The 57,671-nt window shown below is 36.3% G+C and carries 53 protein-coding genes, 3 tRNA genes and 1 riboswitch (1 of these 57 running past the window's edge); of the genes, 27 read left to right on the forward strand and 29 right to left on the reverse strand.

The features are described from left to right. Positions 1-12: 12 nt before the first annotated feature. Positions 13-85 (forward strand) — tRNA-Asn (locus tag H3R29_RS00005). 76 nt (positions 86-161) lie between these two features. Here H3R29_RS00005 and H3R29_RS00010 read toward each other — a convergent pair. After that, positions 162-1,088, reverse strand: coding sequence for a LysR family transcriptional regulator (locus H3R29_RS00010; protein WP_198202200.1), 927 nt, complete (start codon positions 1,086-1,088; stop codon positions 162-164). Between the two features lie 118 nt (positions 1,089-1,206). Between H3R29_RS00010 and H3R29_RS00015 the strand changes: the two genes are divergently transcribed. Beyond that, positions 1,207-3,087, forward strand: coding sequence for a flavocytochrome c (locus H3R29_RS00015; RefSeq protein ID WP_198202347.1), 1,881 nt, complete (start codon positions 1,207-1,209; stop codon positions 3,085-3,087). A 42-nt stretch (positions 3,088-3,129) separates the two neighbouring features. Here H3R29_RS00015 and H3R29_RS00020 read toward each other — a convergent pair whose 3' ends face one another. Together H3R29_RS00020 and H3R29_RS00025 are read right to left on the reverse strand one after the other, a co-directional pair. Next, entirely contained in the window at positions 3,130-3,969 is an 840-nt protein-coding gene (locus H3R29_RS00020; protein WP_232352176.1) for a triphosphoribosyl-dephospho-CoA synthase, read from the reverse strand. Between the two features lie 150 nt (positions 3,970-4,119). After that, positions 4,120-5,034, reverse strand: a complete 915-nt coding sequence (locus tag H3R29_RS00025; RefSeq protein WP_198202201.1) for a LysR family transcriptional regulator — start codon at positions 5,032-5,034, stop codon at positions 4,120-4,122. A gap of 517 nt (positions 5,035-5,551) precedes the next feature. Between H3R29_RS00025 and H3R29_RS00030 the strand changes: the two genes are divergently transcribed. The 8 genes from H3R29_RS00030 to H3R29_RS00065 all read left to right on the forward strand — a co-directional run bounded on the left by H3R29_RS00030 (position 5,552) and on the right by H3R29_RS00065 (position 16,009). After that, positions 5,552-6,751 carry an MFS transporter gene (locus H3R29_RS00030; protein ID WP_198202202.1) on the forward strand — a complete coding sequence of 400 codons (1,200 nt, stop codon included), beginning with the start codon at positions 5,552-5,554 and terminating at the stop codon, positions 6,749-6,751. Between the two features lie 21 nt (positions 6,752-6,772). Next, complete coding sequence (locus H3R29_RS00035) at positions 6,773-8,542, forward strand: FAD-dependent oxidoreductase (protein ID WP_198202203.1); 1,770 nt, start codon at positions 6,773-6,775, stop codon at positions 8,540-8,542. A gap of 40 nt (positions 8,543-8,582) precedes the next feature. After that, positions 8,583-9,497, forward strand: coding sequence for a shikimate dehydrogenase (locus H3R29_RS00040; RefSeq protein WP_198202204.1), 915 nt, complete (start codon positions 8,583-8,585; stop codon positions 9,495-9,497). Between the two features lie 15 nt (positions 9,498-9,512). Next, positions 9,513-10,271: a type I 3-dehydroquinate dehydratase gene (gene aroD / locus H3R29_RS00045; RefSeq protein WP_198202205.1), complete on the forward strand. Its 759-nt coding sequence runs from the start codon at positions 9,513-9,515 to the stop codon at positions 10,269-10,271. A gap of 318 nt (positions 10,272-10,589) precedes the next feature. Next, positions 10,590-11,591 carry a LacI family DNA-binding transcriptional regulator gene (locus tag H3R29_RS00050; protein ID WP_198202206.1) on the forward strand — a complete coding sequence of 334 codons (1,002 nt, stop codon included), beginning with the start codon at positions 10,590-10,592 and terminating at the stop codon, positions 11,589-11,591. A 202-nt stretch (positions 11,592-11,793) separates the two neighbouring features. After that, on the forward strand, positions 11,794-13,005 hold the full coding sequence (locus H3R29_RS00055; protein ID WP_198202207.1) for an MFS transporter: 1,212 nt from the start codon (positions 11,794-11,796) through the stop codon (positions 13,003-13,005). Continuing rightward, positions 12,998-14,974 carry a beta-galactosidase trimerization domain-containing protein gene (locus tag H3R29_RS00060; protein ID WP_198202208.1) on the forward strand — a complete coding sequence of 659 codons (1,977 nt, stop codon included), beginning with the start codon at positions 12,998-13,000 and terminating at the stop codon, positions 14,972-14,974. Before H3R29_RS00055 ends, H3R29_RS00060 begins: the two co-directional genes overlap by 8 nt. A 9-nt stretch (positions 14,975-14,983) precedes the next feature. Then, entirely contained in the window at positions 14,984-16,009 is a 1,026-nt protein-coding gene (locus H3R29_RS00065; protein WP_198202209.1) for an alpha-L-fucosidase, read from the forward strand. 855 nt (positions 16,010-16,864) lie between these two features. Here H3R29_RS00065 and H3R29_RS00075 read toward each other — a convergent pair. The 9 genes from H3R29_RS00075 to H3R29_RS00115 form a co-directional block, all read right to left on the reverse strand. Next, positions 16,865-17,095, reverse strand: coding sequence for a cytochrome b5 domain-containing protein (locus H3R29_RS00075; protein WP_110445406.1), 231 nt, complete (start codon positions 17,093-17,095; stop codon positions 16,865-16,867). A gap of 70 nt (positions 17,096-17,165) precedes the next feature. Further along, positions 17,166-18,053 (reverse strand): lysophospholipid acyltransferase family protein, encoded by an 888-nt coding sequence (locus tag H3R29_RS00080; RefSeq protein WP_198202210.1) that lies wholly within the window; start codon positions 18,051-18,053, stop codon positions 17,166-17,168. After that, on the reverse strand, positions 18,050-18,997 hold the full coding sequence (locus tag H3R29_RS00085; protein ID WP_198202211.1) for a glycosyltransferase family 8 protein: 948 nt from the start codon (positions 18,995-18,997) through the stop codon (positions 18,050-18,052). The genes H3R29_RS00080 and H3R29_RS00085 overlap by 4 nt, the downstream gene beginning before the upstream one ends. 20 nt (positions 18,998-19,017) lie before the next feature. Further along, positions 19,018-19,857: a glycosyltransferase gene (locus tag H3R29_RS00090; protein WP_046324106.1), complete on the reverse strand. Its 840-nt coding sequence runs from the start codon at positions 19,855-19,857 to the stop codon at positions 19,018-19,020. 10 nt (positions 19,858-19,867) lie between these two features. Then, a complete protein-coding gene (locus H3R29_RS00095) occupies positions 19,868-20,632 on the reverse strand; it encodes a 1-acyl-sn-glycerol-3-phosphate acyltransferase (protein ID WP_198202212.1) in 765 nt (254 codons plus the stop codon). A gap of 283 nt (positions 20,633-20,915) precedes the next feature. Further along, on the reverse strand, positions 20,916-21,752 hold the full coding sequence (locus tag H3R29_RS00100; protein WP_046324108.1) for a PTS system mannose/fructose/sorbose family transporter subunit IID: 837 nt from the start codon (positions 21,750-21,752) through the stop codon (positions 20,916-20,918). 15 nt (positions 21,753-21,767) lie between these two features. After that, positions 21,768-22,613 carry a PTS sugar transporter subunit IIC gene (locus tag H3R29_RS00105; RefSeq protein ID WP_198202213.1) on the reverse strand — a complete coding sequence of 282 codons (846 nt, stop codon included), beginning with the start codon at positions 22,611-22,613 and terminating at the stop codon, positions 21,768-21,770. Positions 22,614-22,631: 18 nt separating this feature from the next. Next, entirely contained in the window at positions 22,632-23,126 is a 495-nt protein-coding gene (locus H3R29_RS00110; RefSeq protein ID WP_046324109.1) for a PTS sugar transporter subunit IIB, read from the reverse strand. A gap of 23 nt (positions 23,127-23,149) precedes the next feature. Continuing rightward, positions 23,150-23,563 carry a PTS mannose/fructose/sorbose family IIA subunit gene (locus tag H3R29_RS00115; protein WP_198202214.1) on the reverse strand — a complete coding sequence of 138 codons (414 nt, stop codon included), beginning with the start codon at positions 23,561-23,563 and terminating at the stop codon, positions 23,150-23,152. Between the two features lie 161 nt (positions 23,564-23,724). Here H3R29_RS00115 and deoC point away from each other — a divergent pair, with 161 nt between their 5' ends. Both deoC and H3R29_RS00125 read left to right on the forward strand, forming a co-directional pair. Beyond that, positions 23,725-24,432, forward strand: coding sequence for a deoxyribose-phosphate aldolase (gene deoC / locus H3R29_RS00120; protein WP_198202215.1), 708 nt, complete (start codon positions 23,725-23,727; stop codon positions 24,430-24,432). A gap of 109 nt (positions 24,433-24,541) precedes the next feature. After that, the gene (locus H3R29_RS00125; protein ID WP_198202216.1) at positions 24,542-25,261 is read left to right on the forward strand and encodes a GntR family transcriptional regulator; all 720 of its coding nucleotides are present in this window, start codon (positions 24,542-24,544) and stop codon (positions 25,259-25,261) included. Positions 25,262-25,316: 55 nt separating this feature from the next. On the opposite strand, the gene H3R29_RS00130 is transcribed toward H3R29_RS00125, so the two are convergent. From H3R29_RS00130 to H3R29_RS00165, 8 genes are all read right to left on the reverse strand, one after another. Beyond that, positions 25,317-26,057, reverse strand: a complete 741-nt coding sequence (locus H3R29_RS00130; protein ID WP_174794744.1) for a DUF4097 family beta strand repeat-containing protein — start codon at positions 26,055-26,057, stop codon at positions 25,317-25,319. Positions 26,058-26,416: 359 nt separating this feature from the next. Then, positions 26,417-27,151: a DUF4097 family beta strand repeat-containing protein gene (locus H3R29_RS00135; protein ID WP_198202217.1), complete on the reverse strand. Its 735-nt coding sequence runs from the start codon at positions 27,149-27,151 to the stop codon at positions 26,417-26,419. Positions 27,152-27,354: 203 nt separating this feature from the next. Continuing rightward, positions 27,355-28,245: a DUF4097 family beta strand repeat-containing protein gene (locus tag H3R29_RS00140; RefSeq protein ID WP_198202218.1), complete on the reverse strand. Its 891-nt coding sequence runs from the start codon at positions 28,243-28,245 to the stop codon at positions 27,355-27,357. A gap of 80 nt (positions 28,246-28,325) precedes the next feature. Then, positions 28,326-29,123, reverse strand: a complete 798-nt coding sequence (locus H3R29_RS00145; protein ID WP_122037131.1) for a DUF4097 family beta strand repeat-containing protein — start codon at positions 29,121-29,123, stop codon at positions 28,326-28,328. A gap of 2 nt (positions 29,124-29,125) precedes the next feature. Beyond that, positions 29,126-29,770 carry a DUF1700 domain-containing protein gene (locus H3R29_RS00150; protein WP_122037132.1) on the reverse strand — a complete coding sequence of 215 codons (645 nt, stop codon included), beginning with the start codon at positions 29,768-29,770 and terminating at the stop codon, positions 29,126-29,128. Next, the gene (locus H3R29_RS00155; RefSeq protein WP_046324117.1) at positions 29,751-30,077 is read right to left on the reverse strand and encodes a PadR family transcriptional regulator; all 327 of its coding nucleotides are present in this window, start codon (positions 30,075-30,077) and stop codon (positions 29,751-29,753) included. The genes H3R29_RS00150 and H3R29_RS00155 overlap by 20 nt, the downstream gene beginning before the upstream one ends. Positions 30,078-30,638: 561 nt before the next feature. Then, entirely contained in the window at positions 30,639-31,727 is a 1,089-nt protein-coding gene (locus H3R29_RS00160; protein ID WP_198202219.1) for a DUF4097 family beta strand repeat-containing protein, read from the reverse strand. An 87-nt stretch (positions 31,728-31,814) separates the two neighbouring features. Continuing rightward, entirely contained in the window at positions 31,815-32,690 is an 876-nt protein-coding gene (locus tag H3R29_RS00165; protein WP_198202220.1) for an alpha/beta hydrolase, read from the reverse strand. Between the two features lie 139 nt (positions 32,691-32,829). Between H3R29_RS00165 and H3R29_RS00170 the strand changes: the two genes are divergently transcribed. Then, positions 32,830-33,351: a zeta toxin family protein gene (locus tag H3R29_RS00170; protein ID WP_174794752.1), complete on the forward strand. Its 522-nt coding sequence runs from the start codon at positions 32,830-32,832 to the stop codon at positions 33,349-33,351. 63 nt (positions 33,352-33,414) lie between these two features. Here the strand turns inward: H3R29_RS00170 and H3R29_RS00175 are convergent. Together H3R29_RS00175 and H3R29_RS00180 are read right to left on the reverse strand one after the other, a co-directional pair. Further along, positions 33,415-33,490: transfer RNA gene (locus H3R29_RS00175), tRNA-Lys, on the reverse strand. 277 nt (positions 33,491-33,767) lie between these two features. Next, positions 33,768-33,840, reverse strand: a tRNA-Lys gene (locus tag H3R29_RS00180). A 140-nt stretch (positions 33,841-33,980) separates the two neighbouring features. Here H3R29_RS00180 and yycF point away from each other — a divergent pair. From yycF to H3R29_RS00220, 8 genes are all read left to right on the forward strand, one after another. Beyond that, positions 33,981-34,697 (forward strand): response regulator YycF, encoded by a 717-nt coding sequence (yycF, locus tag H3R29_RS00185; RefSeq protein ID WP_046324122.1) that lies wholly within the window; start codon positions 33,981-33,983, stop codon positions 34,695-34,697. 61 nt (positions 34,698-34,758) lie between these two features. After that, complete coding sequence (walK, locus tag H3R29_RS00190) at positions 34,759-36,612, forward strand: cell wall metabolism sensor histidine kinase WalK (RefSeq protein WP_198202221.1); 1,854 nt, start codon at positions 34,759-34,761, stop codon at positions 36,610-36,612. Then, complete coding sequence (locus H3R29_RS00195; protein WP_370567365.1) at positions 36,602-37,936, forward strand: hypothetical protein; 1,335 nt, start codon at positions 36,602-36,604, stop codon at positions 37,934-37,936. Before walK ends, H3R29_RS00195 begins: the two co-directional genes overlap by 11 nt. Positions 37,937-37,938: 2 nt before the next feature. Beyond that, positions 37,939-38,766 (forward strand): two-component system regulatory protein YycI, encoded by an 828-nt coding sequence (locus H3R29_RS00200; RefSeq protein ID WP_110445428.1) that lies wholly within the window; start codon positions 37,939-37,941, stop codon positions 38,764-38,766. Positions 38,767-38,781: 15 nt separating this feature from the next. Continuing rightward, positions 38,782-39,579: an MBL fold metallo-hydrolase gene (locus tag H3R29_RS00205; protein WP_198202222.1), complete on the forward strand. Its 798-nt coding sequence runs from the start codon at positions 38,782-38,784 to the stop codon at positions 39,577-39,579. Between the two features lie 64 nt (positions 39,580-39,643). Then, complete coding sequence (locus H3R29_RS00210; protein WP_110445430.1) at positions 39,644-40,852, forward strand: S1C family serine protease; 1,209 nt, start codon at positions 39,644-39,646, stop codon at positions 40,850-40,852. 491 nt (positions 40,853-41,343) lie between these two features. Further along, complete coding sequence (gene rlmH, locus H3R29_RS00215) at positions 41,344-41,823, forward strand: 23S rRNA (pseudouridine(1915)-N(3))-methyltransferase RlmH (RefSeq protein WP_122037146.1); 480 nt, start codon at positions 41,344-41,346, stop codon at positions 41,821-41,823. A 33-nt stretch (positions 41,824-41,856) separates the two neighbouring features. Next, positions 41,857-43,272, forward strand: coding sequence for a sucrose-6-phosphate hydrolase (locus H3R29_RS00220; protein WP_198202223.1), 1,416 nt, complete (start codon positions 41,857-41,859; stop codon positions 43,270-43,272). A gap of 41 nt (positions 43,273-43,313) precedes the next feature. On the opposite strand, the gene H3R29_RS00225 is transcribed toward H3R29_RS00220, so the two are convergent. Continuing rightward, positions 43,314-43,967 carry an energy-coupling factor transporter transmembrane protein EcfT gene (locus H3R29_RS00225; protein WP_174794760.1) on the reverse strand — a complete coding sequence of 218 codons (654 nt, stop codon included), beginning with the start codon at positions 43,965-43,967 and terminating at the stop codon, positions 43,314-43,316. Between the two features lie 9 nt (positions 43,968-43,976). Beyond that, positions 43,977-45,335, reverse strand: a complete 1,359-nt coding sequence (locus tag H3R29_RS00230; protein ID WP_198202224.1) for an ATP-binding cassette domain-containing protein — start codon at positions 45,333-45,335, stop codon at positions 43,977-43,979. 41 nt (positions 45,336-45,376) lie between these two features. Beyond that, positions 45,377-45,468, reverse strand: a riboswitch (TPP riboswitch). A 160-nt stretch (positions 45,469-45,628) separates the two neighbouring features. On the opposite strand from H3R29_RS00230, the gene H3R29_RS00235 reads away from it, so the two are divergent. Continuing rightward, on the forward strand, positions 45,629-46,567 hold the full coding sequence (locus H3R29_RS00235; protein WP_198202225.1) for a helix-turn-helix transcriptional regulator: 939 nt from the start codon (positions 45,629-45,631) through the stop codon (positions 46,565-46,567). A gap of 29 nt (positions 46,568-46,596) precedes the next feature. On the opposite strand, the gene htpX is transcribed toward H3R29_RS00235, so the two are convergent. From htpX to H3R29_RS00250, 3 genes are all read right to left on the reverse strand, one after another. Next, on the reverse strand, positions 46,597-47,493 hold the full coding sequence (gene htpX, locus H3R29_RS00240) for a zinc metalloprotease HtpX (protein WP_198202226.1): 897 nt from the start codon (positions 47,491-47,493) through the stop codon (positions 46,597-46,599). A gap of 16 nt (positions 47,494-47,509) precedes the next feature. Further along, positions 47,510-48,070, reverse strand: a complete 561-nt coding sequence (locus tag H3R29_RS00245) for a LemA family protein (RefSeq protein WP_110445437.1) — start codon at positions 48,068-48,070, stop codon at positions 47,510-47,512. Positions 48,071-48,179: 109 nt separating this feature from the next. Then, a complete protein-coding gene (locus H3R29_RS00250; protein ID WP_046324133.1) occupies positions 48,180-49,280 on the reverse strand; it encodes an SLC13 family permease in 1,101 nt (366 codons plus the stop codon). Positions 49,281-49,468: 188 nt separating this feature from the next. Between H3R29_RS00250 and H3R29_RS00255 the strand changes: the two genes are divergently transcribed. From H3R29_RS00255 to H3R29_RS00270, 4 genes are all read left to right on the forward strand, one after another. After that, entirely contained in the window at positions 49,469-49,828 is a 360-nt protein-coding gene (locus H3R29_RS00255) for an iron-sulfur cluster biosynthesis family protein (protein ID WP_046324134.1), read from the forward strand. 177 nt (positions 49,829-50,005) lie between these two features. After that, on the forward strand, positions 50,006-50,146 hold the full coding sequence (locus tag H3R29_RS00260) for a hypothetical protein (protein ID WP_090094091.1): 141 nt from the start codon (positions 50,006-50,008) through the stop codon (positions 50,144-50,146). A 117-nt stretch (positions 50,147-50,263) separates the two neighbouring features. After that, the gene (locus H3R29_RS00265; protein ID WP_198202227.1) at positions 50,264-51,181 is read left to right on the forward strand and encodes an HNH endonuclease; all 918 of its coding nucleotides are present in this window, start codon (positions 50,264-50,266) and stop codon (positions 51,179-51,181) included. A 47-nt stretch (positions 51,182-51,228) separates the two neighbouring features. After that, the gene (locus H3R29_RS00270; RefSeq protein ID WP_198202228.1) at positions 51,229-53,187 is read left to right on the forward strand and encodes a BspA family leucine-rich repeat surface protein; all 1,959 of its coding nucleotides are present in this window, start codon (positions 51,229-51,231) and stop codon (positions 53,185-53,187) included. A 114-nt stretch (positions 53,188-53,301) separates the two neighbouring features. Here H3R29_RS00270 and H3R29_RS00275 read toward each other — a convergent pair whose 3' ends face one another. Further along, a complete protein-coding gene (locus H3R29_RS00275) occupies positions 53,302-54,825 on the reverse strand; it encodes an SLAP domain-containing protein (protein ID WP_198202229.1) in 1,524 nt (507 codons plus the stop codon). Positions 54,826-55,007: 182 nt separating this feature from the next. On the opposite strand from H3R29_RS00275, the gene H3R29_RS00280 reads away from it, so the two are divergent. After that, complete coding sequence (locus H3R29_RS00280; RefSeq protein WP_198202230.1) at positions 55,008-56,846, forward strand: BspA family leucine-rich repeat surface protein; 1,839 nt, start codon at positions 55,008-55,010, stop codon at positions 56,844-56,846. A 62-nt stretch (positions 56,847-56,908) separates the two neighbouring features. Here H3R29_RS00280 and H3R29_RS00285 read toward each other — a convergent pair whose 3' ends face one another. Further along, a protein-coding gene (locus H3R29_RS00285) for an SLAP domain-containing protein (protein WP_198202231.1) crosses the window boundary here: on the reverse strand, positions 56,909-57,671 show its 3' portion. Its footprint extends 761 nt past the window's final position; the window shows 763 of its 1,524 coding nt (coding positions 762-1,524); its start codon lies beyond the right edge, outside the window; its stop codon occupies positions 56,909-56,911.

The following is a 57,671-nucleotide window of genomic DNA, read 5'->3' on the forward strand; positions in this document are numbered from 1 at the left end:
GCTTTTTAGTATTCCGGCTTAGCTCAGTTGGTAGAGCGCTTGACTGTTAATCAAGATGTCGTCAGTTCGAGTCTGACAGCCGGAGCAAAGAGAGAAGAGGACCTGGAAAGGTCCTTTTTTTGTGTTTAGTAATTTAAATGCCCTGGATTAATTATTGTGTCCTATTTGATATTAGGTTCAATTTTAAGTTTTTGGAAAGCTGAAATTAGTTTCTTTAATCCTGGTTTTAGTTCTTGCCCATGCTTGACAGCAATGAAATATTTAATTTGGATCAAGTTATGATCAACGGGAAGTAAATTAATGGGTGTTTGTGCCATTCTTTTGATTATGCTGGCAGCGGAAATAGTTAATCCTACACCTTTTATTGCCAAATTAGTGGCAGTGATAATACTGCTGCTTTCTAATATAATATTAGGCTTGATATGAAATTTTTGAAATGCACCGTTGACTTGGTGACGTATAGCAGAATTAGTTGAACTGACAACAAAAGGTTCTTGCAAAATATCTTTAATGTCATATTCCTGCGGCTCGAGAATAAACCGACCTTTTTTAAAGTATTTTGATCTTGGCGAAATAATAACAAAATAGTTTTCACCACCATTGACATAGAAGTCTAGTCCTTGATTAAGTGATTCAGGTGTTTGACCGAGATAGCAATCTATTTGTTCATGCAAAAGATGTGTTTCACTCACTTTGGGAAAGCTTTCTGCTAATTGTATTTTTATATGAGGATTTTCAAACATAAAATTAGGCAGCAATTCAGGTAATAAAAATGTACCTAGGCTTTCTAAAACACCAATTCTAATTACTTCTTGATCAGGTGATACGTACGGTATTAGCTGCTCAGTTAGTTTTTGTTTATTAGAAATTTTAGTTTCTAAATAATTGTAATAAATTATGCCGGCTTCTGTTAACTTGAATGGAATTGATTCGCGGTCAATTATCTTAGTTCCCAGTTTCCGCTCTATTCTTTTAATTAGTTGCGTTAAATAAGGCTGTGAAATATATAATTCGCTGGCTGCTCGTGTAAAATTACTTTCTTTTAGTAGGACATCAATAAAATGTAAAACTGTTTCAGGGTCATTCATATTTTACCTCCCATAACAATTTTATTATAATCTTTTTACTTTAAAACTATTTCATTTTGCTAAAAAAAGTTAGTAAAATTTAACTGATAAGTATTTAAAGAAAGGAAGTATATTAATGATGAAACCTGGTACTTACAAAGTTAAGGCTAAAGGTCATGGCTCCAGTTTTATGCCTATGGAAGTGACCCTTTCTGAGGATAAAATCAAAGAAATTGGTATAGATTCAAGTGGTGAAACTGCAGGAGTAGCCGATGAAGTTTTTAAACGTTTGCCAAAGCAAATTATTGCTAGCCAAACTTTAAATGTTGATGCGGTTAGTGGAGCTACTATTTCCAGCCATGGAGTAGTCGATGGTGTGGCTCAGGCAATTAATGAGGCCGGTGGAGACGCACAAGAATGGTTAAACAGGCCAAAACCTCAGACCGCTAATAGTTCAGACGCTGAATACCAAACTGATGTTGTGGTGATCGGTGCCGGCGGGGCTGGTCTTGCGGCAGCCGCCAGAACAATTCAAAACGGTAAAAAAGTAATAGTATTGGAAAAATTCCCTCAAATCGGTGGTAATACTACTAGGGCTGGTGGTCCTTTAAACGCTGCTGAGCCAGAATGGCAGAATAAGTTCAAGGCTTTACCAGGTGAAAAAGAAAGCTTGGAAAAATTAGCTGCTACGCCGATTGCTGAAATTGATCCAGAATACCGTGATGATTTTAAAGAATTGCAAAAGCAAATTAAGGCTTATGTGGATTCAGGAGAAAATTATCTTTTTGACTCGGTATTATTACATGAGATACAGACTTATTTAGGTGGCAAAAGAATTGACTTAAATGGTAATGAAATTCATGGCAATTATGCTTTAGTTACCGAGCTTGTCAATAACGTACTTGATTCAGTTAAATGGCTAACTGATTTAGGAGTAAAATTTGACCGCTCTGATGTCACTATGCCGGTTGGAGCTTTATGGCGCCGCGGTCATAAGCCGGTTGAACCTATGGGCTATGCATTTATTCACGTTTTAGGTGATTGGATAAAAGATCATGGCGCTACGGTTTTAACTGAAACTAGGGCACAGCATTTAATTATTGAAGACGGTAAAGTTACAGGTGTTGTAGCCCAAGAAAACGATGGCAGTAAGGTTACTGTTCATGCCCAAAAAGTAATTTTGACTTCTGGCGGCTTTGGTGCAAATACTAAAATGGTACAAAAATACAACACTTACTGGAAGCACATTGATGATGACATTGCTACTACCAATTCACCAGCAATTACTGGTGATGGGATAGCTCTAGGCCAAGAAGCAGGTGCTGATTTAGTTGGTATGGGCTTTATTCAATTAATGCCAGTTTCTGATCCTAAGACTGGTGAATTATTTACCGGTATCCAAACTCCGCCTGAAAACTTTATTATGGTTAATCAAAAGGGTGAACGTTTCGTTAACGAATTTGCAGAGCGTGATACTTTAGCTAAGGCGGCAATTGCTAATGGTACTTTGTTCTACTTAATAGCAGATGAAAAAATAAAGGCTACTGCCTATAACACAACTGAGGAATCACTTGAGGCTCAGGTAAAAGCCGGTACACTGCTGAAGGCTGATACTCTTGAAGAACTAGCCGAAAAAGCCGGTATGGATCCTGCTACTTTGGTCAATACCATTAAAAAGTATAATTCATACGTTGATGCTGGTAACGATCCGGAATTTGGTAAAAGTGCATTTAACCTTAAATGTGAAGTTGCCCCATTTTACGCAACGCCTCGTAAGCCAGCTATTCACCATACAATGGGTGGCTTGAGGATTAATCCTAAAGCGCAAGTATTAAATAAAGAGGGCCAGGTTATTGCAGGTCTCTACGCTGCTGGAGAAGTTGCTGGCGGCTTGCATGCTGGTAACCGCCTTGGCGGTAATTCATTAGCTGACATCTTTACCTTTGGTAGAATCGCTGCCGATACTGCATGCGATGAAATTGCACATAATGATGCCGTAACTGGTGCATCTGAAAAATAATATTTTGATTCTAGTAAAAAGGAAGGCGATTTGCCTTCCTTTTTATATATATCCTCTTTCAAAAGCAACAAAAATGGTGACAATTAGTAAATCTGCACAACCGCCTAAGCTGTAATTATGTACTAAGCACTCTTTACTTAATTTTTGCAATTGCTTTTTCCCAACTGCAGCAGCATAGCCACCAAGATCTAAATATTTTGTTGCTTCTTGGTGGAGCCATTTAACTACATCATAATTTCCGGCCCGTTTAATTAGGTTACTGTCAACCGCTACTGTAGCTATTTTCATTAATGTGTCAAGAAGCCTGGTTTGAACAGTCCCAGTACTGCTTTTTAAAAAAGGCAATGCCACTTCTCTAACTATGGGATAGCCCTGCTCTGCCTGTGCCCTGGCTCCGCCTATTTTATATTTAACAAATTCTTGTTCGCCAGCTGTTTGTAATTCATTATTTTGAACTAAATCACGCTGTACAAGCCCTTTACACATCTTGGTAATAGTAAGAAACAGTTCGGTCTTGTTCGTCATACTGTAACTTTCAGCACAAACAAAAATTCCTAATGCAAAAATTGCTCCTTTATGGGTATTGGCACCATGGGTAGCAGTAAACATTTCTTTTTCAGCAGTGATGCCTCTTTGCCTTAATTGCTGAAACATTTGGGTTAAGTCAGTTGAGTGAAAAGTCTGGCCAATTTTAACAGCAGTGGCAAAATACGATTCTAAACTGATAGAGCTGTCAATAAAAGTATAAATATCCATGTCGGGATGTGGGCCTGGGCTCCCAGGATCTACCAGACCAGGTTTGGGTTCAGTAACAACTTCATACAAAAGCGAGCGTAAAGCGTTTTGGGTAATTGAATTAGTCATATTATAGGTTTGATTCATTAGTTAATTAATTCTTTGACAACTTGTTGAACGATTCTAATAATTTTTATGTTATAACTCTTTGCCATAATATCAGTATATCCTATTTCAAGACCTCTCTGCCATACCATTTATTAATTCCTGAAAGATGTTTGCTTTACTTTTTATATTTTAGTTGACAGGAATGTTATCAACAATTTTTTGAATATCTGGTTTATGACTTTTAAGAAAGTCAATGAAATCAACAGTTCCTGGTGAAAAATTTTGGCTGGAATCATAAACTAAATAAACCTGACGGGTATTTTTAGGTAAATCCAGTTTTATAATGTGAATATCGAAACCACTCAGATAAATAGTTTTGGCAACGATGCCGACAATGTCATTGGTCAGTACTTGTCCTGCAATTGCTAATTCATCATGTAGTCTATTCGTGATATTTAGATCAGATGCAGTCGCCAATAAAGCATTAGTTATGTCTTTACCAATCTGAATTTTTTTAGAGTAGGTAATAATTGACTCGCCTTGTAATTCTGCAGGCGTAATTTCTGTTATTTTAGCCAGGTTGTTTTCTTTTGAAACGATAGCAATAATTTCTTCAGTGTAAAGGGGAATATAAGTAAAATAACTAAATTCAGGTACAAATGAGGAAATTCCAATATCATACCAACCATTTTTAATACCTTCGCAAATTTGATATGAAGGATTATCGTGGTAGATGAAGTGAGGGGAAATATTACTTTCTTGTTGATATTGCTTAGTTAAGTGGGGCAATATAGTTCCAATTGCTGTAGGTATACCGGCAATATGGATATTGCCCTGATCCTGACTGATACGCTGCTCAATCTGCTTTTTACCACGGTCTAAAGTATTTAAAGCTTTGGTTACAGTATCATAAAAAATTCGCCCATATTCAGTTAATTGCACATAACGTCCATTATGGTTAAACAGTTTGCATTGGAGCTCATTTTCCAGTTGCTTAATCGATATCGAGAGGGTAGGTTGACTGATAAACAAATTGTCTGCTGCTTTTGTGTATTGTTTTTGGTCTGCTAATTCACGAAAATAATAAAGCTGATTTAGATTCATGATGTTACCTCAAAAGTATTTTTAAATTTAATACATCTATTAAAAAACACTATACTCATTTTTGTAAAGCCCTTACAAGTTTTATTTATAATATTATTGCTAAAATTAATATTCATACGTTATCGTTAATTTTACTATGTTTTGACGCTTTTAACTAATGAGTCTTTTTTATTATTGGCAACTATTTACGGCTAAACTTTACATTTTTGTTTCCTTTATCTGACTACTGCAAAAGAATTAATTGACATAATTCAAAAAAATAGTTTTGAGTTAAAGTAACGGTTCAGTTTTTATATGCGTAAACTATTAATTAGTGGTATAAAGACAACTTGCTATTCAAAATAAGCCTAAAAATTAATAATCTGAAATTATGAAAATGAAAAATATTGTTGTAGTAGCACTTTTAACTATAGTTATTTTTTATAATTCAGTAATCAGAAATAATTATTCATATCCGTTTTAATAGGATATATTTATTTCTGAATTATCAGCAGTCTTAATTTTGAAAGGTAAAGCTATGAGAAAAGGTAAAAGTTATAGTGGCGTTGCCGCTTCTGTTTATACCCATTTTGCAGTTGTGGGAGCAGCTACCTTATTTATTAGTCAATACAGAGAAATATTGGCCCATTCTTGGAATGCCAGTGCGACCCAAGTTTCACTTGTAATTGCAATGGTGGGCTTGGGTAGAATTTTTACAATTTTATTTGCTGGTGCTATTTCAGATAAGATTGGTCGTAAAAGGGCCTTGTTAATTGCATTGCTTAGTGACGCAATATTTCTTCTTGGTGCTGCTTTTGCAAACAATATTTGGATAGCGGGGTTAGCAGCAATGTTTTTCGGTGCAACCAATTCATTTGGCGATACAGCCGGTTATCCTGCACTTGCAGATGCTTTTCCAGATAAAACAGCCACAATGAACTCGTTTGTTAAAGCCGCAATGCAAGTCATGCAAATGTTATTTCCATTTTGCGTAAAAATAATTAAAAGCCCTAAGATTACAGCGTTAATATTAGTCATTATTATTTTACTGGATGTTGTATTTACAATGAAAACAGCTTTTGCCCCACAAGCTGAGGCAAAAGAGGCTCCTGCAGAAGAAAAAAGCCAAGAAACTGGTATTAGTGAGCAGAATCAGCCTAAGTTAGCTGTTGATGGCTTAATGATCATTGGTTTAGGTTTTACAATTTGTTTTACATTCTATATTTTTTCTCTTTATGCTCCCTACTATGGGCAGTATGTGTTAAATGAGTCCGCTGCTAACGCCAATCAGCTTGTATCATGGTATTCGATTGCTTCCTTAATATCTGTGTTTGTGACCTCAGCTTTAGTAACTAGGGTAAAAAGATTGAATTTAATTATGGTATATTCAGCTATTAGTGCTCTTGGTCTACTATTTATGGTCTTAAAACCGTCCCTGCTAGCTGGTGAAATAGGTTCTTTAGCTGTCGGTTTCTTTACTGCAGGGGGAGTCTGGCAAGTTGCACTTTCCGTTTTGACTTCTTATTTTCCCCAAAGTCACGGAAAAATTACTTCATACTACAGTTTTGCTCCAGCCGTGGTTTACTTTGTAGCACCACTTATAGCTGCGTTTGTATTAAAGGCCAATGCTGCAAGTACATTGATGGTATTTTGGATAACTACAGTGATAACGGTCATTTCGGTGGTTCTATGTGTTGTCCTGATTAGTCGTAGTAAAAATTTCAATATTAAAAATTAATATAAAATAGAAGGTGAATTTATGTCAGAAAAAACAATTAAAGCAACAGCAGAAGGCAGAAATGGTCAGATCGACTTTGATATCAAAGTCGAAGACAATCAAATTACAGATATTAAGGTAACCAAAACTGCCGAAACCCCGGGTATCTTCAACCAGGTTGTAGGTAAATTAAAAAAGAATATTCTAAATAATCAGAGTTTCGCTGTTGATGCTATTTCCGGTGCTTCGATTATGACACAAGCCATGCTTGACTCTGGTAAAAAGGCCTTAAAAGCAAATGGTGTAAATATTGTTTCTCAGCCTAGCGATCAGGCACATCAAGATGTAACCTATGATGTGGATGTAGCCGTAATTGGTTCGGGGATGGCGGGCCTAATGGCTGCCTGTCGGGCGTTGTCAATGGGTAAAAAAGTTCTTTTACTTGAAAAAAATGGCTATCTCGGTGGAGCTACAATTTTAAATGGCTCAAACGTAGTTGGCACTGGTTCAAAATTAGCAGCTACTTTATTTGGTGAAGAAGCAAAAAAAGATTCTCCGCAGCTCTTGGTTCAAGATATTGCCCGAGAATGCCGGGGGACAAATTATCCCCTGCTTTCAGATTTACTAGCGCAAAACATTGGTAAAGCAGTTGATTTTATTACTGAATTTGCAGATCTGACCTATCAAAAGGCCGAAACACAAACTATTGAGCATTCCGTTGACCGCCAAATTGAAATGCCAACTGAAAGTTCTTATGAATTGATAACTAAAGTGGCAAATGCTTTTACCAAAAAGGGTGGCAAAATTTTACTGGAAACTCGGGTGGAACACCTGAATAAAAATGAACAGGACCAGCTCGTCTCATTAGTTGCTGAAGGCAAGCATGAAACAGTTACTGTTAACTTTAAGTCTCTGGTCATGGCAGCTGGCGGCTGGGGTGCGCGTGATTACCGGCAGCACAAGACCAACATCCCTTATTATGGTCCAATGACTTCAACTGGTGATTATTTCGCTTTTGCTAAAAATATGAATTTAGTTTCCCGCAATCTTGACTGGTATAAAGTTTACCCCCATGGTTTAGAAGTTGAGCCTGGTATTGCCAAATTAACCACCTATTCAACAAAAGAAGCGACGGACATGGGTGCTATTTTTGTCAATACCAGTGGTAAGCGAATTGTAAATGAATCTGCCCCATACACTCACTTTAGGGATGCTATTGCTGAGCAAAAGGATAAAATTGCTTTTGTAGTAATGGATGAGAGAACTTGGAACAGATTTTATGAATTGCTGCTTAAATATGGTTTTAGCAAAGACGAAGTGCAAGGTTTCTTCGATCTTGATGGCAAAAAGAGTCCGATTTTAGTTAGCGGAGACTTAAAGACAGTGGCCCAAAAAGCTGGCATTAATTATGACAACCTCAAGAAGACTTTAACTGACTATGAAAAATATGTAACTTCAGGTAATGATCCTGAGTTTGGTCGCCCTTGTCAGTTTATGCATAAATATGAAGGCGATACCTACTTTGTGATTGAGCAGAAATTACGCTTTTGTACTACCCTTGGTGGCTATGAAACTAATCAGCGTATGCAGCTTTTAGACCAAGATTTAAAAGCGTTAGACAATTTCTATGCCGCCGGAGAGATTGTTGGCGGTGCTAACGGTCATGATTCAATGCCAAGTATGATGAATTCTTGGTCTTATGCTTCAGGTTTTGTGGCCGGAACAGAGGCTGCTGATAATGCCAATTATCAAAAATTGGAAAAGACTGCACCTGATCCAACTGATACAGTGTCTGGTGCTTCTAAAAATTAGTATAGAATAATTATTTTAAATTTAATAAAGGAGAAAAATGATGACTAATAAAATTACTGGTGTTAATGGTCCTATTACTGGCTGGCTCGATGGTCATACCTACTTAATTGGGTTGATGGCTTATCCTATTCGGCATTCAATGTCACCAACAATGCACAATAATGCGTTTGCTAAGCTGGGCTTGAATTACACCTATCTTTGTTTTGAAGTTGGCAACGATAAATTAAAAGGCGCAGTTGACGCTATTCGCACGTTAGATATGCGTGGTTCCAACGTTTCGATGCCTAATAAAAAAGAGGTTATTCAATACCTCGATAAATTATCACCTGCTGCTAAAATGTGTGATGCTGTTAATACTATTGTGAACGATCATGGCGTTTTGACAGGCTACACCACTGATGGTATCGGTTTTGTGCAATCACTTAAAGATGAAGGCTTTGATATTAAAGGTAAGATTATGACCTTAACTGGTGCAGGTGGTGCTGCAACACCGATAGCGGTTCAGTCAGCTTTAGATGGTGCTAAGGAAATTAGAATGTTTAACATTAGAGATAAAAATTGGCCTCAAGCTGAAAAGACTGTTAAAATTATTCGTGAAAACACTGACTGCAAGGTTTCTCTGACTGAATTATCTGATCAGGAAGCATTCAAACAATCAATTGCAGAAAGTGATATTTACTGCGATGCAACTAGCATCGGAATGAAGCCGTTTGAAGATAAGACATTAGTTTCAGATCCATCATGGTTCCATCAGGATATGGTAGTATTTGACACGGTTTATTCTCCAAGAACTACTAAGTTAATGAGAGTGGCACAAGAGGCCGGAGTTAAGCATGTCTATGATGGTATCGGCATGATGATTGATCAAGGTGCAGCATCATTTAAGCTGTGGACAGGCAAAGAGATGCCAACTGATTATATTCGTGAGATTATATTTTCAGACGACAACGATTAGTTGAGGGATTAACTAATGGCTACTGTAAGGATTAGAAATACTGTTTTAGGTGCAGGGCTGCCCAAAATTGCCGTACCTAATGTCGGAACAAGCACAGAAGAAATTTTGACTGCAGCTGAAAAGATTAAGTCTGCCAAACCTGATTTAATGGAATGGCGGATTGATTATTATACTGCGGGAGTTAATGACTTTGCCAAGCTGAATACTACTGCCAAGAAATTGCGGCAGGAAGTGGGCGAGCTGCCTATTTTGGTCACCTTTCGCACTAAAAATGAAGGTGGAGTTTGCAGTCTGGCTGAAGACGAATATTTAAATTTAATAGAATATGTCATTATTAATAGGCTGGGTGATGCAGTTGATATAGAACTTTTTCACACGGAAAAAAGAGTAAAGTCTTTAGTAAACTTAGCTCATGACTACAATGTCGTAGTAATTATGAGTAACCATGACTTTGAAAAGGTGCCTGCTAAAGACGTAATTGAATTTCGCTTACGAAAAATGGCTCAACTTGGTGCAGACGTCCCTAAATTAGCCTGCATGCCTCATAGTGCTACTGACGTTTTAACTCTTTTAGCAGCAACGACAGAAATGAATGCAGAAATTGCTAATCCCTTGATTACTATGGCCATGGGCGATATTGGTAAAGTTACTAGAGTAGCCGGTCAAGTTTTCGGTTCTAGTTTGTCCTTTGGTGCTGTTGGCAAAACTTCTGCACCAGGTCAGCTGTCGATTGCAGATTTGCGGAATGCGGAAAAGTATTTGGCAGTGGATTAAAATTAATATAATAATAGTATTAAAAAGCTAACTTTATATACTGATAAAGTTAGCTTTTTGTGTACAAATTTTATTTTGAATAGTAAAAATTGAAATAACTAAGACGGTTTATATAATAAGATTTTTTATTTTATTTTATATGTAACTAAGTAATATTATAATGTCTATTTTTTGTGAGACAGTACAAGAGTACAATTATCAAGAGAAGTAATTTGAAAGCATATTCAAACTTTAAATGATAAAATGTTTAGAGCAAAAGAATACTATTTTATTGTAAATCATTAAACTTTTAAAATAAATGTAAGGAGAGATCATCAGTTGGCTACAATTCGTGATGTTGCGAAAGAAGCAGGTGTGTCTTTAGGTACTGTTTCGCGCTATTTGAATGGATATACTCTAAAAAAAACAAATATGGATAAAATTGCTGCAGCTATTAAGAAACTTGGTTTCAAGCAAAATTATTTAGCAAAGGGCTTAAAAACAAAGAAAAGTCATGCAATAGGTGTTGTGGTAAATGCTTTAACAGATATTTTTGCTGCATCCATAGTCACTTCTTTAGAAGAACTATTGGAAAAAAATAACTATGAATTAATAATTGCTGATTATAAAAACAATATAAAATTGCTAAACGAAAAACTTAAATTTCTATACTCAAGGAATGTAGATGGCATCGTTCTTTTTCATGTTGAACAAGCAGTGCCCATATTAAAAGAATTCCGGAAGAAAAAAATCCCGGTAGTAGCTGTTGATACTCCTATATCTGGGTTTGAGTGCGATACAGTACTGCTGGATAATTATCATGCTTCAGTTGAAGCTGTCGAATCTCTCTATGAAATAGGTCACAGACAAATTGGCATTATTTCGGGTGGACAACAAGGGTATGTTGGCTCTGAAAGATTGCGCGGTTATGTTGCTGCAATGAAAAAATATGGTATTTTTGATCACGAGTTAATAGCGAGTGGAAGTTCATTTAAAGATTCAAGCTATGATGCTACTTTAGATTTACTTAAAAATAGCCACAAAATAACCGCACTATATTCTACAAATTATTATATGACAATAGGAGCTATTCAAGCGATAAATGAGTTGAACCTCAGAATTCCTACGGATATTTCTTTTATTGGCTTTGATGATTATGATATTTCTACAGTGATAAAGCCCCAGCTAACTGTTGTAGCACAACCAGTCGTAAAAATTGGCCGAGAAATCGGGAAAATAATTTTACAAAAAATTACTAATCCGGCTGACTTGAACTACCAAACCAAGCTTTTCAAAGCCAAAATTGTTTGGCGAGATTCTGTTATAAATAAAAATTTCTAAGAAAGCGATTGCAATTAATTTCTAAAAGTAATATTATTATTGTGTAATTGAACCGGTTCAATTATTAAAAGCTTTTTATTGCTTAGATACATTTTGGGTTCATTTTCGTAATATATATTATTCTACTTTAGTGAACATTATATTTTATTATAAAAATGAACCAGTTTTAAAAATTTTACTTATTTAAGTAAGGAGAAATTTTATGGATGACAAAAGTGTTATTCAGCAGAGTAAAAAACTAATGATAGCGATTATGGGTATTTCTCTGGTTTTATCTACTTCAGGAGCTATTAGTGGTACTATTCCTTTAATGGAAAAACATTTTGCTAACATGCCAACTTCTACCGTAGAGCTGATTGTCACTATTCCGAGCTTCTCTGGAATTTTTATTCCGTTGCTTGCTGGGTTTATTGAAAAAGTTACTGGCAAAAAACTGTTGGCATTGCTGGGATTAGGTATCACTGCAATTTGTGGTGTTATTCCAGTATTTACCGGTAATTATTGGTTAATTTTATTTTCCAGAATAATGGTAGGAGTAGGGATCTCTCTTCTTACTCCATTAAGTGTTTCATATATCACTGATATTTATGAAGAAAAAAGAGCTAATGAGCTTTTAGGTTACAGAAACTCTTTTATTAATATTGGTAGTACCGTTTTACTCTTTTTAGCTGGTTATTTAATAAAAATTGGTTGGCATTCTGCTTACTGGGTATTTGCTCTAGCTGTTATTCCGTTCATAATGACGCTGGTTTGGATACCTAAGCGTTTTGATAACTATAGTGTTACTGTGGGCGAAGATGTCGATCAGCAAAAGATTAAGCAGACAACTAATTGGCAAATAATTGGCTATGCGATTTTGTTTGGCATTATGCAAATTAGTTATATGGGAATTAGTCTTAAAATTCCAAGCTACATTGTTAATAATCATATTGGTGATAGTAGTACAGGAAGCTTTATCTTAAGCTTATTACCAATTGCAGCTATTGTTTCAGGATTGCTCTATAAATACATTTATCATGTCTGGCAGAAAAATACTACTGCGTTTAGTGCTACCATTGCTGGTCTTGCATTAGGAGCTACACTATTTTCGCGCAATTCCTACTTAATTGGTGCTTGCATTATGATTTCCGGCTTTTTCTGGGGCATTATGAATCCTCATATGACTGAATTGTTTGCCCTTAGTTCGCCAAAAGGTTCAATGACGTTGAGTACGTCCATAGTTATCTTTGGAATTAATATCGGTGGAACATTTGCTCCATTTATCTTCCAATTTTTAGGAGCTTTATTCCATAATTATAGCCCTGAAATGGGTCTGATCATTTCAGCACTTATTTGGATTATTTTTGGTGTGGTATTTTTGATTGTAAATTTGATGTTATCAAATAAAGCTAAAGGAGACAATAAAGATGCGTAAAAGAACTGTTCACTTGGATTTTCACACTAGTCCGTATGTTAAAGTTGGTGAAAAATTTGACAGTCATGAGTTTGCTCAAACCTTAAAAAAAGCTCATGTCAACTCCATTACCTGTTTTGCTCGGGATCATCATGGGTATCTCTGGTATAATTCTGAAAATCATCCTGAAATGATTCATCCAGGACTAGTCAATCATAACTTGCTTGCAGAACAAATTAAAGCTTGTCATGAGGTAGGAATAAAAGTTCCTATTTATTCTACCTGTCAATGGGATGAATATTGCATGCTAAATCACCCAGAATGGCTCTGCCGGGATCCTGAAGGCAATAGAATTAATATAGGTATTGAAAAACCTAATTTTAATGATGTTTTATGTTTAAATAGCGATTATCGTCATTATTTGTTCGACCATGTTAACGATGTGATAGATAGTATTGGAGCAGAGAACATTGATGGTTTCTTCTTTGATATTTTTTTCCTAGTGCCATGCGATTGCAAACATTGCAGAAAAGAAATGGCTCGTCTAGGTATCGACCACACAATTGAAAGTGAACGTGTGCGGTATTGTCATTTAATGCTAAAAGAGTTTAAACGTGAAATGACCAGTCTAATTCATAAACGGGTTAAGAATGCTACTATTTTTTATAATGGTTCTCATGTTGGACCTTATATTAAAACTTCACTGCGTTACTACTCACATCTTGAAATAGAGAGTCTTCCTGGTGGAAACTGGGGCTACGATAATTTTCCTCTAGTGGATAGATATGCTAGGACCTTGGGTAAGGACATTATCGGTATGACTGGAAAGTTTCATACATCGTGGGGTGATTTTCAATCCTTTAAAAATAAAGAAGCTTTGGAATATGAAGTTTTTCAAATGCTGTCTTTTGGTGCAGGGTGTTCAATTGGTGACCAATTACATCCTAGTGGTCAATTATCTCCTGCTACCTATGAATTAATTGGCCATGTGTATAAGACTGTAGAACAACTAGAACCAGAACTTGAAAATACAAAGCCTTTAGCAGAAATTGCTGTAGTTACTCCGGAAAGCATATGGGACAACGGTATGACTTTAGACGAATCCCTTATCGGAGCCAACCGAGTCCTCGACGAACTGGGATATCAATTTAATATCATAGACTTAGAAGCAGATTTTTCTCAATATAAATTGCTGATTCTGCCAGACAAAATTAAAGCTACACCAGAAAGTTTTTCCAAACTGCAAAATTATGTCAAAAACGGTGGCAAGGTGTTGTTGTCCTACCAGTCAATGGATCAAGGAGTTTACAACGAAAACCCTTTGACTGGTAATTTAATGGAAGGATACTCTTTCTGGGATCGCGATTATATTTATCCTAATTCACAAATAGGACGTAATTTACCTCAAGAAGAACATGTTATGTATGAGCAGGGAATGGCTGTTGAACCAATTAGCTCAAAAGTTATTTTGGAAACACGTGAACCCTACTTTAACCGTGAAGGTAAATATTATTACGGCCATAAACATGCTCCTTCCACAGGCAAAAAAGGTGTACCAGCAGCTACTCTGAAAGGAAACTGCATTTACTTTTCACATCCTGTTTTCAAGATTTATCGTGACTATGCTCCTCGGTGGGTAAAGGAAATCATCTCTGATGCTTTGAACATATTACTTCCAGATCGGTATGTTGTTAAGCCAGAAGATAAACCAAGCCTGTCAGCACAGTTACATTACTCATCAAATAAAAATAAGTTTTTGTTACACCTATTAGACTATCCTCTAAAGAAAAATGCGGTTAATTTATATACTATTGATGAACGGACACAGTTGATAAATCAAAACTTTACAGTTTTAGTAGGAAACAGAAAAGTCAAAAAGGTCGAACTTATAAGGCAAAATCAAGAAATTGCTTTTCACCAAGATGATACCAAAATTAGCTTTACTGTTCCCAAAATTGACGGCTATGAAATTGTAAAAATACAATGTTAGGAGAAGTATATGAATAAAAATAATAATATTGAATGGTTCAAAAATGCTAAATATGGCATGATGATTCATTGGGGATTATATTCTCTTCTTGCTGGTGAATATGAAGGAAAATCTTCAAGTTATTATGCCGAATGGATTCAATCTAAATTGCAAATACCTATTGTTAAGTACCGCCAACTTGCAACAGCTTTTAATCCAATTTATTTTGACGCTGATAAGATTGTCGCATTTGCTAAAAATTGTGGTATGAAGTACCTGGTAGTTACTACTAAACATCATGATGGTTTTGCAATGTATCATTCACAAATTGACCCATACAATGTTTATGACGCGACACCTTTTCACAGGGATGTAATCGGAGAATTGGCAGAAGCTTGCCAAAAGGCAGGTTTGAAATTTGGTCTTTATTATTCACAAGATTTAGACTGGCATGAACCTAACGGTGGCGGCTACCTTTCAAATAATATCGAATCAGCTGGTACTACTTGGGATAACAGCTGGAATTTTCCACAGAAAAACAAGAACTTTGCTCAGTGTTTTAATGACAAAATCATACCTCAGATTAAGGAAATAATGAGTAATTACGGTGAGATAGCTACAGCTTGGTTTGATGTACCAATGACTTTGACTGAGGCTCAGAGTCAGGAAGTCTACGACACGGTGAAAAAACTGCAGCCAAACTGTTTAATCAATTCCCGTCTTGGTAATGGTAAATATGATTATGTTTCACTTGGTGACAATGAAATTCCAAGTGACAAAGAAGAAAACGAGCAAAATGTTGATTATAATTCAATTGAAGGATTTAAACCGTCTCCTTATGGCTTATATGAAACGGCTGGTACAATTAACGATTCTTGGGGCTTTTCGTACCGCGATCAAAATTGGAAATCTCCCGCAACAATTTACCAATACCGCAAACATTTAAATAGTTTAGGAATCAATTATCTTTTAAATGTTGGACTTGATGGCTTAGGCAGAATTCCTTTACCAGCCCAAGAAAATATTGCTGCTGCAGCAAAATTGGTTGAAAATTAATAAAATGTTTTAACAATGATATGACCTCCGAAATTAAGTCAATTTCGGAGGTCGTATTTTTTAACTATTTAATACAATAAAAGGAGTGCGTCCTAAATGGATGCGTTTAATTAATGAAAGTAATTTTGGATTTTTGGAATGAAATCTTCTCGTGCTAAAACTTCTTTTTTTACTTTTTCACCTAATCTAGTCAATAAGTATGTTTTTAACTTTTCAAAATATTTTATAGAAGGGCTTGATAATTTTAATGTGAACATTAGCTGAATAGCTTTTCTTTAATTTCATCAAAATTATAGTGCTTTGATTTTTCAGCTTTTTTCAGCTTATTTATTAGCTCAAGAGCAGTAGTAAATTCATCATATTCTTCGATATCTATAAGCGCAAATTTGCCATAGCCATTTTTGGTAAGAAAACTGGATTATCTTTTTTAACTTTATTAAGGACTTTATTGTAATTTCTTAATTCTGAAACGGGTTGGATTTTTAACATAATCATCACTTCCTTTTGACAGATATTGTGCGCTGATTTTTAAAATGTCTCATTACTGTACGTTATTAACATTAATTATTCGTTAGACAAAGTGATTTCTATAAAACCAAAACAAGATTTCTTGCATGATAAAATTAAATAATTATCTCTATCAATTGTTATAAGTGTTAGGAAGTTGAACTTGTACACTAATTAAATTCGGCAATAAAACTGGAATATATTATTTTTACGATTACAATTCCAAAGTAACTGGCAATTTTGCACAGAGAGCAAGACTTTGATTTCGATTTGGTGTAATTTAACCATAATAATACCCCCAAATTTATCTAAAATTTGGGGGTATTATCATTTTACTTATTTAGCTAATTAGTCTTCGTAAGTGCCAACCTTTTTCAGTTTACCTAGAACACTCTCACCGTGAGGTGATTGTCCTATTGCAACAGTTAAATCACGGCCGGCTAGATTGCCATGGTGCTCACCATCAGTCCAGTGCGGATTACCAGTTACATCATAAACAACACCTTTAATAGCAACATAGGCTGGATTGCCATTTTTGCCATCATATTTTGCTAAAGACTCTTTTGTGAATTTTTCCATTGGAAATATCCCCTTTCCAAATACACTTACTAATTGTCACCTCAATTATAGTCGCAAAAAAATCACAAGTCTAACCTTTATTTTGATTTTTTTGATAGTTGAAACGCCAGCCAGCAATATCCCAGGGGGTAAAAGTCAGATCCAACTTACGCTGGTAAGCCTTTTCATAAGCTGCAACTTTTTGCTGATAATCACATGCCATCATCTTCTTGGAATTTTCATTGGCACTCAGTTTAACGTCTGGAAAAATTGGTGGTAAAACGTGGACTACATATTTTGTTTGATAAAAATTAGGATGATCTTTTTCTAGTTTATCGATTGTCTGAATTTCAATAAAAGTAGAAATGACTGGGACATTTTGCTTAGCAGCAAAATAGTATGCGCCCCGTTTTAATTCACGGGGTTTGCGGTAATTCCACCACATTTCCTGTTCAGGATAAATTAAAACCCAGTTGTTTTGCTCTAAAGCATCATGCAGGTGACGAGGAAATTCGTTACCAACATAGCTGGGAGTTTCTATTAAGGGAATAGTGCCCACATAGTTCATTAAATAGCATAAAATTCCCGGTAATTTCAAATTAGTATCTTCAATGGCAATTGTTAATGAATGATGAGTTTTATTTGCTAAATGTTTAATTGGCAGGGAGTCAATTTGATTAAAATGATTGGCCGTAATAATTGCCCCGCCTTGAGGTAAATCAGCCAGGTTTTCGAGTCCGGTAAATGTGGTCGATGATGTTAAAATACGCATCAAAGTATTGAAAAGCAAGTGACCAATTCGATCATTTATTTTTCCCTTGACAGTTTTTTGTTCATGCCAAAAATTGTTGACTAATTCTTTACTCTCTTTAAGGGATAATACAGGGTCACCAATTTCGACTTTGGCATGCCAATCCCTGTTAGCAACAGCTTTTTTAATATTTTGAATTACTTGTTCACGATTGTCACCGATAATCATAAACTAACAGGTCCTTGTTTTTTTACATTAGCCCAGTTATGAGGGTCATTAATGGTTTTGTCTTCTTTGGCCAGCATATGATCCAATTTGTGCCGGTCTTCATCACGCTGTTTATCAGTATAATTATTTAATTCTGCTAACAAATCATTGTAAAACTTAGTTTCTTTGGCACTGTTCCAAAAATATTCTTCATACTGCACATTTTGAAAATGCCACGGTTTAAAGAAAAGATTATAGTGAATTAAACTGGGATTAGCTAGGGGCTCAATATTATCATTTGGCATGGCGTCCCATTTGGGATCTAAATGTAAAATTCTTTTATCGCCAATTTCATTTAAGTAGTCTTGATCAGGAGCAATACAGTCAAAATGATATTTTTTGAGTAAACTCATAAAATGGTCAATAAAGTGTTCGTCGCGAAAAGCTTTGCAGTTTAAAACCAGCATTCCGGAATTAATATATTTTTTCGGATCAAGCACTAGCACTTCTTTAATATACTTCACCATTTTTGTCACATGTTGAATTGAAGAGTCGGTGCAAGCGGCAAAGAGGTGACTACCTAGCTTAGTGTCATACAGTCTGCCAATATCATCGTTAACGATTGTGTCACTGTCGATATAAATAGCCTTATCATATTGTGGAAACAGGTCAGGAATAAACAAGCGGTAGAAAATGGACATGGTAAAAAAGTCAGCCCGCAAAAAGTTTTCGGTACGATTCTGAATAGGGGCAACTATTTCATCATTAATATTAAAAAACTTAACGTGAACATTGCTGGTACCTATTTCTTGTAGGTCCTGTTTATGCTGTGTAGTTAAATCCTGACTTAAAAAATAAACTGTATAATCTTTATCAGTAGCGGCATTTTTAACCAAAGAATTGAGCGATACTGCCGCGTATTTTGTAAAGTCATCACTGATAGCATAAAAAACTGGAATTGTCATGTTGTTATTTTCTCCAAACGTTATTTTTTTATTAAATTGCTTTTAACATTAAGATAATTAGTCAAAATGTCATCATATTCATGCAATTTTAGCACTTTATGTACACGTTGAACATCCCATGGCTTAACCGTCAAGGTATGGAAGACGGGCCAAAAGCGAAAACTGGTAGTAAAGTGCTGGATCACAGTGTCTGGCTGCAATTTATACTGTTCATTATAACGCCTGGGAGCAATTTTCTTTTCTCGCGCATAACGGTTAAGCGCAGTTTGATCTGGCATTAAAACAGTTCTGGTTTGTAAGAGGTGCCGAATGCGGGCAAATAAGTTAGTTTTCCTGATTTCAGGCAGGTTAAGCAGCAAAACGCCGGAATTAACGTAATCAAACACTTTGTGTTCGTGCAAGTTGTGGAAAAAGAAGCGCCCCCAGTAATCAAGGACACCAACAAGTTCAGTGCCAGTTAAATCTTGCTGGTAAAAGTTGACTAAGCTGCGTCTGACAATCACGTCAGCATCAAGATATAATATTTTATTTGGCAGCTGCGGTATTTCATCCGCAAAAAGTCTGAGCATAGCATAGGGAGTAAAATGAGTACTCATATTTGCTATGAGAGGTTCTCTGACAAATAAACCAGTACAGTCCATCAATTTTAAAGTGTTTTGGGGATTTTGCTTTACTAAGAGTGATTTGAGATAATCAGCCGCTTGCTTACTAAAAGGCTGAAATTTTTTATGATAACTTTGAGTATACATTGTTAGGATGTATATATGGAGTTCTTGGGCACCACTGTTTTTCAATAATGAAAGAGTAGCGATAAGAATGCCATCCTCGGCGTTATGGTCACCGCAAAAAAGAATATTCATTGAGAACTCCTTAGTTTATTTTTTGGTACGTACAATATTCGTAATTACTTTTTAGGGCTCGTTTTTGCATTGTTTGATAAATTTCCTGGTGCAGCTTTTCTTGTGCCTGCTTTTTACCAATGTGTGAATCTGGGTAAAAAGGGCCATCGAGATACACAATTATGCGCGGCCTTTTACCCCATTTGGGCTTAGTATAAGTTGTAGTCATAGTAAAACTGGCCACGCCAAGTGTAACGGGAAAGTGCATACTGGTTGCAGGAAAAGGCCTGATTTTAGTGTAATAGGGCCAAACGTGAGCTTCAGGATAGATGACAACTACTTTTTTAGCCTTAATAACGGTAGCTACTGCCTTAATTAGTTTACCAGATTGCTGTAAGTTCTGACCCACAGGAAGCCCAAAATAAGGCAAAACCAGTTTGCCTAACACAGGGATGCCCCAATTTGATTGTGCCCCAATTGCATAATAGTTTTTGGTTGGAATAATACTAAGCGGCAAAACCACGTCACCAAAGGCTTGGGTATGGTTGCCATAGATAAAGTAGCCTTGATTTGTGGCAGCTTGCAGCTTATCCTTGCCAACTATCTTTACCCTTAAAACCAACTTAATATAGATTATACTAATTAAATGCCCTAATGAACGTACAATTTTTGCCCAGACTTTTCCACCTAAAGAATGGGGAAAAATATTATAGCTATTTGGCAAGTGATAATCCTGGCTCTGGCTAACTACCAAATCATCAGTTAAATGATGATAAAAGTATTTTTGCTTACCCATGAAACCCTTCTTTCGATAATGCCATCAAGTAATTCTATCATGAATCTTGTGAGATTAAAAAGGGGGCGATATAGGTTAGTTGTCATAACTTTATCTAGGCAATCTATCTTCACATACTTGCTTAATTTATTAATAGTTAAGTAAGTACTTACCCAAAATATTATAAGTAGGTAATTACTTGTCGATTAAATTAACTTTATGTACACAAAAAGAGCACACAATTAACATGTGCTCCTAAATTAACTGAAAATTAGTATAAGATGTGCTTTTCACAAATGCATGGTTAAAATAATCCAATCAAACAACCAATAGTTATAATTACTACCATGATGATAATGACTTTAGTGGCTGTCATTTGTTTACTGGAAACAAGCCACCAGCCTAAAATAACCATAGCTAAAGGCAATAGTCCAGGGAAAATACCGTCTAGAACCGTTTGTAAAGGTTGCGATTTGCCACCTAAAGGAATTTTCGCCACTGTCTTTAAGACAATGGTATTTGCGGCTAATGCACCTACGACCATTACACCTAAGATGTTAAAAGCATCGGTAATTCTTTTGGAATTTTCGCCCACAATAGTGTCGATTGCACCAACTCCCAGTTTATAACCACTATGAAATGCAATATAGGAAATTGTAGGTCCGATTATACCGTAGGCAATGATGTAAAATAATGGTCCGACAGGACTGCCACCCTTGGCTAGACTCATAGCAATTGATAATAGAATAGGAACAATAATTCCTTGAATAATTGAATCACCAATGCCGGCCAAAGGACCCATTAAAGTAGCTTTAATGTTAACTGGCATTTCTTCTGAAACGTCATTACCTAAAGCAATTTGTTCTTCCAGAGAGGCAACAATCCCATTAATAATTTGCCCTGTTTGTGGTTCAGTATTGTAAAACATGGAATGACGTTCAAGTAGACGTCTTTTTTTCTCAGGATCATTTTTATAATATTTACGTGCAAAAGGTAAGTAAGAATATGCCCAGGCATGTCCCTGCAACTTTTCATAGCTCATTGAACTGAGGTGTGTAAAACCCCACCGATACCAAATTTGATTAAGTTCATGTTTTGATAGTAGCTTTTGTGGTTCAGTATTATTTTCTTTTGTAGCCATTTTTAACACCTCTCGTTAAAATAAGTCTTCATCTTCATATTCGTCATCATTATCAACCGCCTGTTCTGCATTATTTGCAGAGCTAGTAGCAGTTGAAGCACTGCTTTTACCAGTTGCCATGTAATACAGATATGCGACTAAAGCGGAAATAAAGACAATTGCAATCATGCTTAATTTGGCAAAAGCTAGTAAAACAAAGCCGACAAAGAAGAAAATAAAGTGTGATTTGTTTTTGATTACTATGCTCATTAACATTGCAATACCCAAGGCTGGCAAAACGCCGCCCAAAACCTGAATAATGTGGGTTACAATAGCGGGAATGCTGTCGATTAGCCAATTGACTAAACCTTTACCATAATAAATTGCCAGAAAAACTGGTACAGCACGTAAAAGGAAGGTAGTGATTTGTGGATAAACTAGATGGTTCAGGATGATACCGCGATCATCATTATTATGAGCAGCATTTTCAGCACGAGTGTTCCAGAAAGAATAAAGAGCCATTCTGCCATTGTAGAAGATTAAGCCAAATGTCTGACCAATGAGAATGGCTAAGGTAACAGCGATTGCAGGATTTTTAGTAGTCGCCATTGCTAAACCGATACCACCATAAGCTGCATAAGTAATTTCACTGTTAGTAGCACCTCCAGTTGACAGGTTAGCGATGAAAACTGCTTGTACAGCTAAGCCGCACAAAATACCATTTTTAATGTCACCAAAGGCAAGACCGACTAGTAATCCGGCTACCAAAGGTCTACCAACAATGTAGAAGCCTCCAGTCATACCAAAGAGCCAAGGTGTTTCAATCGCTCCCAGATAACAGAAAATTCCTGTTAAAAGTGCGGGAAAAAATAAATTATTCATTTTTATTGCCTCCAAAAATTAGGACATAGAATCATATTTCTTTTTCATAGTTGACCAAGGCTTAATTTCATCATCAGGTAATAGCTGAAATTGAATGTCAATACCGTGCTTGGCAATATCTTCAAAAGCGTTATAGTCGTCTTGATCGATGGCCACTGTCCGTCCGAGTACCTTAGTTCCAGGACGGGTATTCATCGGCCCCACATTTAACACTTTGCCAAAGTCAATGCCCATGTCTGTCATTTGGGCAAAAGTCTTAGGAGAGTCGCTGATTAAGAAAAATTTCTTTTTAGACTCAATGCCCTTTTTGATTTTTTCGCCAGCTTCAGCAACCGTATAAATGCCAACTTTTAAGTCGTTAGCAGCAGCTTTTAATACCTTACGGCGCAACTTGTCGTGGGCAATATTATCACCGACAACTAAAATGCCGTCCACAGGACGTGCTTTTGTCCAACGGGTCATAGTTTGGCCGTGGATTACCCGATCATCAATTCTTACTACTGAAATACTCATTATTACTACACCTTTCTTATTTTTTAAAATTCAATATCGTCATCATCATCTTGCTGGTCTTGAGCAACTGCAATACCATTGGTTCCTGCCTGTAAAACTGTCTGTACGGCTTCATCAAGCGTTGTATTGTCAGATAACTGAGGAACAAGTTCTAAAAGCATTGGTAGATTCAGTCCACTGACCACTCGTATTCTTTCTGTATGAGCCAAGTAGTACTTAAAGGACTCATTGTATGGAGTTCCACCTTTTAAGTCTGCCAGAATTAAGATTGGTTCTGTTTCACTGTCAAGCAGCTTTTGTAGACGGTCACGATATGAACCAATTCCTTTTTCATCTAATGCAAGTATCATGATCTGGTCCGATTTGCCGGCAATAAATTCAAAGCCGGAAGCGATACCTTGTGCTAAATGTCCATGTGAAGTTAATAATATTTTCACTAAAATCACCCATTTTGTAAATACATATTAATTTACAACACAATTATATGTAATCGCTTTATATAAGTCAAACACTATTTTTATAATAAAAAGTAAGCGGTTGACATTATCACTTTCTGTGGGTAAAATCAATTTATGTAAATACAAAAAGGAGAATAACAATGAAGTATACAATAGATGATTTTGCGCGACTAATTGATCATACTAACTTACATGCGGATGCAACCGAAGAAGACATGAAAAAGCTTTGCGATGAAGCTAAAAAATATCATTTTAAGATGGTAGCAATTAATGAAGTTCAATCTGAATTTTGTGCCCAGCAACTAAAGGGGACGGATATTGATACTGGGGCTGCGATCAGTTTTCCTTTGGGCCAAACTACAATAACTTGTAAATTGGCAGAAACTAAAGATGCATTACAAAATGGTGCTAATGAAATCGATTATGTTGTTAATTTAACGCAAGTGCGAGCTCATAATTGGTCTTATATCGAAGATGAAATGACTCAAATGGTTAAACTTTGCCGTGACCATCATGTACCATGTAAGGTCATTTTTGAAACCTGCTACTTGACTAAGGCTGAAATTAAGCAGCTTGCCTTAATTGCTAAAAAGGTGAAACCAGATTTTGTCAAAACTTCAACTGGCTTTGGCACCGCTGGTGCAAAAGTAGAAGATGTTAAGCTAATGAAAGAAAATGTTGGTCCTGATGTCAAAGTCAAAGCAGCAGGCGGCATCCGTAACACTGATGATTTCCTGGCAATGATTGCAGCTGGGGCCGAACGTATAGGTACCAGTTCAGGTGTAAAGATTATTGAAACTCTTAAACAACGATTTGAAAAAGATGGTATCAACGCAATTGAAATTTAAATAAAAAGTCAGTGTAAAAAAAGTAACAGCTAACTCTTTACACTGGCTTTTTGCATGGTATATTATTTTTATAATGACATAATTAATAATGTGAAAGTGATGGAATAAATTGGTAGAAAAAGAACTCCCTAAATACCAAGTAATTGCCAATGATCTTTTGAATAAAATTCAAACTGGTTTTTACCCGCAAAATACAATTATTCCACCGGAAACTGCATTAGCGGATAAATATCAGGTGAGCAGGCCAACAATGCGGCAAGCAATTTCATTGTTAGTTAATCAAGGTTATCTGGAGCGAAAGCGTAAGCGAGGGACACTAGTTAAAAAAGTTAAGATTGAGCAAGAATTTACCCATTTGATTGAAAGCTATAGCGCAGAAATGAGTGCTAAGGGTATCTACCCTAAAACTAATTTGCTATATTTTGATGAAGAAAAAGCGACACCCGAAGTAAGCAAAAATCTACAGATGCCTGAGAAAGCACCGGTTTTTAAATTAGTGCGGCTGCGCTATGCCAATGATCAACCGATTGTTTTAGTTACAACTTATGTGCCTAAACAGAGGATACCTGAGTTGATTAATTATAATTTTGCCCAGGAATCTTTATATAGTACTCTTGAAAAGTATCATTTAAAAGTTACGCGAGTAGTGAGGCGATTGGAAGTAATAGAAGCTGACGAAACTACCGCCAACTTATTAAACATTGCAGTTAATAAGCCGGTGTTCTACTTTCACACTCAAGGACTGACAAGGGATGAACGGCCAATTGAATATTCGATTGCCAAATATCGGGGAGATATTAACTCATTTATAATTGATGTCCAGCGCTAATTTTATACATTAAAAAAGACTTACTTTGCCTGTGCAAGTCGAAGTAAGTCTTCTTTTATTGAATTTTGATTGAGCCCACCGAGCTGACAGCAGTTAATTGGTTGACACTGCCTTCATGCTTGTAAAAATGCTTGCCCATTCTACTGCCGTGAAAGTAGATTGAGCCAAGAGTAGTAGATAAATCATAATCAGTCTGATCATCTCTAGCGTCTAACGTTTTTAGTGATCCGGCAGCCAGTTGAAAGTGGTTTTTTCCTTGTAAACCTTTGATCTTGACAGATCCAGCAGCTAGATTTGCATTAGAATTCATCTTACACTGGTAGATATCTAAATTACCCGCATCTAAACGTATTTTAGTATCATTTTGAATCGTGACGTCCTGTAATTTTAAGGAACCAGCATTTGCTCTGACATCAAGTTTCTGCATATTCAGGCCACTCAAATTAAGTCTACCGGAAAAGTCGTTTATTCGTACCTCATTGAGCACGGCAGTCTGGGGAACCGTAATTGTCATTTTATATTCGGCTTTGCAAATATAAATTTTTTTCTGATGATTATGAGGATAATGAGGCTTTTGCTCACGAATAAAAAGAGTTTGTTCTGCCACACTAATTTTCATGCGCTCAGGATTAATGTCATGAGTTGATATATGAAAATCAGCGCCCACTTGAACAGTAACATTAGCAACATATGTTTTTGCATCTATGTTGCTAAAATTTTCCAAATCAATTTCTTGTGATTCTACTTTTTCATCTTCAAATTCTTGATCAAAGTCTCCGTCAATATGTATTTCCATAATTAAGCTATCTCTTATCTTTTAACACTAATTTAATTTTTCCTTATGATATCATGCTAGTTTAAGCTAGGCAATAAAAAATTAAACTTTGTATTTATTACTTTGATCTAGACAGTTAGAAAGATTTGAATTAATTTCAAAAATCAATTCAAATCTTTTTGCTTTATGCTGGTAATTAGCTGCAGATTGTATAGAAGTTAAATCTATAAGAATGTCACCGTCACCACAGGGAACTTTGAGTAGCGACGCACCCCTCTTAATTTTTTAGTAAAATGTTTGTGATAGGTTATTACCGTGAATACAAGTTCATCCTCAGAAGAAATTGCCAACTGGTAACTGGCCTTAGATGGTCTACTCATTTATTGAATTTTGATTGAGCCCACCGAACTGATAGCAGTTAATTGGTTGGCACTGCCTTCATGCTTGTAAAAATGCTTGCCCATTCTATTACCATGAAAGTAGATCGATCCTAAAGTGGCAAATAAATCGTAATCTGTCTTATGCTCTTCATCATCTATCATTTTTAATGAACCAGCGGCTAGATTAAAGTGGTTTTTCCCTTGCAAGCTTGTGACCCTGATAGTTCCGGCAGCTAGATTTGCATTAGAATTCATCTTACAGTGATTGATGTATAAACTACCAGCGTCTAGCACCATTTCGGCTTTATTTTGGATCGTGATGTCCTGTAATTTTAAGGAACCAGCATTTGCTCTGACATCAAGTTTCTGCATATTAAATCCAGCTAGGTCAATGTTGCCAGCAAAGTCAATTATCTGGACTTCATTGAGCTCTGCAGCTTGAGGTATGGTAATAGTTATTTTAGGTTTAATTTTGCGAATATAAACTTTTTTGTTAAAATGAGGCTTTCGTGCACGAATAAAAAGGGTTTTCTCTACCACACGAATTTTTATCCGATCAGGATTAATGTCATAAGTTGATATATGAAAATCAGCGCCTACTTGAACAGAAACACCAGAGGCGGCTATTTCAACATCTATGTTGCTAAAATTTTCTAAATCAATTTCTTGTGATTCTACTTTTTCATCATGAGTTTCAAATTCTTGATCAAAGTCTCCGCCAATATGTATTTTCATGATTAATCTGTCCCTTATCTTTTTAACACTAATTTAATTTTTGCTTTATCTTATAATATCATGCTAGTTTAAGTGAAGCAATAAAAAATAAAGTATTAGATTTAGTCAACTAAAATAACCAATTAAAGAGACTTGGATTAATTTTTAAAATTAATCCAAGTCTCTTGCTTTATGAGCTTAATCAGCTGCAAGATGTATAGAAGTTAATTTATGAGAATGTCACCGTCACCACAAGAAACTTTGAGTAGAGGCGCACTCTTTAATTTTTTAGCAAAATGTTTGTGATAGTTATTACCATGCAATATAAGTTCATTCTCTGAAGAAGTTGTCAACTGGTAACTGATCTTAGGCGGTCTGCTCATTTGGAAATCTCCTTCACTTAAATTAAAGGAGCTGTCAGCCAATAATTTGGAATCATTGACTCTTACATCACCATCACCCAAAGTTGCCTTAATTTTAAATTGACTATTTGTAATAGTTAAATCACCTTCATTAAAGTTTAAAGTACTATTCGTTAAAATTGAATTATTAACTTTTAAATCACCGTCGACCAGGTCAAAATTGGCTTTGCGAGCTTTCACGTTTTCAGCACTGACATTACCATCTTCAAGCTGTAAGTTGAGGTCAGAAACAGTTAAGTTAGTTAAATGAATATTACCTTCAGAACATGATCCTGATATTTCTGTGATAGAGTCATCTGCCGGAACGGTAACATTTACCTGATAAGTCCCGTCCTCATAAGCATTATTGTCAGAAATGGTCAGCTGGTCGTCTTCAACTTTAGCACTAATCTTTTTGATATTAGGACCGCTGATAGTAACTTGAAAGTCGTTTCCTTTAGTGATTTGGATATTGGGCTCTTCGGCGTCAATATTAATCTTAGAAAATTTGCCTACATTAAAAGTACGTTTTTTGGCTACTACGTGGTGGGATTTTCTACTTCTTTGATTATGATTAAAAAAATTGCCAATATTAGTTGTCTGGCCCGAATGAATGTTATTGATATCTTCATTGCCACCTTTTGCATGGCCAAAAATAAATAAAATTATGCCAATAATGACGATCAGCCCGCTAATTTGGTAAAACTTTTTCATTGCTCTCCTCCTTGTTTGGGCTACGTTTTTTTGAATAGGTGCTACTTACCAAGAAAGCATCTATGTAAATTACTTGCCCACTAATTAATTAGAATATCGCCATCCATACTGGTAACTTTTAGTACGGGTTTATTTTTAACTTTTTTTGCAAAATGGTTGGAATGGTAAGAACCTTTAAACATGATTTTATCATCCGAATGGTTGGTCAATACATAGTTGATTTTAGGGGCATTTGACATTGAAAAGTCGCCGTCATTCAATATAACTGAGCTGTTATTTAGTATTTGAGAGTCGCTAATTTTAACATCGCCATCATTTAGTTTTAGTGAACTACGTGAAAAAGTTGACTGGTTTACTTTGAGGTCACCGTCATTTGAATTTAGGTCAAGGTTTTTTGCAGTAAGCTTATTAAGCAAAACGTCGCCATCTTCTATTGTCAAATTGATGCGGGGAACATTTAAACTGTTGATATAAAAATCGCCTTCTTCACAAAAACCAGTTATCTTTTTCACTGCGTTTTTAGCAGGAATATAAATGTCGACTGCATAATAACCATCATTATAATGATGTTCTGGCTGATCCGAAATAGTGAGCTGATTGTTAGCGACATTGGTTTTTATTTTTTTGATGTCTGCTCCGTGACCACCTCTAACCACCACTTTAAACTTGTTAATATCCTTAAGTGAAATTCTGATATCGGGTCTGTAACAGGCTAACTTAATACTGTCGAACTTATTCACGTAAAAAGTCTTGCTTGCATTATAATGAGTGCGTTTACCATTATAATCATGTGACGGGTTATCATTTAATCTAAATACGAGTAGTAGAATCAGCCCGATAAGCAGTATCACACCACCAATTTTATAAAACTTTTTCATTTTTATTTTTCCTTATCTGTATTTTTGTCAGAACTCGTCTGAAAGTAATTTTTCTTAAGCAGGTTTTTACCTAAGTTTCTAATAATTTGGGTACACTTGGCAATCAAAATTTTGCCTAGTTTGACAATAAACGGGAGTAACAGCAGGATGACGCCGATATAAATTAACGATTTACCTAAATAGACGCAGCCTGTTGGCCAATCACTGGTGAATAGGAGAGATAGCGACTTCAGGAAGTTAAAACCACCACCAACAAAAAAATTAAACAAAAATCTTATTAAGGCAAAAAATAAGCCAAAGAAAATAGCCAGTAAAAAGAAGATTGCGAATAAAATTACCAAAATAAGCGGTATCCCGATCGGAGCAGCACAAATTCCCAATAATATATACCAGCTGGCCTTTAAGTTTGACTTAGGAGTTTCTGTTTTGGCAGGTGCTGAATCATCTTTAGTTGAATAATCAGCTAAGATATTGATTGCCAGCTGTTTAGGAGTTCCTAATTCCGCCTCAATTGTAGAACGTCTGACGAAGTCGCCATCTAATAAAAATTCACGGTAAAATTCAACGACATCTTCACGGTCTTTTGCAGGTAAATCGACTAAGTTTTGTTCAAGTTCGGCAATATAATCAGCAATTACTTTGGTCATTTTGTCCTCCTAATACTTGATTAACTTTTGCACTAAAATCTAGCCATTCATCTTGAATTGAGTTTAGCATCGTTATTCCTTCAGCAGTAATATGGTAGTAGCGCCGGTTTCGCCCCTGATAAGGCTCATCATAAGTTGTTAAGCAGTTATCCTTTTTTAGTCTTCGTAAAACAGGGTAAATAGTTGACTCGGAGATAGAGAAAATCTTTTGCACATTTTGCGTCAAAGCGTAGCCATACAGATCATCTTGTTTTAGAAAAGCTAAAACCGCACCATCTAGCAAACGAGTTGGTATTTGGATTGCCATGCTTTGCCTCCCCTAATATTATATGTTATATAATATTTTAATTTAGGCCGCAGAAATTAGCAAGTACCAAGCCATAACTTTTTTATAAATATACCGAAAAATTAACAATCGACCTTTCTCAAAATGTTAGGACAAAAAATAACCGTCTCTGTGCTGGCATACTTTGGCGGTTATTAATTTGGCTCTATAATTTATCCTGTTGATGACTTATCCATGTGGTAAGCTGTTAAGTTTACCTGTTACATTATTATATGTAACCCACACATATGATGATGACTTAATAGCTAAAGCGGATGAGGTTATTCGATTTTAAAATGTTGTAGTAGTGCAGCTTTTAGAGGAAGCTTTATAGCTTGAATAAAATAGAAAAAACCTGATAAGCACAAAGTTATCAGGCTTTTTGCTAGCAATAATACTAGCTAGAATCTAAATTAATGATCAAAGTGGTCTATTCCAAATATATGTCGAGAAACAGGTGAACTTTTTCTTGTTAATGAGCGAAATATAAGAACATGTGTAATAGTAAATTGATTAGACGATATCTTTTTAACAGATGTATTTCTAACTGATGATAATATCTCCGTCTCTTGAGACTGCTGTTAGGGAATCACTTTGTGTGTTTTGACTATTAAAGCTGTTGCCAATATTGGAATGGTGATAAATGATGTCTCCATCACTTGTTTTTAATTGTACGCTGATCTCGTGAGCAAGATGGCTTAACCTCAAATCACCGTCTGCAGTTTTAACAATGTTTTGGTTAGTAAGCTGACTGCGCTCAATCTTAATATCCCCGTCTTTTGCTTCTAGGTTGAGGTTAGCGTGACATTGGTTAATTTCTACATCGCCATCACCTGTTTTGACGACAATTTGCTTAAGAATACTGCGTTTAAAACTGACATCTCCGTCATGAACTCTGCTTGCTAACTGAGCAATTTTTGACTGGGTGACAAAGAAGTCAGAGTCTCTGCCAGAAAAGGTTAGTTGGTCTGAGACTTGAACGTTATTTAAGTATAAATCTCCATCATGCAAGTCAAGTACAATATTATTAAGACTGAGATTTTGTAACATAACGTCACCATCGCGGTTATGTCCACTAATTTCAGTTAGCGAATCTACATTAGGAACGGTAATTTCTACGCGACTGGCATCGGTAAGTCTGTTGAACATAAGCACATGATTTTTTTGTTCAGTGGGAAACTCTTTAACTACTAATGTCTGCTTAACTAAATCTATTCGTATTGGCCGACTACTATAATCTGCCACTACTATTTGAAATTGCTGACCTTGACGAATCACTACATCAGTGTCCAACACTTCCAGTTTTACTTCACTAAAGCCTCCAGGAGCAATAGTACGCTCCTTGCGCGGATATTTTTTAACACGCAAGCCGTTAAAATAATTATCACTGGCATGCGGAGCATTAGCAGAAGATGTGGCTGCTATTAAAAACCTAACATAATCATGTTTAATTTGTTGGGCCAAACTGTCTGGAGTTCCTAATTCTCTGTTAATTTCTTCTTTTGTTTGAAAGTCACCATCAAGTAGAAAATCACGGTAAAAATCTAATGTGTATTTTTGCTCAGCTGTGGACAAAGTTGATAAATTAAGAGCTAACTTTGAGATGAAATTTTCAAATAGTGGATTCATCATTTTTCTCCTGTTACTAAAAACGTACTTTTCCTTTTATTATACGCTAAAAATTATGATAAAAATATTAAAATTACTTAAAATAAAAAATTATTTAGACCACAAAAATTGCCCAATGATCCGATCTACTTTGTAATTTTCATGTAATTTACTGTGTTGACCATTTGCGCCCTTAATTTCGATTTCATGATAATTGCCCTTGCCTCTTAGCAGGTACCGCAAAGATTGCGCTGAAACACAACTGACATCATCATCTGAATTAGTACCGTCTTCTTTATTACCAAAAATATTTAATATAGAAACATTATTGGGAAAACTATGACGGTGCATTAAAAAATATTTGTAGGATTGGGTCATGTACTTTGGCCGCCCATTTTTGAGCAGGTAATTATGATTGGGTTCCTCATCTATGCCAATGATGCCATTAAAGGGTGCACCAAGATTAACTTGCTTTTTTAATCGCGGTAAGTTACTATCTTTACCGTATTTTAGCTGGTAGGCAAGTGTCATAATGTTTCCCATGGAATGAGCAACGGTATTATAGTATTTAATATGATATTTTTGTTTTAAAAGTAAAATCAAATTATAAAACCACTCGCGGGTAGTATAATAATTACTGTTTTTATTGTCCTGTAAAATCACTTGAATAAGTGGTCGTTTAGTAGCGCGGGGCCAACTTCCTCGTAAATCAACTTTGCCGCTAGCAGAAATTCTGGCCGTTAAGACTTTATGAGCACCATTATGCTGCTGAGCATATGCAATCATGCCCGCAGTAGATCGTGCTCCCGCACCATAGCCATGCAAATAGATGGTAGGCACTGCTGCAAAAGGAGTTTTTTTCTTGAATGTGGAGCTGACTTCTTCAGACGGCTCAAGGTTTGTCTTTTTAAAAATATGGCACAGCATGGTTATAAGCAGCAACACACCTAAAATACTGCCTAATCCGATTAACCACTTTTTCTTCATAATATTACCTTTTTTATAATTGATTATTAATTATATCTTACGTGTATTATTCTAATATTAAAATGGCAAAGTGCTAATAATATAGCTTAAATAGCAACGCTAGCTCTAGATATTCTTACATTGAAAGGAAAAAGATTTAATGGCACCAATTTTTATTTTAATCAGAGGAAACTCAGGCAGTGGTAAAACCGTTTTAGCTAATTATTTGCAAAAACAGTTTGGCTACCAAAGATGTTTACTTTTGCATGAAGATGTATTGCGCCTTGATCTTTTACATGTTAAGGAAAAAGTAGCAGCACCAACTGCCAGTCTAATAGACTCACTGGTAATGTGGGGCCGGCAGTATTATCCCATAATTATATTAGAAGGGATATTGCCCAAAAAGATTTATGGCCCAACTCTAACTAAAATAATTCATGAATTCGGTGCAGGAGCTTTTGTTTATTATTTAGATATTTCTTTTGCACAAACAATAAAAAACAATAATAAAAAGGGCAATCCTTTTCCACTCGCAACTCTTCAAAAATGGTGGCTTGAAGAGAATATACTTGGCGGAAATGAGCGTAAACTGGCAGAAGGCTCGATCAAGGAATCGGCAGAGGCAATTTTGACAGATATTGCAGATTATAAAATGAAAAAAGGTGACCGGAACGTCACCTAAAATTTAATTAATTAAAAAAGGCAATAAAAAAAGCACCGACTACTTGCAGTGCTATTTTTATTATGGTGGGTGGCCAGGGGCTCGAACCCTGGACCCACGGATTAAGAGTCCGTTGCTCTGCCAACTGAGCTAGCCACCCGTTATCATTTCTGTTGACAGTTAATTATGATAACAATTAATTTGCTTTTTGACAAGGCTTTTGTGTAAAAAAGTATGAAGAATTCTACTTAGCCTTTGACTGACTTAAAAATTTTAGTTAGGCATCTAAGAGATGATTTTGATATTTTATAAAATTTATGATGTTTTGCAAAATTAGAGCAAGATTATCAGAATTGGCAAATAAAAACTATTTGATACTATATAAAGGTTTAACAAAAAAAGACAGCAATCAAGTAATTGCTGTCTTTAATAATCAATGGGTGGCCAGGGGTTCGAACCCTGGACCCACGGATTAAGAGTCCGTTGCTCTGCCAGCTGAGCTAGCCACCCATAAGCGTCATTACAAATAACCAACGGAGACTATTATGCTATTATTTTCGATGAAATGCAAGTTTTTTTATTAAATTTTGATGACTTTTTTGGCTAATAAACTAAAAACCAGTATAATGATAACAAAAGGGGGCTTTTCGATGTCAAAGAAAATTCTCGTTGTTGATGATGAAAAACCGATTTCTGATATTATTAAATTTAATTTGACAAAAGAGGGTTTTGACGTCGACACTGCTTATGATGGTGAAGAAGCCATCAAGAAGGTTGACGAATACAATCCTGACTTAATGATTTTAGACTTGATGTTACCCAAAAAAGATGGTTTGGATGTAGCTCGTGAAGTAAGACAAACACATGATATGCCCATAATTATGGTTACGGCTAAAGATACTGAAATTGATAAAGTTTTGGGTCTGGAAATGGGTGCAGATGATTATGTGACTAAGCCTTTTTCTAACCGTGAACTAGTGGCACGGGTGAAGGCTAATTTGCGTCGGCGTAATATTGTAAAAAAAGATGAAAGTGCTGGCGATGATAGTTCAACGAAAAATATTACTATTGGCAATTTGGTAATTATGCCAGATGCCTATATTGTTGAAAAAGAAGGCAAAAAGATTGAGCTGACTCACCGTGAATTTGAGTTGCTCTATTATTTAGCCCAGCACATGGATCAGGTGATGACCCGGGAACATCTGTTACAGACTGTTTGGGGTTATGACTACTTCGGTGATGTCCGGACAGTTGATGTTACTGTGCACCGTTTACGTGAAAAAATTGAAGATAATCCAATTCAGCCGCAGATTTTAGTAACTCGTCGCGGTGTTGGCTATTACGTTAAGCAGCCTAATGAAGACTAACAAAGAAAGCCCCGCAGTATTTTACAAGCGCGGCTTTCTTTTTATTTAATTTTGTAAAACTATGAAAAAATTCAAGAATAAGTTTAAACATTTAACCATTTCGATAAATACTACTTTAGCCATTGTGTTCATGGCGATGATCATCGCTACTATTGAAGTTATTGGTGCCTATTTTACACGTCAATTGGAACAAAACAGTATTGAAAATTTTCAATCATCCATTCAGGTTTTGCCAATAGTTTCTAACCAGTTGTCAACGCAATTACTAAAAGACAATAAGCATACTGACAGTAATTTAAACAGAATTGTCAATGACTACAGCAATGGTATAGGTACGATTAGTGAAATTATTGTGGTAGACAATAAGGATATTATTCGTGCAGTTTCAAACCTAAATGATAAAAACCGGATTGGTCAGCGTGTCAATAATACTTTGGTTAAGCAGGTAACTTCAACTGGCAGACAGGCAACTAAAGTTGTCAATGAAAACGGAGACTATATGGTGCAAGTTACTCCTTTAAGCGCTGGTAACGGCTCCGCCAACACTGTTGGTGCAATTTATGTCCGAGCGTCAATGCAGGGGGTTTTTAATGACCTGCGCAATATTTCACTGATGTTTTTGGTCACTTCTATGATTGCCGCAGTAATGGGGGCAATCTTATCTTTAGTAGTCTCCCATGCGATTACTAAACCCATTGAGGAAATGCAAAGCCAGGCACTTAATATTGCTGATGGTGATTATTCAAGTCAGGTAAAAATCTATTCCAACGATGAATTAGGGCAGTTAGGTCAGGCCTTTAATACCTTGTCTGTTAGAATTGAGCGCTCTCAAGAAGAATCTGAAAGTGAACAGCGTAGGCTGGACAGCGTACTGTCTCATATGAGTGATGGCGTTCTTGCAACTGACCGGCATGGTAATGTTAATGTTGTCAACCAAATGGCGCTCAATTTTTTAAACCAAACGGAAGATGAAATCATTAATCAGCCCATCGCTACGGTTTTAGGTTTAAAAGAGTCTTCACAAGATTTAATTGCCAATCAGAAAGGCATAGCAATTACTTTGAGTAAGGGAACAAGGGATGAAGTCATTTTACATGCCAGCTTTTCTCTTATTAAAAGAGTTACGGGCTTTGTATCTGGTAGTGTCTGTGTTTTGCATGATATTACTGAACAACAAAAGAATGAAAATTCACAAAAACAGTTCGTTTCTAATGTTTCCCATGAATTACGTACGCCGCTTACTAGTTTACACGCATATATTGAAACGTTAAATGAAGGAGCATGGAAAGATCCCAATGTTGCCCCCAAATTTTTGCAGGTAACGCAAGAAGAAACTGAGCGCATGATTAGAATGATCAGTGAACTTCTCAGTCTGTCAAGAATGGACAGGGGAGTTTCCAAAGTTGATTTAGAGTGGGTTAACTTTAATGATTTTGTAGCTCATATCTTGGATCGCTTCGACATGATTGTTAAAACGGATAAAAAAGAAAATAAAAAGTACACCATTACTCGTGAGTTGGGTACGCAGGCGTTATGGGTAGAAATTGATACTGACAAGTTTGCGCAGGTAATTGATAACATTATGAACAATGCCATTAAATATTCGCCTGATGGTGGGGTGATCACAGTAAAACTGCACTCAGAGCAAAAACGCATTGTTTTGAGTATTGCCGATCAGGGCTTGGGTATACCGCGAGAAGATTTAACTAAAATTTTTGATCGCTTTTACCGCGTTGATAAAGCTCGCTCACGGGCTCAGGGTGGTACAGGATTAGGCTTGGCGATTGCTAAAGAAATAGTGGAAGAACATCACGGTCATATTTGGGCCAACAGCAGTGAAGGAAAGGGTTCTACTTTTTATATTTCTCTGCCATATGAGCCAATGAGTGAAGGGGATGATTGGGATGAAGTCTAAATTTAAGCTTGGCGACGCGTTGCTTTTAATAGGAACTTTGGCGGTTTTTGGTCTGTCAATTGTACTCTGGATATTCATTATGACTAATGACCAGTATTTCAATCGTATTAGTCAAACCAGCAGGGTTGCAGAACAAACACGAAGCCACCGCGATCGGATTGTTTCCAATCTTTATATTCCTACTAATTCTTATGGCTTTAAAAATGGTCAGTTGTACCGCTTGTATGATGCTAAAAAGAATTTACCTCTGGAATTTGTCAAAGAAATAAAAGGGGTAAAGTACCGTAATATTAAGAAAATTAGCACGGATAAAAAACAATATGAGGAAATGTTGCATAATTCGGAGTGTGTCCAGTTAAGCTTTCCAAAAGAAGTCAGCATTAATTTGTTCACTAAGAAAAACGTTAAAAAAGGCGATCCGAAGTTTCGTCGTATCTTCATCACAAATAGTAATGATTTCCTTTACTTAGGTAATGATAAGACTTATACCATTTACCGCATTAATTTAATTAAGGGTGACTTTAATAAACTGCGTAGTTATGCCAGTAACGCTCGGGGCAAGATTCCCGTTGAGTTTGTGCGCCTCAAAAATTGTTATGAAGTTTTTTTCACCAAACAAGACCACTGGCGCATATACAGCTATTTGACAAATACGCAAACCGATTCTTACTTTGTTTCTCGCCTTCTAGGTACGACAAATGTAACTACACGCTCTAATAAAAAAGGCTGGGTTACGTATTCGCTTAACTACTATACTAACTTAAGAGTGCCAAAGGCTAAAACCGACCGGCATGATTTTCACTATACTCGTTATGAAAAACGCAAAGACATAACATTAAATGACCAATTGCTGGAAAGTGTCAATTTTGTTCATAAGCTTGGCTTGAGTGAACAAGATTTACGTTATTTTGATACAACGGATGATTCCATTAGCTATGCTAATTATGTTGAAGGGATACCCGTCTTTTGGGATAACAGCAGTCCTCAAGTGATGACATCATTTACTGGAGATGCAGTTAAAGTTGATTTTAACAATACGGATTTACAAATTCCGATACCTTTTGATGGGCAAACAAAAACGCTGCCAGCAAGTATAACGGTAATGCAAAGATTAGTTAATGCCGGCATGAGAAAAGAAGAAATTCAACGCATAATAGTGGCCTTTGGTGTGGAAAAGGATAATTCACATGACCACTTGGTTAATCTAGTACCAGGTTATTATGTGAAAGCTTATAATCAATGGAAGAGTTTAGCTGAATGGGAAAAAGTTGATTTTCTGAGCTTAAATAAATATAAACAGGCAATAATGGAAGAAGGGAAATAAAAATGGACCGTAAAAGAATAGAATGGTTATTTTTCATTATTTTCTTGTTAATTGATATTTATTTAGGAATAGAAATTTGGCGTTCTCCTATTAGCTTAAGTGATACCTCCGGTTCCACTGCAACAAGTATCCGGGCCGAGATGCGTGCTGACGGCATTGATATTCCCCTCCATATTTCGCATAAGCAACAATCTGGTTATTACTTAGCTGTTAAGAATCGCGACTATCTTTCTCGTAAAAGCAGCAGTTTAACGCAAGTTACTACTCATTATTCCAAGAGTGATAATTCTTTAACTGGTACACCAAAATCCCTGATTTTGCTTAGTGGGAATCGTAAAAAAAATTTACAACAACTAGAGGATTTTAAAAATGACCCTAAAAATGTCCCTTACGGTAAAGAGTTTAAATACGAACCTAGTATGTCGGGCGATAATACCTATTGTTATGTCCAAAATACTGATTATGGCCGTATTTATGACAGTGATGCCCAGTTAACAATTAATGTGCGTGATAATCAAATTGTTAACTATACTATTTCTTATATGGGGCCTATTAATGCTGTACGTGAACCACAATTAATTATCAGTGCCTGGCATGCTGTCAAAGCAATGTATACTGATAGGGAAATTGTCAACAATTCACGTGTAATGCAAGTTAGCCTGGGTTATTCTAAATTAACCGATGTTCGCGGGAGCACTATTTTATTACCAACTTGGTTAATTCAGGTAGAAAATAAGACCACTAAGAATATTACTGTTAAAAGAGTTAATGCATTTACAGCACAAATCTTGCAGGGCAGCTCATATAATGTTAATGTACAAAAAAATTAGGAAGGAAAGAATGCGGTGCAGGTTTCCGTTTTGGCCAGCGGTTCGACTGGCAATACCAGCTTGATTGAAACTGGGCAGCATAAGATTTTGATGGATGCCGGCTTGTCAGGCAAAAAAATCAAGATGTTGCTAGGTGAAGTTGGCGTTGATATTAAAGATATTGACATGGTTTTTTTAAGCCATGACCATTCAGATCATAGTAAAGGATTGGGGGTTTTGATGCGACGCTACCCTCAAATTGCTGCTTTTGCCAATAGTGGTACCTGGGAATATTTAACTGAAACGCAAAAGATTGGGCAAATACCGGTTGAGCAAATTAATGTTATTGAACCGGGACAAACTAAGACTTTTGGAGATTTGGATGTTACTGCATTTGCGACCAGTCACGACGCGGCTCAGCCACAATATTATGTTTTTACCAGCAGCGGTAAACGAATGGCCTTTTTGACAGATACCGGTTATGTTTCCCGTAAAGTAAAAAGTGTAATTGCAGATGCAGATGCTTATCTAATGGAATTTAATTATGACGACATGATGCTGCGCAATGGTCCTTATTCCTGGGGTTTAAAACAGCGCATATTATCAGACGTTGGTCACTTATCAAACGATGATGCAGGGCAGGCTCTGCTGGATGTGGTAACAAGTAAAACAGAACATATTTTTTTGGCACACAGGAGTCAGCACAATAATACGGCAAAGTTAGCTTACAATGCTGCTAAAAAAATAATGGTTGACGGAGATGCTAATTTGCCTAGTGATGTTAAAATTGTTTTGACCGATCCGGTCCAGCCAACTAATTTAGTACAAATTTAAGGAAATTTTTTACCTTTTTTCAAATTTTGTTAGTATAGTAAAAAAGATGTATAAAGGAGACTAAATGATGAATAATCAAAACTCTGGTCGTCAGCAACATGGCATTTTGAAGACTGCTATTGTTGGTGTTGTAGCCGGACTTATAGGTGGTGGGGCCTCATATGTGGCCTTAGATCAAATTAATAATGCTAATATGAATAATAATGCACAGACTAGTATTAGTTCCAGCAGTGCTAAAACCTCTAGAAACAGTGCTAAAACCAGCGGGACAATGACCCCAGCTTATAATGACGTTAAAGGTGCTGTAGTTTCAGTTATTAATATGAAAAGGCAGACAAACAGCAGCAATTCCCTTTTCGATTTTTTCGGCGATTACGATAATGATAATAAGGGCAAAGGAAAGCTGCAGACATACAGCGAAGGTTCAGGCGTAATTTACACTAAGTCCGGTAATAAGGGCTATATTGTTACCAACAACCACGTTGTTTCTGGTAGTGATAAAGTTCAGGTTATGCTGTCTAATGGTAAAACAGTTAATGCCCGTATCATTGGTACGGATGCTACAACAGACTTAGCTGTACTTTCTATTGATAGCAGCTATGTTACTCAAACGGCTGAATTTGGCGATTCCAAGAGCTTACAGGCAGGACAAACAGTAATTGCGGTTGGCTCTCCTCTGGGCAGTGAATATGCTTCTACGGTTACGCAAGGGATCATTTCGGCTCCGGCACGTAGCATTACTACTTCATCTGCTAATCAGCAAACGGTTATTCAAACGGATGCAGCAATTAACCCTGGTAACTCGGGTGGTGCATTAGTTAATTCCGCGGGACAGGTTATTGGGATCAACTCAATGAAGCTTTCGCAATCAAGCGACGGTACATCAGTCGAAGGAATGGGTTTTGCTATTCCTTCCAATGAAGTAGTAACTATCGTTAATCAATTGGTTAAGAAAGGTAAGATTGTGCGTCCACAATTGGGAGTTAAAGTAATTGCTTTACAAGGCATTCCTTCCAGTTACAGAAACCACCTTAACATCAAATCTAATCTTAAAAATGGTATTTATGTAGATTCAGTTACTAAGCACAGTGCGGCTGCTATAGCAGGAGTTAAAGCAGGCGATGTAATTATTAAGGTTGACAACAAAGCTGTTTCAGATGTCGCTTCGTTACACAGCATTTTGTATAATCACAAAGTCGGAGATAACGTTAATTTAACCGTTAATCGTAATGGAAAAGAAATCAATTTACGAGTTAAATTGCAATCAGACTAAATCAAAAATATTCTAGAATTAAGTAAAAAAAAGGCTATACTATGCGGTTTGAAACATAAGTATAGCTTTTTTCTTAATATTATTGTTGGGAAACAAATTAAAGTTCGGAATTAATAGCTGTCAAGTAAAACACAAAGATAAAAATCTTGTTGATAATTGTGGATAACTTTGTGGATTGTGCATAAAATGCGAAAAAGTAGTTGGGACAAATTGTGGAAAACCTGTGAATTGTGTGTAAATAATAGTGAAAATTAATTAGATCAAACAGTTGTTCAAGGCTTAACAGCAGTATTTGAGGGTAAAAAGTTTGTGAAAATCACCTATAATTAATCTCACTGTGGGTAAATTTAATTTGATAAATTTAAAAAAATAAGCAAAACACAATTTATTCGCTTACTAAAGGTAAAAACCACAAAATGTAGTTTTTAACTTTACACAGTTGTGGAAAAGCTAAGTGGAAACTTTGGGAATTGGGGGATAAAATAGCAGTTATGAATATTAAAATTGTTTGTGTGGGTAAGCTAAAAGAAAAGTATTTTAAGGATGCTATTGCTGAATATCAAAAAAGGCTGAGTAGGTTTGCCAAAGTTCAGGTAATAGAAGTGCCAGATGAAAAAGCTCCTGAAAAATTTAGTGCGGCAGAACAGGAAAATGTTAAAAAAATAGAAGGACAAAGAATTCTGAGCAAAATAAAAGATAAAGAATACGTTTTTGTGACCGCAATTAATGGCAAGCAGCGAACTAGTGAAGAATTTGCGCACGAGATAAAGGATCTTGCAACCTATGGACATTCTGATCTTACTTTTGTTATCGGTGGCAGTTTAGGTACTAGTTCAGAAGTGGATAAAAGAGCGGACGATTTAATGAGCTTTGGTGAAATGACTTTGCCCCACCAGTTAATGCGGGTCGTTTTGATTGAACAAATTTATCGCGGCTTTATGATTAATAGCGGCAGTCCTTATCATAAGTAGATTTAATTATGCGAAAGGCAATAAAAAATAAAAATGCAAACTCCGGCTAAAATTACTAACAAGCGATATCGGCTAAATTATCACATAACAACACCTTCTGGATGGATGAATGATCCTAACGGTTTTTCATATTATAAAGGCTACTATCATATTTTTTACCAATACTATCCTTATTCAGCTAAAAGGGGCCCTATGCATTGGGGCCACTATCGCAGTCAAGATTTAGTTCACTGGGAAGAATTACCAGTTGCACTGACGCCGAACAGTCCTGAGGATAAAGATGGTTGTTATTCTGGCAATGCAATTGAAAAGGATGGTCGTTTGTATCTGATTTATACAGGTAATCATTACTACGATGTCAATGATCATAGTCGCTTTTATCAAACGCAAAATGTTGCCTATAGTGATGATGGCATTCATTTTACAAAATATAGTGGTAATCCTGTGATTGCATTGCCACCGACGGATAACTCACAGCACTTTCGTGACCCTAAAGTATGGCAAGATGGAAATGAATATTATATTGTTGTGGGTGGTCAGGATAAGAAAGGATTAGGCCGTGCAATTACTTATAAGTCGACTGATTTATTGCACTGGGATTATTTAGGCCCAATTGCTGTTTCTCGGGGAGCCGATATTGAAGGATATACCTGGGAATGCCCTGATCTTTTTTCATTGGGCAGAGAGGACGTTTTGTTATGTTCACCTCAAGGAATCGTGGCAAAGGGTAAAGAATATCTTAACTGCTATCAAACGGGATATTTTATCGGTAAAATGGATTATCGCAACAATCAATTTAAACATGGTGCATTTCAAGAACTTGACCATGGACATGACTTTTACGCTGCCCAAACCATGTTAACTCCTGATGATAGGCGCATTGTTTTTGGCTGGCTCGATATGTGGCACGCAGACTTTCCCGAGCAGGCTGATGGCTGGTGTGGGGCATTAACTTTGCCGCGAGAATTAACTTTAAAGAACAATCAGCTGTATATGACGCCCATAAATGAGTTGAAACAATTGCGGCAAGAAAAAGTAGTTGACGAAAAACAAACAAGTTCTTCAATGCAAGTTAATGTTTCTGATCCGCAGCACTTGGAATTGCTTTTAATGTTTGCTGCAGAAGACTGGTTCGGTAATAAGATTAGCTTTGTTTTTAAAAATGAACAGGAAAATCTGATTATACTATCTTGGAATAAGGAAAATAGCGAAGTAATTTTGACCAGAGCGGATAAAGGGCCATCTGACGCGCAACGTTATGGCAAACTAAGACCAAACTCCAAACTAAAAATTCAAGTTTTTATTGATACAAGTTCAATTGAATTTTTCTTAAATGACGGAGAGCTGGTATTTTCAGAACGCTATTACACAACCAAAAAGCCAGTAATTTTTATTAATGCAGACGAGCCGGTTAATATTAGTGTTGCAGGTTATTCTTTAGCTGAATAAATTAAGGGATAGAAAAAAAGTGGACAAGCACGTCCACTTTTTTATTTTAACGTCAATAATGCTAGATTTACTAAAACCAAAATTGCAATTGACTGTAGCCAGTCACTTTTTTTAACAGGAACAGCTGCAATGACAGAACGCTTGGCATTTTCGCGGTAACCATGGGATGCCATACCTTGGGCTAAATTTTCTGCAGAATTCAGGGCAACTAAGATAGCCTTAAAGTAAAGAACAGGTGACCAAAAGCTCAAATATACTCCCCGCATCATGCCAGCAGTGCGAATTTGCTTAACAGCCTCTTTCATTCGGGGAACGATATTAAGAGCAGCCAAAACTCCATAAGCAAACTTGCTGGGTAGATGAAAATTTTGTTCAAAAGAGCGCGCAAATTCTGTAGCAGTAGTGTCTATTGAAACGCAGTAGATAGTCAAAGTATAAACGTAAATTCGACTAGATAAGCTTAGTGCGTTCTGTAAGTTGGGCTGTGGCGAGAACCAGTATAAAGTCGCAAAAACTGTAAAAGCAGCAATTAAAGGCATTAGTAGAGTTAAAAGCAAATTGCTTAATTTAATGTGTTTGCAAATTAAATAGACCAATGCAAAGAATATGATTAAGAGGTTTGTTAGTAAACTTGATTTCAGTGATATTTCTACAGAAATAATCAGAGCCAAGATAAATTTAAAACTAGGATTCATGATAGTACCTCACTTGTTCGTGTAAGCTAGATGCTGGTTTTTAAAAATGAGGTGATAGTCACACCAATCAGCTAAATTCTTTAACTCATGGCTGATAATTAAAAGCGTTTGCTTCCGTGCTTTCTGACTTTCTCTTAATAAAGACATCACTTTGACGGCAGAGTCAACATCCAGGCCGCTAAGTGGTTCGTCAATTAACAATACATCCTGATCTGAAATCAGCATTAATAAGATTTGCAGTTTCTTTTGCTGCCCACCGGATAATGAATATACGACATGATCAAGCAGTGAATCAAGTTCAAGAGAGGATAACGCGGCAGCTATTTTATCATCAGTAAAATAAGAATTGGTCCGCTTTTTTTTGCTGAGGTTAATTTCATCTGCAACAGAGACATTGATAAACTGGTCAGTTGCATTTTGAAATATTTGGCCTACATGAAGCAAATACTTACGAGTAGGTAATTTATTAATTTCACGGCTGTGGTAGGTGATGCTGCCTGAATAAGGGATCATTTTAGTCAGAGCATTAAAAAGTGAAGTCTTGCCCACACCGTTGGCTCCTGTAATCAGAGTGGTTTTACCAGAGACAATCTTTAACTGTTCCTGCTTTAGAAGTAAACGATTTTGTCTAATCTGAACGTTTTGCAGGGTAAAGCATGACTCCTCAGTCTGCTGCGGTAAGACAAAAGTATAGGAATTAGAATCAGTATTTTTTCGCAACAATTTTTCCTGTTCTGCTTGAGAAAGCTGCACCAGGCGTTTACCCTGAAATTGAAAAAGATTGTCGCAGATTCCTTCATAACCAGCTAGCACATGGTCACTTAAGATGATTGTTTTTCCTTGATCGCGCAGATGTGCTAGTTTAGCGATTAAGAACTTGCGGGCAGCGGGATCACAGCTGGCGAAGGGCTCATCAAGTAAAAACAGGTCAACATTCATCGCTATGAGGACAGCTAATGCCACTCTTTGTTGTTCACCACCAGATAATGTATTAATTTTTTGATCAAGTAAATAATCAATTTGAGTAAACTGAACGGCTTCATTTAACTGTTTTAGATACTGGGCCTTATTAAAGCAAAGGTTTTCCAGTGCAAAAATAATTTCTTCTCGAGGAGTTGCCATAGTAAATTGCTCACTGGCATTTTGAAACATCATAGCAGCCTTTAAGCCGCCCAGAGTAACAGTACCGCTTAGTTGTCCAGCAAATTCAGGATATAACTTTGCTATTATTTTCAATAAGGTAGATTTACCACAGCCAGTTGGTCCAACTAACAATGAAAACTGCTTTGTAGGAATATTTAAGTTAATGTCTGTTAAAATTTCGTTTTGTTTATCATATGAAAATGTTAGGTTATTTAATTTAATCAATTTAGTTACCAAAAAAAATCGTCAGGATAATAGCCTGACGATGTAAAATCTTTCGTTTTCCCTTCGCTGGCATTATCCATAGCAGGTTCTGCGGGTTTAATCTCAGCCTTTACAGGCACCCCGATGTTAAATTTTATTATACAGAAAAGAAAATTAGTTGTCTAGATGCACAAGGAGTTTACGTTACCCATGTAGCAATGATAAAGGTAAAATAACAAAATTATATTAGTAAGATGAAAATTTGCTATATAATAAAACTATATAATCCCTAAACTGTATAAGAGGTGAAAGTAATGGCAGCAGTTAAATTGGAACAATATTTAGCCAGTATCATAGATGCGGCTAGGTCTGATACTAATGAAGTGAAAATAAAACCAGGTAACAGCAACTTTGATTTGTTTATAGCCTTTTTAGAAAATCGTAATACGGGCATTCATCGCTACCAAACAACAGGTCTGACTATTCTGTATGAGGCAAAAGGTTCAACTAAAGTGAGAATCAATAGTCAGGATTTTATGCTCAATGATGGTAATATCTTCTTTTTACAGAAAAAGAGCAATTATGAAATATTAAAACCTGGTAGTAAAGATATTTTAGTTAAACTCGAATTTGACCCCAATATAGATGTCCGGAACTTTTTCGACAATCTAACTGTAATGAACAATTATGAGAAAAAATTGCTTAAAAAAATCAATACCACTTTTGAGCAAAAAAGATTATTAGGGCTTAACGGAACCTTAATGTCAGAGTCTGCCCATCTACTTAAAAAGATAATTAATGAATATCTTAATTATGACTTGTTTACCCGCAACGCTATCATGGCAGAACTTACCTTGCTTTTCGTTTCTGCTGTTAGAAATCAGAATTTAACTTCCACTCCAGCAACAAGTCATCAGTTTGCAAAAACGGATCTGGAAAAATACATTGATGCCCATTTTACTAACATTACGCTTAATGATGCAGCCAAGCATTTTGGCTTTAATCCTAATTATTTTTCAAGTTTGGTTAAACAAAAAACTGGCAAAAGTTTTGTGGAACATGTCGATGAAAGGCGCATGCTGGAAGCACGAAGTTTACTTGCTCGTCCAGATATTTCCGTCAAAGAGATAATTACCCGTGTCGGTTATAGCGGTAAATCCTTCTTTTATAAGAAGTTCAGTGAATATTATCATGAAACACCAGTACAAATGCGTGCAGAACTATTCAGGCAGGCAAATATTAATTTGAAATAAAAAACAACCTTGAGTAAAAGGTTGTTTTTTTACATTTTTTCTAAACGTTTAATTCTGTCCGCTGTTGGTGGATGACTGTCAAACAAATGGGTAAAACTGCGTTTTTTACGCATAGGATCTTCAATATACATTCCGGCACTGCTGGGATCAGCTTTTTTCATTGGTGCAGAGCCGTCAATTTTTTCAAGCGCCGAAATTAGCCCTTGAGGATTGCGCGTTAACTCTACTGAAGAAGCATCGGCAAGGTATTCACGGTTACGTGACAACGCCATTTGCGCTAAACTAGCACAAATAGGCCCCAAAATTAAGACAAACGCTATAGCTATTACCTTAAAAATGACAACGATAGTGCCACCACTATCATGATCACTATCGCGATCATCATCAATCCACCAGATATAGCGGCTGGCGATCCCAGAAAGATAAGAAATGACACCGACTAGCACGGCAGCGATAGTAGAAACTAAAATATCGTAGTTTCTGATATGAGAAATCTCATGGCCCAAAACTCCTTCCAGTTCCTCCCGGTTCATCATATCGAGTAAACCTTGAGTAACTGCAACTGCTGAATGGTTCGGATCCCTTCCTGTCGCAAACGCATTAGGACTGGGATCATCGATAATAAATACTCGCGGCATGGGTACACGACCAACTAGTGCCATATCTTGCACAACGTGCCATAATTCAGGATTATCCTGCTCATGAACTTCTTGGGCATGATTGAGGCTCATAACCATGTTTGCTGGATTGGGCAAGACAATTAGCATGTAAATTATACTAAAAATCACGGCAATAACTAAACCTAAAATTGGTCTGTTGCTAAAAAGGTAGCCTAATCCTGCACCTACAAGTGCCAAGATAATAACAAACAATCCCATAATACCCACAGTTTTGCGCTTATTGCGGGCAATTTGTTGAAATAACATAAAACTGACCTAGTATTTAAAATTTTACTTTAGGTACTTCTTTTTCAGATTCACTGGTTTGCAAGTAGTCAACTTTCTTAAAACCATGAATGTGAGCAACAATATTGGAAGGGAAGGTTAAAAGTTTTTGATCATATAGAGCAGCAGATGAATTATAAAGCTGCCTTGAATAGGCAATTTTATTTTCAGTATTAGTCAATTCCTCTTGCAATTTCAAGAAGTTTTGATTGGCTTTAAGGTCAGGATAATTTTCTGATAATGCAAAGATGGACTTAAGCGCATCAGAAATTTGGTTAGAAACTTTTAAGGTTTGTGCATGGTCATCGCTGGGAATGTTAGTTAACTGATTTCGCAGCTGCACAACGTTTTCCAGTGTTTCTTTTTCGTGTTTGGCATATCCTTTGGTGGTTTCGACTAAATTAGGGATCAAGTCATTACGCCGCTTTAATTGGACGTCAATTTGGCTCCAGGACTCATCGGTGTAAACCTTGGCTTTTTGTAAGCCATTGTATACCGCAATATAGATTGCAATTAATAAAATAATAATAATTACAATTATCCAAGTTAAACTGTTCATAATCTTCCTCCTTATATATGTCTCTTAATTATAACTGATTAAGAGACTTTTGAGTATAAAAAAGGAGCTTATACTACCTTTCATTAGCAAAGCTTTACTAAATTGATTATTAAATTAATAAAAGTCCCCAGCCTACAACTGTCAAGACCAGCAAACCTATGAACTGCATTACAGTCCATTTTTTGAAAAATTCCCCTCTTGAAACTGTCGCATTTTGGGTAAAAGTTTTGAGCACCAGCATATTTGCCATTGAACCAATCGGTGAACCAAAGCCACCTATATTGGAACCTAAAAACAATGCTTTAGCATAAGGGGTAAATTTACCAACTAAAATGGTTGCAGGAACATTACTGATAATTTGACTTGAAATAATTGACGTGAAGTAAGTTGAAGTTTCTGAATTGATCATTGTATGGATAATGCTGACAATCATCGGAATTTGTTGAATGTCACTAATGAAAATAAAGAAACACGTGAAAGTTAATAGCAGAGCAAAATCAACCTTAAGCAAGATTCTGGGGTTTATTAATAATGCCAGGATAATTGCAACAATCAGCGGAATTACCACATTAATAACTTTAAATACGCCCAAGAAGAATAGTGCAAACACTGCTGTAGTAATGATTGTTGGTCTTAAGCTGATATTAATCTGTTTAACATCCTGCCGCGGAATTTTTTTGCGGGGGATAAAGTGAAAAATAATCAGCGTAATAACGAGTGCCATTATTAAATAGGGCAAAGACCATGAAAAAAATTGGACAGCGTTAACAGAATATTTACTAACTAAAAAGATGTTATGAGGGTTACCCCAAGGAGTAAAGGCAGCCCCAATGTTTGCACCCATACCGATTAAAGTAACGGGTAAAATCTGGGGTAAATCACATCTCTTAGCAATATTCAAGTATAGGGGAATCAATGTAAGCGCTGTTATGTCATTGCCCAAAAACATCCCCGCGATAATTGCTAAAGCCGTAAATAAAATATTTAGTTTTTGCATATTATCAGCAATACTGGTCAGTTTATACGCGAGCACATCAAGGACGTGTAAGTAGGCGTATATTTGAATAATGATTAGCATCGCGGCGACTGAAAAGATTGTATGTAAGTTAATGTCTTCAAACCGCGGTCTAGCAAAAAAAAGACTGATAATCGTTATTACAAAAGTAATCTGCAGGATTTTATCGCTAAAAACCTTTTTCAAGACGGTCATAAAATGTCCCCTTTCACAAGTTATAATCATCTGTAATCGCTATATACATTTTGACCTTTTTTTCCCTTATTAGCAATAATAATTTTTTAGATTAAGGGATACTTTTACTATAAACATAATTTTTGACACTATAACTTAATATATCCTATACTTGAGAAAATTGCTAAGGATTAGGAGGAAATATTAAAATGAGTAATTCCGAAACAGTTAAAATGAACGTTAAATCAGGTGCTGCTGATAAAATTAAAAAGAGTGTAAAAGAGGGGCAAGTTGTTTTATTATCGTTAAACGACGGCTCTAATAAATACTCTAATATTGCTGGCAGTTGTGCTGCCGGAACCCGTTTTCAATTTGTGGTCTTGGATAAGCAAGATCCAGACTTTTCAATTAAAGTTGAAAATAATGCGGGCTTTGACTTATACACCAGTCCTGCAGAAATGCAATATTTAGGCAATAACTTGGTAGTTGATGAAAAGAATGCAGCAATCAGCTTAGCTGACGACAGTGGCGTGATTGATGCTGCTATGACCGTTAGTGAAAATAATTAGTGTGATAAACTGATAATATTTAGTAAATATTATCAGATTTTAAGCGGTTCCAAAGGAACCGTTTTTTGATATTAAAAATCACAGTAAAATGATCTAGTACGAGCAAATCTTGCTTCATTATAGCTTAAGTGGTAAACTATATGAGATTTTCGAAAATCTGAAAGGAAGTATAGTACTATGCGTAAAGGTGAGAATTACAACACCGGTTGTGAACCAAACCAAAGACCTAAGAACAAGAAAAACGGCAAGAAACGTGTTGCGCACGTGGCAGCAGTTGTTGCTTTCTTGAACAAGGCTAAAGCAGACGAAAACAAATAGTTCGTTTTTAATTAAGACTAAAAGGTGGATGACATTACGTCCACCTTTTTTTATTATCTTAAATTGAGTAGAATTGAGTTAAATATTAATGTCTTATTTTAAGGAGAACATTCAAAAGTGAAGTTTCAATGCAGTGCGTGCGGTTTGCGTATCAATGCCAAACATTTTAAACAAGCAGGTTTGATTAATCCCAAGTTAACCAGTATCTGTGATCTGTGCATTCAAAGAGGAAAAGTGCCGGAGAATTTTGCCAATAGCGCAGTTAAAGTTTTCGCGCAATGCCTGCTGTTTACCTTTGTAGGTAAGGATGAAGACAGTGGCAATCCTTCTTTTTTGGTAGCTAAAAATGACCTGCGCAAGCGCTATGAAGCTTTTATTCAGGATTATGACGGCAATGAATTAGCCCAGCAGCAACTATCAACACATGATTTTAACCAGGCCGTAATTGACAGCGAGACGGGTCAAACTGACTTTGTGCCCAGCAGCGAGTTTACTTTTGCCGAAAACCTAAGTAAATTAGGCTTAAACGTCGACTTTAAGCTCAATGAAGTGGATTATATTGACCGTGAGCGTATTCGGGCCAAGTACCATTACCGCTGCCAATATTGCGGCAGGCGCGGCCGCAGCGTCGATCACAAAGATCCAGTTTCACTGTCACATAATAATGATTTTGACAACCTGATTTTATCTTGCACGGAATGCAACCGTATTAAGTCCAACATGCCCTATAAATTATTTGTCAGTTTGAATAATGAAATTCCTGAAGTTAACCAAAAACTGGTCAAATATGAAGACGCTCTTGCTACATTGAAGGGTGAATTTGAGGAAAGACGCCGCGAATTAGCCGCTAAAATGCACCTGAAAGGCGTTGTTAATGATCCTGAACTTGACCAGATTCGTAAGCAAAACAAAAAATTGCAGGATGCAATTGATAGCTTGGAGAGCGATTATACTGACTTGCGTTCTTTACGCGAGCAGCACTTTATGACTGGCTGGAAACTGGCGCAAGTAAACGCAAAAGAAGATATTATTTAGTTTTTAAAAGGCTTACAATGAAATTAAGAGCAAAAGGAGGTCAGAAAATGAAGTCAACTAAATTCAAGCAAAATATTTTAACAAAAATAGGCATCAGTATGGCTGCCGCAGTACTAGGCATGATGAATGGCGTTAATCTGGTGCAGAATGTTGTGGCAGCTTCTGCAGCACCTGCTGCTAAAGATCAAACTGCAAAAAAAGCACTGGCTGCAACCAGCACTAGCAATAATCAGCTAGGCTTTTGGACTGGAACGGATGGCAGCTGCACTTGGCAATATGATGTCCTTACTAATACGCTGACTATTAGTGGTGCTAAAGGAGCACAATTGTCAAGCACACCTTTTACTAAAGAATTCAAATGGGCTGGAAGTATTGAACATATCGTTTTTGAAAGTCCGTTTAAGTTGTCTGCAAATTCAAAAGAAAAATTTGCTAATTTGAGATATTTGTCTGATATTAAGGGTTTAGAGAACGCTGATACCAGTGAGGTAACCGATATGTCTGGTTTATTTGCCGGTGATATGAACCTTAATAGCTTAGATATTAGTAAATTTGATACCGGTAAAGTTACAGATATGAGTAACATGTTCTTTAAATTAGGTATGGATAATGCTACTGCTACAGCAATAGATTTGAGTAAATTGAATACCGCAAATGTAACCACTATGAACAGCATGTTTGCGGCGGCCAATTTTAAAAAGCTGGATTTAAAAAACTTTAATACTAGCAAAGTAACCGATATGGCAAATATGTTTTCTAGTACCAAGGTAGAAACGATCAATGTAGATAGCTTTGATACCAGTAAAGTACAAAATATGAGCGGAATGTTCAATAATTGCCTGATTAAACAGCTCGACTGCTCAGGCTTTAATACCAAAAACGTAACGGACATGAGCAATATGTTTTCTCATAGTATGGACATAACAACTCTAAACTTGAGCAATTTTAATACTAGTAATGTTCAAAATATGAAAGCTATGTTTTTTGGAGATTCCAATTTGACCAGTTTGGATTTGAGTAATTTTGATACTAGTAAAGTAACTAATATGTCAGGTATGTTTTCAAACGATACAGCATTAAAACAACTTAATTTAACGGGCTGGAATACTGCCAATGTTACTGATATGAGCACTATGTTTGCACGATTAAAAAATATGGTTAGCTTGGATATTAAGCACTTTAATACCAGCAAGGTAACTGATATGTTTGGCATGTTTGAGGGTGCTGAAAATTTAATTGATTTTGATATTAGTAATTTTGATACCAGCAAGGTCACTCGCACCAGCTATATGTTTTCTGGTATGAAAAAAATTACCAGCTTAGATTTAAGCCATTTTAATACTAAGTCCAATAAAAATTTGTCTGAAATGTTTAGTGATGATGACAACTTAAAGACGGTTAATTTGAAAGGCTGGAATACCAAACGGGTCAGGAGTATGAGTCGCATGTTTAAAAACGACCCGCAGCTGGTCAATATTAATTTAAGTCATCTTAAAACTAATAGTCTCACTGAAGCTTATGAGATGTTTAAAAATGATCGGAGTCTCAAAACTGTTGATTTACATAATTGGAACACCCGTAAATTAACTGAAGTAAGTGAGATGTTTGCTCAATGTCCTAATCTGACTAAAGTTAATTTACATGGCTGGCACATGCCTAAACTGATTGATGCGACTGATATGTTTATGCAGGACAAGAAATTAGCAGGGGTTGATCTGACTAATTTTAATATTCATAACAGCAGGATTTTAAATCAGGCAGGCAATCCTAAAGGATTTGCTGTGAAGCTGGGCCATTACCGTTTGCGTAAAAGTTCAGGTGTAGGTCAAGGATTTAAGCACATTCAAGCTGTAGGCAAAGGAACAATTAGAAATCCTAAAGGCAAAAAATATACTGCAAAGCAATTATTCAAGCTGTATAATCATTCTGCCAAAAAGAGCCCTAAAGAAACCTATGTCATGTATAACGGTAAAAAACCACAGTTACCAAAATCATTTCATTTTTGATCTTAAGTAAAATAAAAGGATTAGCTCATTGATATGATCCTCGAAATTATCTTAATTTGGGGGTCATATCACATTTTAGAACTAATCCTTTTTTGTTTGTCTTTCTAGTAAGCTTTAGGCGAATTCAGGGAAGTTTAAAGTTTTTATCTGTTTTTTAGTGGTTTTTAACAGCCAGATTGCCTGATCTACTTGTGCCAGCGTCGCTTTGCTCGACCGTAAGACAACAGCAGCATTAGCTAAAGCATAGTCATAGCTCTGCATAAGTCCATCATAATGGACACTCTCGTTAATAGTTTGCTGTCCAGAAACAAAGTCTTTCTGGAGCTTCACTTTATCGCTGTCGGTTGCTACTTTTTGTTTCTGCTCGGCTGCTAACGAAGTGTTTACAGGAGAAAGTTTTATACCCCAGCTAAATTTCACATCACTTGCTTTGACGAAACTGTTAGCTGCTATTATTTTTTCACTGGTGGTGAGAATGGTTGGCCCATATTTTTTGTCAGTCGCCCGGGCCTTCAATTGTGTGCCATCATTATTGATAAGGGCTTTTCTATCTAAATTGTTACTCAGAAGGTGGTAATACAACTCAGCTTTGTTTGTAGCCGCATTCCAAATATAGAATAAGCCGTCAACATTAAAGTTAGACTGCTTTGCAGTGTTAAAACTAATTCCAACGGGTTTTCCTGTGGCGTCATAAAGCTTAACGTTTGCAGTAGTCTTTGCAGTAACAAAACTATAGGTTAAATCAGAGTAGTCAGTCGTTGGTAAGTAATTTCTCAGGTTGATACAGTTTTCATCTATGTATTCATTATGATGATTATGCAGGCGGAAAATATAGCCTTCAAAATCTTCTGCCCAAGGTTCAACGGCTAAATCAACTTTTATTTTCTGCCCCTTTTTTAAAATATGTTTGGTTTTCATTTCGTTTAAAGTCTGAGTGGCTGTCTTTTTAAGAACGGTGGCCGTTGTAACCCCATTGTAAGTTAAAGGATAACCATCTAAACTTGCCACATTATAGGCTTTGACATAGCGATTTTTACCAATGGCATAATAGTTTTTCCCTTTAATTTTTGTGAGTGGCAGATAGAAAATATGCTCATCGTTATCTGATTTAAAGTATTTACTATAATAGTATTTTGGTCTTGACTTAACTTGTTTAACTTTGCCTTGATATTTAACGATAGCTCGCTTAGGTAAAGTGTGGCCACTCTTGTTACCGGCTTTAGTATAAACAGCTGATTTTTGTAATAAAACTAATTTGCCCTTTTTACTGTTTTTACCGTTAACTTCCTTGACATCTGCGGCATTAATGTAGCAACCTTTACCAATATTATAGAATTTTTGGCCCTTAATTCTTTTAGTGCCATAGTATTTCATAACATCTGCATTAAAGCTATAGATATACTTATAACCACTGGCATCATCTTCCGCATATGGCAGATCGTTATTCTTGTTTTTAATTTTATGACCATATTTATTATAAAGATGGGCACCATAGATTAAAGTAATTTTACCCTTTGCGGTCTTTTTACTGCTTTTAGCAGCCACTACTGTTTGTATTTGATTGCAATTTGCTACAAGTGGAGTCGCGACCAGTGCTAAAATAGCCAAGCTAATTCCAATTCTTTTTGTCAGCTTCATAATTCACCCTCACTATCTCTACTACTTTCTGTTAAATTTATTATAACCTAATATACTTGTGGTAACACATGGCTTAAAGTGAAATGACATAAGTCTGACAAAGTTTAACTTAAGTTTTAAATTATTAATTAGATTTAAGCAAAATGCCCTTATAATAATGGTAAGAGAAAAGAGGTCACAAGATGAAGTTACCAAATTTAATCAAGTTTAAAAAAACTGGGATAGGTATTGCAACAATGGCATTAGGTTTAGTCGTAACGGTGCAAACTAACTTAAATGTAGCTGCAGCAGCAACTCCTACTGTTGTCCCAATTAGTGCGACAGGTTTGCCATCTGATGCCGGTCTTTGGACTGGCACTGATGGCAGCTGTACGTGGAAATACGATGTTATTAGTAGAACTTTGCGGATTAGTGGCCCGCAAAAGAGCAGTCAATTATCCAGCACACCATTTTTAAAGCAGTTTAAATGGTCTGGTAATATTGAGCATATTGTGTTTGAAACGCCGGTTCAAATGGCTCCGAATTCGGCAGAAAAGTTTGCCGGTCTTGAGTATTTGGAGGATATTACAGGTCTCGACAAAGTTGATACTAGTCAAGTGACAAATATGGCTTTGCTTTTTACTAATGACAAAGCTCTAACTAAAGCTGATGTTAGTCACTTTGACACCAGCCAAGTGACTAACATGGAACGAATGTTTGACAACACAGCCTTAACAGAAGTAGATTTGAGCAGTTTTAATACCAGCAAAGTCACAAATATGAGCGGTATGTTTAGAAACAGTCCGATGCGACGTCTTAATCTGAGTAGTTTTGCTACCAGCCGAGTGACCAATATGGCAGAGATGTTTGCGGATAGCGATGTGGCAGAACTTAATCTGGCTAATTTTGATACTAGTAATGTCACTAACATGGCTGGTATGTTTGCTGGAATAAAAGTTCCTGAACTAAATCTTAAGCACTTTGATACCAGAAAAGTTAATAATATGTCTAGGATGTTTTCCAGTACCCAAAATTTGTCAAGTCTTGATCTGAGTAATTTTGCTACCAGTCAAGTGACTAATATGGCGGAAATGTTTTCGGGCAGTAAAGTTATTCACTTAAACTTGGCTAATTGGGACACCAAAAAAGTCACCAGTATGAAAAATATGTTTCAAGGGTGTTCTAACTTAACTAAACTTGACTTAAGTGGCTTTAATACTGGTAATGTTACAGATATGTCGGGTATGTTTGCAAAATTCGCTCACTTGGATCAGCTAAATTTCAGTCACTTTGATACGAGTAAAGTTAAAGATATGAGAGAAATGTTCGCATGCAATCCGACTGTTGCTAGTTTGGATTTAAGTAGTTTTGATACCAGTAGCGTTACTAATATGATCTCGCTGTTTTCTGGAGACAGTTCTTTGGTTAAACTCAATTTAACGGGTTGGAACACCAAGAACGTACGCTGGATGAATTCAATGTTCAGTGGCGACAGCAGTCTAAAAGAGGTTGACTTAAGTCACTTTAATACTGCCAACGTTACTGATATGCTTAGGATGTTTAAGGGTGCGAAAAGTCTTGAGCAGCTTGACCTGCATACTTGGGATACACGCCAGGTTACCAGGGTCAGCCAAATGTTTATGGACTGTGATAATCTTGTTTTTGTTGATTTGCGTGGCTGGCAGTTACCAAAAATGTATGATTCAACGGAAATGTTTACTAATGATCAGAAGCTCGCTGGAGTTGATTTAAGCCATTTTAATATTCATAATAGTCAGATTTTGAAAAATGCTGGTAATCCTAAAGGCTTTGTTGTCAAGCTTGGGCATTACCGCTTACGTAAGAGTTCGGGAGTAGGCAAAGGCTTTAAACATATCCAAGCTGTTGGCAAAGGGACAATTAGAAAGCCGAAAGGCAAAAAATATACTGCAAAACAATTGCTAAAACTGTATAACCATTCGGCTAAAAAGAGTCCTAAAGAAACCTATGTCATGTATAATGGCAAAAAGCCGCAGCTGCCTAAAGGGTTCAAGCTTAAATAGATAAGAAAAAAAGGCTAGTTCGTTTTTAATTACGAATTAGTCTTTTTGTTTATGTTAAAAAATTAATCACCCTGAGGGACAGACATAGTTGTCAGCTGCTCCTTTGCCGTTTTAACGTACCAGACAGCTTCATCTACCTGAGCGATAGTTGCTTTATCAGATCTTAACATAGCAGAAGCATTTCTTAAAGCACAATCATAATTAGACATAAGATCATCATAAGCACTATTTTTTGCTAGATCTTTTCCTTCATTAAAAAGTGTGAGCAGTTCCTGTTTGTCAGCTCCTGTAGCAATCTTTTGCCCATTTTCAGCCTGCTCAATCGTATTCAGAGCTTTTAGCTTTAACCCGCTAACGTATTTCACATCGTTTACTTTAATAAAGTTATTGCCATAAATTAGTGCTTGCTTTTTTGCAGGGTAAGTTGGCCCTGAATTTGGTGCTGGTATTGGCTGGCTGTCACCAATCACACTCTCGTTGCTGTAATTTAGGCAATGATAAAACAGTTCCGCCTTGTTTTCCTCGGGTACCCAGAGATACATTAAGCCATCAACTGTAAGATTACTGTATTGCGGCTTTATGATGCGTTTACCAATTGCCTTGCCAGATGTGTCATAAAGTTCAACACTATTATCTGCTAGTGGAGTGATATAGGTGTAAACCAAGTCACTATAATCAATAATAGGCAGATTCCTTTTCAGCTTAACATTGTCCTCATCAACATATTCATCTGGGTAATCATGTAATCTGTATATATAGCCCTCGAAGCCATCACTTTCATAAGGAATAACAGTTAAATCAAGTTTAATCTTTTGTCCTTTTTTG

Source organism: Lactobacillus sp. M0393 (assembly GCF_016102025.1).
GTDB classification, from domain to species: Bacteria; Bacillota; Bacilli; order Lactobacillales; family Lactobacillaceae; genus Lactobacillus; species Lactobacillus melliventris.

Bases quoted from the DNA above. Each gene is read 5' to 3' on its own strand.
- H3R29_RS00040 (WP_198202204.1), top strand. From the start codon at position 8,583: ATGACTAATAAAATTACTGGTGTTAATGGTCCTATTACTGGCTGGCTC.
- H3R29_RS00015 (WP_198202347.1), top strand. From the start codon at position 1,207: ATGAAACCTGGTACTTACAAAGTTAAGGCTAAAGGTCATGGCTCCAGT.
- H3R29_RS00280 (WP_198202230.1), top strand. From the start codon at position 55,008: ATGAAGTTACCAAATTTAATCAAGTTTAAAAAAACTGGGATAGGTATT.
- H3R29_RS00060 (WP_198202208.1), top strand. From the start codon at position 12,998: ATGCGTAAAAGAACTGTTCACTTGGATTTTCACACTAGTCCGTATGTT.
- H3R29_RS00025 (WP_198202201.1), bottom strand. From the start codon at position 5,034: ATGAATCTAAATCAGCTTTATTATTTTCGTGAATTAGCAGACCAAAAA.
- H3R29_RS00150 (WP_122037132.1), bottom strand. From the start codon at position 29,770: ATGACCAAAGTAATTGCTGATTATATTGCCGAACTTGAACAAAACTTA.
- H3R29_RS00195 (WP_370567365.1), top strand. From the start codon at position 36,602: ATGAAGTCTAAATTTAAGCTTGGCGACGCGTTGCTTTTAATAGGAACT.
- H3R29_RS00145 (WP_122037131.1), bottom strand. From the start codon at position 29,123: ATGAAAAAGTTTTATAAAATTGGTGGTGTGATACTGCTTATCGGGCTG.
- H3R29_RS00080 (WP_198202210.1), bottom strand. From the start codon at position 18,053: ATGATTATCGGTGACAATCGTGAACAAGTAATTCAAAATATTAAAAAA.
- H3R29_RS00255 (WP_046324134.1), top strand. From the start codon at position 49,469: ATGAGTAATTCCGAAACAGTTAAAATGAACGTTAAATCAGGTGCTGCT.
- rlmH (WP_122037146.1), top strand. From the start codon at position 41,344: ATGAATATTAAAATTGTTTGTGTGGGTAAGCTAAAAGAAAAGTATTTT.
- walK (WP_198202221.1), top strand. From the start codon at position 34,759: ATGAAAAAATTCAAGAATAAGTTTAAACATTTAACCATTTCGATAAAT.
- yycF (WP_046324122.1), top strand. From the start codon at position 33,981: ATGTCAAAGAAAATTCTCGTTGTTGATGATGAAAAACCGATTTCTGAT.
- H3R29_RS00095 (WP_198202212.1), bottom strand. From the start codon at position 20,632: ATGGGTAAGCAAAAATACTTTTATCATCATTTAACTGATGATTTGGTA.
- H3R29_RS00110 (WP_046324109.1), bottom strand. From the start codon at position 23,126: ATGAGTATTTCAGTAGTAAGAATTGATGATCGGGTAATCCACGGCCAA.
- H3R29_RS00085 (WP_198202211.1), bottom strand. From the start codon at position 18,997: ATGACAATTCCAGTTTTTTATGCTATCAGTGATGACTTTACAAAATAC.
- H3R29_RS00140 (WP_198202218.1), bottom strand. From the start codon at position 28,245: ATGAAAAAGTTTTACCAAATTAGCGGGCTGATCGTCATTATTGGCATA.
- H3R29_RS00135 (WP_198202217.1), bottom strand. From the start codon at position 27,151: ATGAAAATACATATTGGCGGAGACTTTGATCAAGAATTTGAAACTCAT.
- H3R29_RS00245 (WP_110445437.1), bottom strand. From the start codon at position 48,070: ATGAACAGTTTAACTTGGATAATTGTAATTATTATTATTTTATTAATT.
- H3R29_RS00105 (WP_198202213.1), bottom strand. From the start codon at position 22,613: ATGAATAATTTATTTTTTCCCGCACTTTTAACAGGAATTTTCTGTTAT.
- H3R29_RS00065 (WP_198202209.1), top strand. From the start codon at position 14,984: ATGAATAAAAATAATAATATTGAATGGTTCAAAAATGCTAAATATGGC.
- H3R29_RS00030 (WP_198202202.1), top strand. From the start codon at position 5,552: ATGAGAAAAGGTAAAAGTTATAGTGGCGTTGCCGCTTCTGTTTATACC.
- H3R29_RS00160 (WP_198202219.1), bottom strand. From the start codon at position 31,727: ATGATGAATCCACTATTTGAAAATTTCATCTCAAAGTTAGCTCTTAAT.
- H3R29_RS00100 (WP_046324108.1), bottom strand. From the start codon at position 21,752: ATGGCTACAAAAGAAAATAATACTGAACCACAAAAGCTACTATCAAAA.
- htpX (WP_198202226.1), bottom strand. From the start codon at position 47,493: ATGTTATTTCAACAAATTGCCCGCAATAAGCGCAAAACTGTGGGTATT.
- aroD (WP_198202205.1), top strand. From the start codon at position 9,513: ATGGCTACTGTAAGGATTAGAAATACTGTTTTAGGTGCAGGGCTGCCC.
- H3R29_RS00075 (WP_110445406.1), bottom strand. From the start codon at position 17,095: ATGGAAAAATTCACAAAAGAGTCTTTAGCAAAATATGATGGCAAAAAT.
- H3R29_RS00170 (WP_174794752.1), top strand. From the start codon at position 32,830: ATGGCACCAATTTTTATTTTAATCAGAGGAAACTCAGGCAGTGGTAAA.
- H3R29_RS00225 (WP_174794760.1), bottom strand. From the start codon at position 43,967: ATGAATCCTAGTTTTAAATTTATCTTGGCTCTGATTATTTCTGTAGAA.
- deoC (WP_198202215.1), top strand. From the start codon at position 23,725: ATGAAGTATACAATAGATGATTTTGCGCGACTAATTGATCATACTAAC.
- H3R29_RS00055 (WP_198202207.1), top strand. From the start codon at position 11,794: ATGGATGACAAAAGTGTTATTCAGCAGAGTAAAAAACTAATGATAGCG.
- H3R29_RS00130 (WP_174794744.1), bottom strand. From the start codon at position 26,057: ATGGAAATACATATTGACGGAGACTTTGATCAAGAATTTGAAGATGAA.
- H3R29_RS00035 (WP_198202203.1), top strand. From the start codon at position 6,773: ATGTCAGAAAAAACAATTAAAGCAACAGCAGAAGGCAGAAATGGTCAG.
- H3R29_RS00270 (WP_198202228.1), top strand. From the start codon at position 51,229: ATGAAGTCAACTAAATTCAAGCAAAATATTTTAACAAAAATAGGCATC.
- H3R29_RS00235 (WP_198202225.1), top strand. From the start codon at position 45,629: ATGGCAGCAGTTAAATTGGAACAATATTTAGCCAGTATCATAGATGCG.
- H3R29_RS00210 (WP_110445430.1), top strand. From the start codon at position 39,644: ATGATGAATAATCAAAACTCTGGTCGTCAGCAACATGGCATTTTGAAG.
- H3R29_RS00200 (WP_110445428.1), top strand. From the start codon at position 37,939: ATGGACCGTAAAAGAATAGAATGGTTATTTTTCATTATTTTCTTGTTA.
- H3R29_RS00165 (WP_198202220.1), bottom strand. From the start codon at position 32,690: ATGAAGAAAAAGTGGTTAATCGGATTAGGCAGTATTTTAGGTGTGTTG.
- H3R29_RS00250 (WP_046324133.1), bottom strand. From the start codon at position 49,280: ATGACCGTCTTGAAAAAGGTTTTTAGCGATAAAATCCTGCAGATTACT.
- H3R29_RS00275 (WP_198202229.1), bottom strand. From the start codon at position 54,825: ATGAAGCTGACAAAAAGAATTGGAATTAGCTTGGCTATTTTAGCACTG.
- H3R29_RS00020 (WP_232352176.1), bottom strand. From the start codon at position 3,969: ATGAATCAAACCTATAATATGACTAATTCAATTACCCAAAACGCTTTA.
- H3R29_RS00220 (WP_198202223.1), top strand. From the start codon at position 41,857: ATGCAAACTCCGGCTAAAATTACTAACAAGCGATATCGGCTAAATTAT.
- H3R29_RS00090 (WP_046324106.1), bottom strand. From the start codon at position 19,857: ATGAATATTCTTTTTTGCGGTGACCATAACGCCGAGGATGGCATTCTT.
- H3R29_RS00260 (WP_090094091.1), top strand. From the start codon at position 50,006: ATGCGTAAAGGTGAGAATTACAACACCGGTTGTGAACCAAACCAAAGA.
- H3R29_RS00010 (WP_198202200.1), bottom strand. From the start codon at position 1,088: ATGAATGACCCTGAAACAGTTTTACATTTTATTGATGTCCTACTAAAA.
- H3R29_RS00155 (WP_046324117.1), bottom strand. From the start codon at position 30,077: ATGGCAATCCAAATACCAACTCGTTTGCTAGATGGTGCGGTTTTAGCT.